This window comes from Kitasatospora albolonga (assembly GCF_039535905.1).
In the GTDB taxonomy this organism is placed as follows: domain Bacteria; phylum Actinomycetota; class Actinomycetes; order Streptomycetales; family Streptomycetaceae; genus Kitasatospora; species Kitasatospora albolonga.
The window spans coordinates 115,344-168,599 of record NZ_BAAAYB010000120.1; the positions used below are offsets into that span (position 1 = coordinate 115,344).

Genomic DNA, 53,256 nt, shown 5'->3' on the forward strand with positions numbered 1-53,256 from the left:
GGTCTCGCCGATCTCGGAGTTGGTGTTGCGGATCGCGATCGGCACCAGGTCCGGCTGGATGTCGCCGTTGACGTAGGCCTTGGCGGCCTTCTCCTGGGAGCGGACGGCGTAGGCGTCGCAACGCTCCTTGGTGATGTGCGGGAACCGGTCGTGCAGGTTCTCCGCCGTCATCCCCATGAACAGCGCCGACTCGTCGACCAGCTTCTCCGAGACGAAGCGCGGGTTCGGGTCCACGCCCTCGCCCATCGGGTGCCGGCCCATGTGCTCCACGCCACCCGCGACGACGATGTCGTACGCGCCGAAGGCGATGCCGCCCGCGGTGGTGGTGACGGCGGTCAGCGCACCGGCGCACATGCGGTCGATCGCGTAGCCCGGGACGGACTTCGGCAGGCCGGCGAGCAGCGCGGCGGTGCGGCCGATGGTCAGGCCCTGGTCGCCGATCTGGGTCGTGGCCGCGATGGCGACCTCGTCGATCCGCTCGGTCGGCAGGTTCGGGTTGCGGCGCACGAGCTCACGGATGCACTTGACGACCAGGTCGTCGGCGCGGGTCTCGTGGTAGATGCCCTTCGGGCCGGCCTTGCCGAACGGGGTGCGGACGCCATCGACGAAGACGACGTCCCTCGAGGTACGAGGCACGGGGCTCTCCTCCAGGGGACACGACAGGTGGGTGCAGACCTCGACCCACGACGGGGAGGCGGCGCTGCTTCACCGGCCATGCTACCCGCCGGTAACTACCTTGCCCATAGCCCCACGGCATGTGTCCTCGCTCACGGTCAGTTGCAAGCGCTCAGGGGCGCGAGGAACTGCGCGAGGCGGAAGGCGGCTCACCTGCAACTGACCCGTCGTCAGCCAGTTGCAGGTGCTGCCGTTCCCCTGCGCGCAGTTCCTCGCGCCCCTGAGCGCTTGCAACTGGGCCTCGTGTCTAGGCCTCGGGGGCGGCCACCTTGGCTTCGGCGAAGGCCTTGGCGACGGCCGCGCCGATCACCTCGGTCTGCCACTTGCGGGCGCCGAGGCGGCGGAAGGCCGCGATGACCGAGTCGGTGTCGGCGGGGACCGGGGGCTCCCAGGAGACGCGGCGGACCAGGTCCGGGGTGATCAGGTTCTCGGCCGGCAGGTGGTGCTGCTCGGCCAGCGCCGTGACGGCGGCCCGCGCCCCGGAGAGCCGGGCGGCGGCCAGCGGGTCCTTCTCCGCCCAGGCGCGCGGCGGCGGCGGCCCGTCGTGCGGCGCGGTGGCCGGCGGCAGCTCGTTCTCCGGGATCTCCCGGGCCCGCTGCAACGCGGCCAGCCAGAGGTCCAACTGACGGCGGTTCACCCGGGGGCCGAAGCCCTGCACGGCCTGCAGCGCCGGAGCGTTCAGCGGCATGGCGAGCGCGGCGTTGACGATCGCCGCGTCGGAGAGCACCCGGCCCGGCGAGACGTCCCGGTCGCGGGCGGCCTGGTCGCGGGCCAGCCAGAGCTCGCGGACGGCGGCCAGCTGCCGGCGGCGGCGGACCTTGTGCAGCTGGGAGGTGCGGCGCCAGGGGTCGGTGCGCGGCGCCGGACGCGGCGCGGCGGCGATGGCGGCGAACTCCTCGCGGGCCCACTCGAGCTTGCCCTGGCCGTCCAGCTCCCGTTCGAGTGCGTCGCGCAGCTCGACCAGCACCTCGACGTCCAGAGCGGCGTACCGCAGCCACGGCTCGGGCAGCGGGCGGGTGGACCAGTCCACCGCCGAGTGCTCCTTGGCCAGCGACAGCCCGAGCACGCTCTCCGTCATCGGGCCGAGGCCGACCCGGGGGAACCCGGCGATCCGGCCGGCCAGCTCGGTGTCGAAGAGGACCTTCGGCCTCATCCCGACCTCGGCCAGGCAGGGCAGGTCCTGGGTGGCCGCGTGCACGACCCACTCGGTGTCGGCGAGGGCCTCGCCGAGCGCGGAGAGGTCGGGGCAGGCGATCGGGTCGATCAGTGCCGTGCCGGAGCCCGCGCGGCGGAGCTGGATCAGGTACGCGCGCTGGCCGTAGCGGTAGCCGGAGGCCCGCTCGGCGTCGACGGCGACCGGGCCGGTGCCCGCCTCGAAGGCGGCGACGGTCGCGGCGAGCGCGGTCTCGTCGGCCACCACGGGTGGGAGCCCCTCCCTCGGCTCGAGGAGCGGGACCGGGGCTGTCTCTTCTGGGGTGGCTACGGCGTCGGTCACCCACCAAGGGTACGACGCCCTCCGCATACCCGGAGGTGGTGAGGACCAAGGTGATGCCTCTGGGGGCGCGGGGCTCCGCCGATGTGCGGCTCCGCCGCGGGGCGCGAATCGGAAGGCGGCTCACCTGTAACTGAAGGCACGTCAGCCGGTTGCAGGTGCTGCCTTTCCACTGCGCGCAGTTCCCCGCGCCCCTGCGGGGCGCTTCCTGCCTCCCCTGAACAACGAGAGGGGCCCGGAGGGGAAACGTTCCTCCGGGCCCCGAGCTGGGGTGATGGGGGTGACGGGGCGTCAGTGGATGATGCCGGTGCGGAGGGCGACGGCGACCATGCCGGCCCGGTCGCCGGTGCCGAGCTTGCGGGCGATCCGGGCCAGGTGGCTCTTCACGGTGAGGGCGGAGAGCCCCATCGCGACGCCGATCGCCTTGTTGGACTGGCCCTCGGCGACGAGCCGGAGCACCTCGACCTCGCGCCCGGACAGCTCCCGGTAGGTGGTCGGCTGCACGCCCGGCGCACCGGGAGCGCCCGGAGCCCCGTGCGGCGCACCCGCCGCACCCGGCATCCCGGGCATCCCCGGCCGCCGCATCCGCCCGGCGAGACCGCCGGCGCCGATCGGCAGCCCGGGGCGGCCCGGCATGGCGAGGTTGGTGCGGGTGCCGGTGACGACGTACCCCTTCACGCCGCCCGCGAGGGCGGAGCGGACCGCGCCGATGTCGTCGGCGGCGGACAGGGCCAGGCCGTTGGGCCAGCCCGCGGCGCGGGTCTCGGCGAGGATGGTGAGGCCGGAGCCGTCGGGGAGGTGGACGTCGGCGACGCAGATGTCGCGGGGGGTGGAGACCCGGGGGCGGGCCTCGGCGATCGAGGAGACCTCGATGACGTCACGGACACCGAGCGCCCACAGGTGCCGGGTGACGGTGTTCCGGACGCGGGGGTCGGCGATGACCACCATGGCGGTGGGCTTCGTCGGACGGTAGGCGACCACGCTTGCGGGGTGTTCGAGAAGGACCGACACCGTGCCTCCTGGGGGAGTGGCGGAGGCCAGCTCCTGGTCGCCGCCTCTGGCCGATGGGGGCGCTCGGAGTGTTCCGCGTTTGGAAAGGGTCACAGACACCTTCGGCATCAACCGTGCCCGGCTTTAGCGAAAGATCACGATCTAGTGAGTAACAATACGGACAAATCGCGCAGGTGACTGATGCGACATGCCCTGAAATCGCACAGGACGCGACATGTTCGGGACCTGTCCGGGCGGATTCGGACGGTCAATTGACAGCAGGCAGCAGGGGATTCACTCTGCGTCAGCCCTGGGGGTGGTGCTGCGCCGACGAACGACGGCGACCGGTCAGTGGGAGCGCGGGCGTCGCCGGGCGGGCATCGGGACCACTCCGCCGAGTGACGGGGCGTCGGGCAGCGGCAGCGGCGCGGGGGAGGCCGGAGGCAGGCCGGCGCAGCCGCAGAGCAGGTCGGCCCAGGCCGCGAGGTGCCGCTCGAAGCGGCCGTCGGCCGGGGTCCAGGAGGCCCGGACCTCGATCTCGGTGGAGGTCTCCCGGTCGGCGAGCGCGCCGAAGTACTGGGAGATGCCCCGGGTCACGGTGCCGCCGGCCTCGGCGTGGGCGGCGCCGTGGGCGTACAGCGCGTCGGTCAGCCAGGCCCAGCCGACCTCGGAGAGCATCGGGTCGTCGGCCATCTCGGGTTCGAGCTCGGCCCTGGTCAGCGAGACGAGGCGGAACTCGCCGCGCCAGGCCTCCTGTCCGGCCGGGTCGTACAGCAGCACCAGCCGTCCGTCGGCCAGTTCCTCGCCGTCCACCTCGACGGTCGCGGTCAGCGCGTACGCGAACGGGGCCATCCGCTTCGGTGCCGGTGCGGGGGAGAGCTGCACCTCGGGGCGCAGCCGCGCGCCCGCCAGGGCCTCCACCGCAGCACGGAACTCCACCGGAGCCGACTCCTTGCCTGTACCGCCACCCTGCGCTGGGTGCCCGCCGACCGCTGCCATGACCGAGAGCCTAGGTCGGGCGGGCCCGTTGGCCGAGTCATTTCGGCCGGTGTGGCGTGACGGTTGTCGGACTGTTCGTCAGCTGACACCTGGTGCGCCGTCCCGGCGTGTCCGTTTCGTGCGAACCGACGACCTCCGGCGGACGGCCGGGGCCGGGCAGCGTGCGAAGATTCGGGGTGTGAGTGAGACAACCGCTGCCCAGTCCGGTCAGGCCGCCGCGCACCGAGGCGCCGCGTACGACTCCGCCTTCCTCCGCGCCGCCCGCCGCGAGCCGGTGCCGCACACGCCGGTCTGGTTCATGCGTCAGGCCGGGCGCTCGCTGCCCGAGTACCTGAAGGTGCGCGAGGGCATCCCGATGCTCGACTCCTGCATGCGGCCCGAGCTGGTCAAGGAGATCACCCTCCAGCCGGTGCGCCGTCACAAGGTCGACGCGGCGATCTTCTTCAGCGACATCGTGGTGCCGCTTAAGGCGGTCGGCATCGACGTGGACATCAAGCCCGGCGTCGGCCCGGTGATCGCGGACCCGATCCGCACCGCCGCGGACCTGGAGCGGCTGCGCCCGCTGGAGCCGGACGACATGCCGTACATCACCGAGGCGGTCGGCCTGCTGGTGGACGAGCTGGGTTCCACCCCGCTGATCGGCTTCGCCGGGGCGCCGTTCACCCTGGCCAGCTACCTGGTCGAGGGCGGTCCGTCGAAGAGCCACGAGAAGACCAAGGCCATGATGTACGGCGCCCCGGAGCTGTGGGCCGGGCTGGTGGACCGCCTCGCCGACATCACCGCCGCCTTCCTCAAGATCCAGATCGAGGCCGGCGCCTCGGCCGTCCAGCTCTTCGACTCCTGGGTCGGCGCGCTCGCCCCGGACGACTACCGCCGCTCGGTGATGCCGGCCAGCACCAAGGTGTTCGACGCGGTGGCCGGCTACGGCGTGCCGCGGATCCACTTCGGCGTCGGCACCGGCGAGCTGCTCGGCCTGCTCGGCCAGGCCGGCGCGGACGTGGTCGGCGTCGACTGGCGGGTGCCGCTGAACGTGGCCGCCGAGCGGGTCGGCCCCGGCAAGGCGCTCCAGGGCAACCTCGACCCGGCTGTCCTCTACGCCCCGACCTCCGTGGTGGAGACCAAGGCCCGCGAGGTGCTGCACGCCGCCCAGGCGATCGGCGGCGACACCGGCCACATCTTCAACCTGGGCCACGGCGTGATGCCGAGCATGGACCCGGACGCGCTCAGCCGCCTGGTCGCCTTCGTGCACGAGGCCAGCCAGCGCTGACCCCTCCGTACGGCGTGACCCGCCTGACGGCCCGACCCCCGTGACGGGCCGTCAGGCGGGAGCTCACTCCTCGCCCGGCTCCCGCGCGGGCGGAGCCGAGGCGGTCGGGGTCGAGGCGGTCGGGGCCGACCACGGGTCCTCGTCCGGACGCGGCGGCAGGGCGGAGGGCCGCACGGCGGGTCGCCTCCCGGCCGCCCGACGGCGCAGCAGCAGGCCCAGGTAGCCGAGCGGGCCCAGCACCAGCAGGAACGGCGCCAGCGCGGCCAGCACCATCAGCAGGCCCTTCACCACCGCCACCAGGGCGTCCCAGCCGCCACCCAGCGCGCCGCCGACGCTGCCCCAGAAGCCCTTCTCCTCCTTCGTCTTCACCGGCTCCGGTGCCTTCGCCGGTGTGACGACCTGGAGCGTGATGGTGGAGAGCGAGGTGCGCGCCGAGAGCTCCTGCTGCCGCCGCTGGAGCGACTCCAGATCGGCCTCGCGGCGGTTGAGCTCGCTCTCCAGCGAGACGATCTCGGCCAGCGACTTGGCGTCCGCCATCAGCCTGCGCACCCGGTCCACGCTCGCCTGCTGGGTCTTGATCCGGCTCTCCACGTCCACCACCTGCTGGGTGAGGTCGTCGGCCTGGCTGCTGCGCGAGAGCACCTCGCCCAGCCCGGCCAGCCGGTCCAGCGTCTGCTGGTACGCGGCCGAGGGCACCTTGAGGGTCAGCCGGGCGTCGGTCGGCGTGCCGTCGGCGGACTTGCCGCCGCCCAGCTGCTCCCCGGCCACGTAGCCGCCGCCCGAGGTCGCCATGGTGCGCGCCTCGTCCAGGACCTTGGTCATCTCCTTGGTGCGGAGCGAGAGTTGGGCGGTGTAGGCGATCAGGCGCGGTGCCGACGCCTCCTGCCCCTGGCCCGTCGCCCCGGGGCTGGGAGCGGCGGACGCGCCACCGGCGCCCGGCTTGGTGTCCGCCGGGGCCCCGGCCGCCTTCTCCGCGCCGTTCTGCGGTGCCGCCGCGGGGGCGGCCATGTCCGCCGAACTCGCCTTGCCGCCACCGCTGTCCGAGGCGCTGCACCCACCGAGCAGCACCACCGCGGCCGTGGCCGCCCCCGCGACGGCCAGTGCCGCCCGTCTGCCGCCGCCCTGACGTTCCGTCATCTCCGCTGCCCCTCCCGGTTGTCCTTGTACGCCTTGGACGTGGCAGCGGCTCGCCGGGATCCCGTCCGGTGATCGCAACTCCGTTACGGAAAAGTCTCGTTGCGGTCAGTGCGGTTCGGGTGCGACCGGTCCGGCGGCCAGGTACTCGGCCCAGGTGCGGACGCCGTCCGCGTTCGGGGTGGTGTGCTCGCCGGCCCGGTACGCCGCCGCCGCCTTCCCCGGCAGCCGCACCTCCACCACCCGCTTGCGCCGCCCGGTCGCCCGCAGCCAGCCCTCCGCCAGCTCCCTCGCCCCCAGCACCTGCGGACCGCCCAGGTCCGGCACCCGGCCCGCCGGTGCGCCCAGCGCCAACTCGACCAGCCGCTCCGCCACTTCGCCCTGGTCCACCGGCTGGCAGTCGGTGCCCGCCGGCACCAGCAGCACCGGCAGCTTGGCCAGCGCACCGAACGCCGTGGTCAGCAGGGACGGGAACTGGGTGGCCCGCAGGTTGGTCCAGCCCAGGCCGCTCTCCTCCAGCAGCCGCTCGCCCTGCCACTTGATCCGGTAGTAGGGGTACGGGATCCGGTCCACCCCGACGATCGAGATGTTCACGACGTGCTCCACCCCGGCCGCCTTCGCCGCCGCCAGCAGGTGCCGCAGCCCGGGCAGGTCGTTCTTCGGGTGCCGGATGTCGCTGGCGCAGTGCACCACCGCCCGCACCCCCGCCAGCGCGGCCGCCACCCCGTCCCCCGTCGCCAGGTCCCCCACCACCCAGCCCTCCCCGCCCCGGGCCCGCCGGCTCAACCGCCGCACCACCACCCCACGCCCCTCCAACCGGGCCACCACCTCGCGCCCCAGCACCCCGCTCGCCCCGGTCACCAGCACCACGTCGTCCATCGCCGTCTCCTCCGTCGAAGCGTCCATCGGGAGGGTGACGACGCAGCCCACCGGAATGTGACAGCCTTTGAGGCATGAGCGCGTTGCCTGACTGGATGTACGCACCACGCGAAGAAGGCTGGTTCGCAGAGGACCTGGACCAGCTCACCGAGGCGCCCCGGCACACCGAACTGATCGATGGAGCGCTGGTCTTCGTGATGTCTCCGCAGCGGGCCTGGCACAGCCGAGTGGTGTCCGGGCTGACCTTCGAGCTGGGGCGCCAGGCCCCCGAGGGGTTGGACGTCGAGCGGGAGATGACGGTCCGCCTCGACCGGCGGAACCGTCCGGAGCCGGACCTGCTCGTCAGCTCGGCGCAGTTCGACCCGGACCGCACCTGGTACGCGCCGTCCGACGTTCTGCTGGTGGTCGAGGTGGTGTCGCCGGAGTCGGCCGACCGGGACCGTCAGGTGAAGCTCCGCAAGTACGCCGAGGCGGGGATCGCCCATTACTGGCTGGTCGAGCGGGAGGATGCCCTCCCCGTCGTGCACGCGTACGAGCTCGACGGGCCGACCGGTGCGTATGCGGCGGCCGGGGTGTTCCGCGAAGTACTGGACCGTTCCGTGCCGTTCCCCGTCGTGATCGACCTGGCGGTGCTGCTGTCCGGGCGACGCCCTGATTGATGGGATTTGGGTGAGCTCTGCGAGGATGCGGGCATGGCAGAGCTTCGGGTCGTGGTGGTCGGTGGAGGGATCGCCGGGCTGACGGCGGCGTGGTTGGCGAGCGGGGCGGCTCGGGTCACGTTGTTGGAGGCGGGCGGGCGGTTCGGCGGGAAGTTGTACGGGGGAGAGGTCGGCGGCGTCCGGGTGGACCTGGGGGCCGAGTCGATGCTGGCCAGGCGGCCGGAGGCGGTGGAGTTGGCCCGGGAGGTGGGGCTGGCGGGGGAGTTGGAGCCGCCGACCACGGCGAAGGCCGGGATCTGGACCAGGGGTGAGCTGCGGCCGCTGCCCGCCGGGCAGTTGATGGGCGTGCCGGGGGACCTGACCGCGCTGGCGGAGTCCGGGGTGCTGACCGAGGAGGGCCTGCGGCGGGCCGGGCAGGACGGTGCCGCCGGGGAGATCGGGGCGGACGTCTCGATCGGGGAGTACGTGGCCGCCAAGCTGGGCCGCGAGGTGGTGGACCGGCTGGTGGAGCCGCTGCTCGGCGGGGTCTACGCCGGGCACGCCGACGAGATCTCGCTGCGCGCCGCCGTCCCGGCCCTGCTGCCGATCGCCCAGCGCGGCGGCCCGCTGGCCGAGGGCGTGCGCGAGCTGACGTCCCGTCCGAGTGCGGGCGGCCCGGTCTTCCAGGGCCTGCGCGGCGGCCTCGGCACCCTGCCGGAGGCGGTGGCCGCGGCGGCCCGGAAGAACGGCGCCGAGCTGCGCACCGACAGCCCCGTGGAGGAGCTGCGCCGCACCCCGGAGGGCTGGCGGATCGTCAGCAACGGCGAGGTGCTGCACGCCGACAAGGTGGTGCTGGCCGTCCCGGCGCCGGTCGCCGCGGCGCTGCTGGCGGCCGAGCTGCCGTCCGCCGCCGCCGAGCTGGCGCAGGTCGAGTACGCGGGCATGGCGCTGGTCACCATGGCGTTCCGCCGGGCCGACCTGGAGGGGACGGCGCTGACCGGCAGCGGCTTCCTGGTGCCCCCGGTGGACGGCCGCCGGATCAAGGCCTCCACCTTCTCCTCCAACAAGTGGGGCTGGCTGGAGCGTTCGGCCCCGGAGGAGTTCCTGCTGCGCACCTCGCTGGGCCGGCACCGCGAGGAGGCGGCGCTGGACCTGCCCGACGATGAGCTGGTGGCCCGTTCGCTGGCCGACCTGGCCGAGGCGGTGGGCCTGCGGGCCCGCCCGTACGACACGGCGGTGACCCGCTGGCGCGGCGGACTGCCGCAGTACCCGGTCGGCCACCTGGACCGGGTGGCCCGGATCCGCAGCGCGGTGGCGGGCCTCGGCGGCCTGGCCGTCTGCGGTGCGGCCTACGACGGCGTCGGCATTCCGGCCTGCATCGCCAGTGCCCGCCGCGCCGTCAACGAGATGTTGACCCCGGAGACCGGGGCGTCCGTCAGGGAAGGGAGAATGGGCGCATGAGTGAGTCGACCGAACAGCCCGTGAAGAAGAAGGCCCGCGACCTCAACCAGGTCATCCGCTACACCATGTGGTCGGTGTTCAAGCTCAAGAGCGAGCTGCCCGAGGACCGCGCCGCGCTGGCCGCCGAGGTGCACGAGCTGTTCGACCAGCTCGACGCCAAGGACGTGACGGTGCGCGGCAGTTACGACGTCTCGGGCCTGCGCGCCGACGCCGACCTGATGATCTGGTGGCACGCGGAGAGCTCGGACGACCTCCAGGAGGCGTACAACCGCTTCCGCCGCACCGGCCTGGGCCGGCACCTGGAGCCGGTCTGGTCGAACATGGCCCTGCACCGCCCGGCCGAGTTCAACAAGTCCCACATCCCGGCCTTCCTGGCCGACGAGCAGCCGCGCGAGTACGTCTGCGTGTACCCGTTCGTCCGCTCCTACGAGTGGTACCTGCTCCCCGACGAGGAGCGCCGGGGCATGCTCGCCGAGCACGGCAAGATGGCCCGCGGCTACCCGGACGTCCGGGCCAACACGGTGGCCTCCTTCGCCCTCGGCGACTACGAGTGGCTGCTCGCCTTCGAGGCGGACGAGCTGCACCGGATCGTGGACCTGATGCGCGATCTGCGCCCGTCCCGGGCCCGGCTGCACGTCCGCGAGGAGGTGCCGTTCTACACCGGCCGCCGCAAGCCGATCGCGGAGCTGCTGAACGGCCTCGCCTGAGCACGGCGCACGCCTGAGCGCCGCACACGCCCGAGGGGCCCACCACCGGTGGGCCCCTCGGGCGTTCCGTCAGTAGCGCAGCGCCGCCCGCAGCCGGGCGTCCGGCAGGGCGGCCGGGCCGACCACCGCGACGGCGGTGAGCACCGCGTCGTCGGTGGGGGAGGCGCCCAGTGCCTGCCGGGGGACGTGCACCGCGTCCAGCACGTCCCGCCCGGCCGGGCTGGCCCAGCGGGTGTAGGGGTGGACGTCGACCCGGGCCATCAGCAGGGTGCCGCTGGTGAGGATCAGGGGCAGCGAGAACCAGGCCACCGCCGAGCCGGCGTCCCCGGTGCCGGGCGCGGACAGCGCCAGCGCGCCGCCCAGCAGCACCACCGAGAGCACCAGTGCCTGCCGCACCTGACGCACCGCCAGCGAGGTGCTCTCCCGCACCACCGCCGGGGTGGCCAGGCCCGCCTGCACCAGTCGGCCGCCGATCTCCAGCACCGCCGGGTGGTGGGCCAGCCCGCTGCGCAGCTTCCCGGTCGGGCACTGCCCCTCCGGGCCGATCTCCTCGATCAGCGCCCGCTCCAGCCGGGTCCGCCCGTGCGGGTCGACCACCGAGGTGAAGCCGGTGTGCGCCAGGTGCAGCCGCCCGCGCGCGGCCATCAGCACCAGGGCCAGCTCCACCACCCGGGTCGGCCCGCCGGCCAGGTAGGCGGTCTCGTAGAGGCCGACCCCGACCGGTTCGGCGGGGCGTGGCCGGGTGGGCCCGGCCAGCGAATCGGCGGTGGCTGCGGCCCGGACCAGCCGCAGGCAGGAGAGCACGGCCGCGAGCAGGGCTGGGAGGAGCAGGAGCAACCACATGGGTCTCGTTCTAGACCTGGTCGCGCCGCCCGTGGAACGGGTTTCGGGATCGCGATACCGAACTGTGACACTCCGTCGGTTTCACCACCCGCGCACGCCCCCTGCACGGAGCAACCGCAGGTCAGCGCTGGGTGATGGACCCCTGCTCGATCTGCTGGATCAGCCGCTTGAGCTGGGTGACCTCGTCCTGGAGGGCGCGGGTGCCGGCCGGTGTGAGGGAGAGCCAGGTGCGGCCGCGCCGGCCCTCGTAGCCCTTCTCGATCTCGACCAGCCCGGCCCTCTCCAGCACGGTGAGGTGCTGGCTGAGGTTGCCGGCCGTGAGGCCGAGCGCGGTGCGCAGGAAGCCGAACTCCACCCGGCGGGCCTGGTGGGCGACGGTGAGGATGCCGAGCCGGACGCGCTGGTGGACGACGTCGTCCAGGGCGGTGACGGGGTGCTGGTCGGCCGGGCGGGCCGTGGCGTCCCGGGCATCGGGGCCGTACGGGTCGGTCGGGTCGTTCGGGTCGTTCGGGCCGGTCATGCGGTGTCACGTCCGCGGCGCCGCTCGGCCAGGCCGAAGCCGAGCGCGGCGAGCAGCAGGAGCAGGCCCGGGAGGGCGAGGCGGGGGAGCGAGGCCCACGGCGAGGTGGCCGGGATGCCGGCCCAGCTGGTGTCCGGCCGCGTCAGTTCGACGGCCAGGTAGAGGGCGGTGAACAGCAGCAGGGCGCGGCTGCGCTCCACCCGGCACAGCACCAGCAGGGGGAGTCCGATGGTGACCGCGGTCCCGGTGAGCCGGGCGAGCAGGTCCGCCGCGACGGAGCCCTGGGCGAGGCTGATCCCCCAGAGGTCGACCGGCTCGCCGGGGCCCGGCATCCCGTGCCGGGTGCTCCAGAACTCGGTGGCACCGACCAGCAGGAGCAGGGCGGCCCCGGTGAGGACGTACGGCCGGACCGTGGTGCCGACGCCGCGTCGGCGGGCCCGGTGGAGGTAGAAGGCGGCGGTGGCGGTGTAGACGAGGGCGAACCCGATCAGCCAGTAGGCCGGAGAGCCCTGCGAGACCAGGGTGCAGTCGCCACCGGGGCCGGTGGCGTCCGGCCCACACGGGACGGCCCGCACGCTCTGGGTGAGGCGGTTGACCGCGATCCCGCCGAGCACCAGCAGGCCGAGCAGGAGGAGGGGGAACCAGGTGCCGCGCTGGGCGGCCCGGACGCGCCGGGTCAGGTCGCCGAGGGCGGCGAGGACGTCGTGTGGGGTGCCGTTCGGGGGCACCGCGGAGTCTGCCATGCCATCAGGTTTGCACTGCAAACCGAACGGCGGCAAGGGCCCTGCGGAGTCCTTCACCAACGGACCGTGACGTTCCGTCAGCCGCCGCCCCCGCCCCCGGAGCTGTCGCCGCCGCCCCAGGAGCCGCCGCCGTCGCCGCCCCAGGAGCCGGACCCCCCGCCGTCGTGGCCGGACCAGGAGCCCGGGTCCGCCCAGGAGCCGAATCCGCCGTCGTGCCCGCCGGCGTGGCTGCCGCCGGGGTCGGACCAGGAGCCGTCCGCAGCGCCTGTGGAGGGATCGGCCGTGTACCAGTCGTAGAGCGTCAACTCCCCCACCGCATAGGTGAGATCGGTCGCGCCGAGGCCGGCCCCGGCGGCCCCGCCGGCCACGGCGGGCCCGGCGGCGGCCCGCAGCCGCTCCAGCAGGGAGCGCCCGGAGGGGGTGAGCGCGGAGGGGCCGGGGGCGGTGGCCCGGCGCCAGAGGGCGCCCAGGGCGAGTAGCAGGACGAAGCCGCCCAGAGGCGGCAGCACCGGGTGGTGCGCCAGCAGCAGCCGCACCCAGGCGGTCGCCCCGAGCAGGGCGCCCAGGGCGAGTGCGGCCGTCATTGCACGCCGGGCCCGGACCGCCGCCCGCAGCGGCCGGGGGTCGTGCAGCAGCCCGCGCTCGACCAGGCGGGCGCCCACCCGGCGCACCGGGTGACTGGCCGTCAGGGCCCGCCGCAGCGGGACCGCGCGGGCCCGTCCGCTCGGCCCGGCCTGCCGGACCAGCTCCGCCTCGACCGGGTCCTTCGAGTGCCGGCGGACCACGGTGAGCCGCCCGTCCGGGGAGATCTCCAGCCGGCCGTCGTCCCGCATCCGGATGATCACGGTGTCGGCCACCAGGGCGGGCCCGCCCAGCAGGTGCGCCAGCTCCAGCTCGGAGAGCTCGGCCTTCAGGCGCCGGGTCGGCACGCGCTTGCGCGCCAGCCGGATCCTGGCCACGGTGGCCCGCAGGCCGGTGACCGCCACCAGGGCGGTGGCGGCGAGCAGTTCGGCGTACGGCAGCGTCCCGGCCACCTCAGCTGCCCCCGCAGCCGCCACCGCCGCCGCAGCTGCTCCCGCAGCTGCTGGAGGAGGATCCGCAGCTCGACGAGGACGAGGAGCCGCAGCTGCTGCTGCTCGACGAGCCGCAGCTGTTGGACGAGGAGGACCCGCAGCTGCTGGAGGAGGATCCGCAGCTCGACGAGGGGGTGTCCGGCGAGGAGCTGGAGCACCAGACGTAGCCGCTGGAGTCGGAGGAGGAGCCCGAGGAGGTGGTGGTGGAGGTCCTGGTCATCGCCTGCTGGGCGGCCAGGGCCTGCCGCAGCTCCAGGTCCTCCAGGGAGTCCAGGCCGTCCACCGCGACCGCGCCGAGCAGCAGCGCCCCGCCGAACACGGCGGCGTCGTGCGGTTGCCAGGGGCTGCCGGTGCGGATCAGCTCCAGCTGGCGGACGCCGGCCGGGGTGATCCGGGCCCGCTCGGGCTTGCTGACGGCCAGCCAGAACAGGCCCACCATCAGCAGGCCGAGGAAGGGGAAGAACGGGGCGGAGCGGGAGCCCTGCTCGGCCGCCGAGAGCCCGAGCCAGTCGATCGCGGCCAGGACGCCGAGGCCGATCACCACCAGCTGGACGAACCAGAACAGCCGCCTGGCGCCCATCGCCTTCCTGAACAGGTCGGGGCGCCGCATCAGCCCGCGGGCGGCCAGGCCGTCGCCGATCCGCTGGACGTGCTCGCTCCGGGCCAGCTCGCGGCGCACGGTCGAGAGGTCGGTGCGGCCGGAGGAGCCGGCCACGGTGATCAGGACGGCCTCGACCGCGTCCCGGGCGTTCCGGTCGGTGACCGTGACCTGGCCGGAGCGGGAGACGATCAGCCGTCCCTCCTGCTGCATCCGGACGATCACGGTGTCGACCACCCGGGCCGGGCCGCCGGCCAGGAAGGCGGCGTCCAGCAGCGGCTGGCCCCGGCCGGGCAGCCCCTGCGGCTGGGGCACCCGGCGCATCCGGCGCAGGCGGTTCTGGGCGTTGCACCCCGCGAGCAGCTGGGCTGCGGCGGCGATGCCGAACTCGGCGTACCACATGATGGGATCCCCCGTACGTGAAGTTTGAGCGTTCAGTTGCACCAGGGGCGCGGGGAACTGCGCGAGGCGGAAGGCGGACCAGTGCCAGATCGGGGCATGCGAGCCAGTTGCACGTGCTGCCGTTCCCCCGCGCGCAGTTCCTCGCGCCCCCGGGGTAGCCACTTACGCCAGCCGAACCGATTGCCGGGCGGGCCTCAGCGCCACCAGCGGCGTCGGGACGGTCCGGCGGGCCGGAGCAGGCGTTCCAGGGCGGGCCGCCAGGCGGCCTGCGGTTCGGCGGCCAGCGCCCATTCGGCGAAGGCCCGGGCATCGGCCCGGTAGCCGCCGGTCATCGGGCGGCCCTCGGCGTACCGGAGGAAGAGCCGGCCGTACTCGTGGCCGAGCAGCCGCTCCAGCTCCGGCTCCACCCGGGCCACGGTGTCCCGCCGCTTGTGCAGCAGGCCCCGGGCCTGGGTGCGGACCTGACCCTCGTCGAAACCGGCCGACACCGGGGCGCCGGCCAGCAGTGCGTCGAGCAACTCGCTCTGCCTGCGGGCGAGTTCGGCCCGGGCCAGGACCAGGGCCGGGTCGGCGCCGTGCTCCGGACCGGTGCCGGGGCCCTGGGTGGCCCCGGGCCGGACGAGGTACTCGTACTGCTCAGACATGGTGCGGTTCCCCCTCCAACACCTCACGGATCGCGTCGAGTTCGCCCGCCAGCTCGGCGGGCGGCGGGAAGTTCTCGTCCCGCTCCAGCAGCACGCCCGGTGGTACCGCCCTGGCGCGCAGTTCGGCCAGCACCTCCAGCACCGGGGCGGTCACCGGATGGGCGTGGGTGTCGTGCCAGACCCCGTCCCGCTCGATCCCGCCCGCCACGTGCACGTAGGCCAGTGCCTCCAGGGGCAGCCGGTCGAGCTCGGCGGCCACGTCCAGGCCCAGGTTGACCCGGTTGGTGTGCAGGTTGGCCACGTCGACCAGCAGCCGCACCCCGGTCCGCTCGACCAGCTCGGCGAGGAACTCGCCCTCGCTCAACTCGTCGTCCGGCCAGGCCAGATGGGCCGCGATGTTCTCCAGGGCCAGCGGCACCGGAAGCTCCTGCTGGGCGATCCGGACGTTCTCCGCGATCACCCGCAGCGCGTCCCGGGAGCGCGGCACCGGCAGCAGGTGCCCGGCCTCCCGGCCACCGGCCCGGACGAACGCCAGGTGCTCGGTGACCAGCGGCGAGCCGAGCGCCTCGGCGGTCAGCGCCAGCCGCTCCAGCCGGGAGCGGTCCGGCAGGTCCGCCCCGCCCAGGCCCAGCGCCACGCCGTGCGGCACCACCCGGACGCCGCGCTCGCGCAGCACCGTCAGGGAGGGCGGCAGCTCCCCGGCCCGGAGCTCGTCCGGGCAGAGGTTCTCCGCCACCACCTCGACCCAGTCCAGGCCGGGAAGCCGCTCGACGACGGTGTCGATCTCGGGGCGCCAGCCCACGCCGACCCCGAGCCGGGGGAGCGTCGTTGCGGTGGAGTTCATCGTGATCCGCCCCCTTCGGAGGGCCGCGCCGAGAGCCGGCGTCGTGGTGGATTCCAGTGGTCCGGCGGCTCCTTCGCGCGCCGTCCCGCTGCCTGAGGATGTATCCCGCCGGGGCGGCTGCCAACCCGCGTCCGGCATTCTCAGAGCTGAACTTGAGCTTTCCGGCACCGGGGGGAATTTCAGTGGACCGCAGGTGACGGGGAGACTAGCGTCGGCGGTCTATGACGATGATCATCCGCGACTTCCGCCCCGACGACGCCGAGGCCGCCGCCGCCTCCTACAGCGCCGGCCGCCCGCACCTGGTGATGTCCCCGAAGGCGGTGCGCCACCTGGTGGAGAGCGCCGCGCCGGAGCAGCACTACCGGCTGCTGGTCGCCGAGCTGGACGGCGAGGTGGTGGCCTCCGGGCGGGTCGGCCTGCACGCCTCCTCCTCGACCAAGGGCCAGGGCTTCGCCAACCTGAGCGTCAACCCCGGGGCCCGGGGCCGGGGAGTCGCCACCGCGATGCTGGCGGAGGCGGAGCGGCACCTGGCCCGGCACGGGGCCACCGTGATCCGCGCCTGGGTGGACGACGAGCCCTCCGCGACGGCCTTCGCCGAGCGGCACGGCTACCGGAAGGGCCGGGGCGCCCAGTTCGCCCACCTCGCGCTGACCGCCGCGCTGCCGCCGGTGCCCGCGCTGCCCGAGGACGTCACGCTGGCCACCGCCGCCGACTTCCTGGCCGACCCGTACCCGCTCTACCGGGTGGACGTCGACGGCACCCTGGACGAGCCGGGTGACGTGGACCTGGACGACTACTCGTACGAGGACTGGCTGGCCGAGGTCTGGGAGCGTCCGGACCTGGACCGCGAGCTCACCACGGTCGTGCTGGTGGACGGCGAACCGGCCGCGTTCAGCGCGGTGCAGACCGACGGCGGTACCCGCTACTGGTCGGCCTTCACCACCACCGCCGCCGCCCACCGGGGCCGGGGCCTGGCCACCCTGGCCAAGACCGACTCGCTGCACCGCGCGCTGGCCCGGGGCATCACCGACGCCTACACCAGCAACGACGCGACCAACGTGCCGATGCTGGCCATCAACGAGCGGCTCGGGTACCGGCGTTGCGCCGGCGAGTGGTCCTACACCAAGGAGCTGCGGGGCTGACTCAGCCCACGTCCACGCCGTGGGCCCGGGCCAGCCCGGCCAGCCCGTCGGACCAGCCCTGGCCCACGGCGCGCAGCTTCCACTCGCCGCGGTGGCGGTAGAACTCGGCGACCAGCATCGCCGAGACGCCCGGCTCGGCCGGGGGCTCGAAGGACCAGGAGTTGCCGTCCGCGGCCCGCACCTCAAGCTCGGCCCGGCCGAGCTCGGCGCAGGTGCTGGTCGAGTCGGCGTCCATGTTCACCGAGACCGCGACCCGCTGCACCGCCCCCGGAAGCCCGGGCAGCCGGACCAGCGCCGCCTCGGTGAGCAGCCCGTCCGCGCCGCGCTCCTTCGGACGGAGCGTCACCGCGCCGCCCTCGGCGGTGGGCTGGTGGTAGAAGACGAAGTCCTCGTCGCCGCGGACCGTGCCGTCCTCGGTGAGCAGCAGCAGCGTCAGGTCGGCCTCCGGGCCGGTGGAGGCGAAGCGCACCGAGAGCTCGGACAGGCCGGCGGCGGGCAGCACCACGTTCTGACCCGGGCTCAGGGCGGTGGCCTGCGGCACGGGCAGCACCCGGGTCCGGTCCTCGCGCGGCAGCGGCCGGTCCAGCTCCTCGCGCGGCAGCACCTGGGTGGCGTCCTCGCTGGTGGTGACGGCCGGCGGGTGTGTGGGACGGGGCGGGACCGCCGGGGCCGCCGGGGCCTCGGGCCCGCCGCCGAGGCGGCCGGGCAGGCCCTGCTCGTGCAGCAGCGCGAGCAGCATCGGCCCGTCCACCAGGGTCAGCGGCTTGCCCTCCACCCAGCGGTGCGAGTCCGGGCCGAACCCGGCCGTGGTGACCAGGATCCCCTTCTTCGCCCCGTGGTGGACCCGGGTCGCGTCCAGGTCCCGCACCGCCGTCGGGTCCACCGTGCGGCGGTAGCGCTTGGCCTGGATCACGATCAGCCCGCCCGTCACCGGATCGGGGTCCTCGGCGATCACGTCCACGCCCTGGTCCCCGCTGCGGGCGGTGGTGCGGGTGGTGAGGCCCCGCCGCCGGAACAGCTCGGCGACCAGCTCCTCGAACTCCAGCGGGTCCATGGTGAACAGGTCGGGGCCGTCCGCTCCGGCGGGCGGCGCCTGGTACGTCCCGACCTGCCCGGCCAGCCGTTCGGTGCGCACCTGCTCCAGCTTCTCCGGCTTGGCCGACAGCCGCCCGCGCAGCCCGTCCACCAGGCAGTCCAGGGGCTCCACCCGGTCCAGCGCGACCGCCCGGAACTCCTCCTGGCGGACCGTCACCGCGGCCAGGTACCGCTGCTCCAGCCGGCCGCTGGCCGGGTCGGCGCCCTCCACGTAGCCGTTCACCACCACCGAGGCCAGCAGCCCGCGCTGGTCGGCCCCGAACACCTCGGCCAGCACCCGCAGCACGCACTGGGCCAGCAACTCCCGGTAGAGCGACTTCCGTTCGGTGGCCGAGCGGGACACCTCGGACTCCCGGTCCTCGGCCTTCACGTACCGCACCCGGGCCACCGCCGGGACCACCTCGAAGCCCGGCAGCTCCCAGTCCACCACCAGCTGACGGGCCGCCGCGTCCCAGGCCACCTCGCAGTCGCGCGGGAACTCCTCCGGCCAGTCCGAACGGCTCCGCAGCGCCGTCTCGAACAGGTCCGCCACCGCCTCCGCCGACCCGGCGTCCAACTCCGCCGCCAGCCGCGCGGCCTGGCCCGCCCGGTCGGCCGCCAGCCGGTTGTTCTCCGCGACCCAGGCGTCGTACTGCGCCCGGTACGCCGCCAGGTGGTGCAGCCGCTCGCCCTCCGCCCGCTGGGCGGCGTGCCAGTCGTACTCGAACCGGGAGCGGGCCTGCGCGGCCTGCGCGTCCCACTGCCGCCGCGCCCCTTGGTCGTACGCCTGCGGGCCGGTCAACGGTGGCACCAGGTACCGGTGCTGATCGGGCATCGGCACCGGCTGCCCCAGCGGCCCCGGGTCGAACGGCGGTGGCTGGAAGGTTCCCTGAGCGTCCGTCAGCCGGAAGGCCCGCCCCGACAGCCCCCGCGCCAGCACCCCGCGCAGCTCCGCCACCTGCTCGTCCAACTCGGCCGTCCGCCGGGCCGCATCCGCCTCCCGGCCCTGGTGGTACGCCTTCAGCGCCTCGCGCTCCCCCTGCGCCGCGGCCCGCTGCGCCTCCCGCTGCTCCCGCTCGAACCGCCGCTGCGCCGCCACCGCGGCCCGGCGCTGCTCCTCCTGCCGGCGGGCCTGCTGCCGCTGCGCCTCCGCGATCATCGCCAACATCCCGGAGCCGCCTCGCCTGGCCATTCCCGTCCCCTCCCACCGACCCGAACGATCAAGTCTGGCACGCCTCCGGGGTCACGCCCACCCCCGGGATCCGTGCACGTCCGACGGGCCGGGCGGCCCCGTGCCGGTGGGGCCCGCGCAGCACGGAACCCCTGCGGGAGGCTCCGTCGTGCGAGCCTCCCGCAGGGGTTCCGGTGGGGTGCGGCTACTCCGCGGGGCGGAGCGTCAGGGAGATGCTGTTGATGCAGTAGCGCTGGTCGGTCGGGGTGCCGTAGCCCTCGCCCTCGAAGACGTGGCCGAGGTGGCCGCCGCAGGTGGCGCAGCGGACCTCGACCCGCTTCATGCCCATCGAGGTGTCCTCGATGTACTGGACCCGGTCCTCGGCCAGCGGGGCGTAGTAGGACGGCCAGCCGCAGTGGCTGTCGAACTTGGTCTCGCTGCTGAACAGTTCGGCCCCGCAGGCGCGGCAGGAGTACACGCCGACCGTCTTGGTGTCGGTGTACTCGCCGACGAACGGGCGCTCGGTGCCCGCCTCGCGGAGCACGTGGTACTCCTCGGGGCTGAGCTGCTCGCGCCACTCGGCCTCGGTCTTCTCGATCTCGTAGCTCACGGGTCTCTCCTCCTGGAGGGTTCAGGCAGAGGGTGCAACACCGGCGAGCCGAGAAACGATCTCCGGCCCGAGGTCGGTCACGTCGCCCGCGCCCATGGTGAGCACCAGGTCGCCCGGCCGCGCCAGCGAGGCGAGCACCGCCGGAGCGTCCGCGAACACGTGCTCGGCCCGGACGTCGGCGCCCGCCCGGCGGGCCGCGTCGATGATCAGCTCGCTGGTGACGCCGGGGACCGGGTCCTCGCGGGCGGGGTAGATGTCGAGGACGACGGAGGCGTCGGCCAGCGCCAGCGCCTGCCCCATCTCCTCGGAGAGCTGCTGGGTGCGGGAGAACAGGTGCGGCTGGAAGACCACCAGCACCCGGCCCTCGGCGGCCTCCCGGATCGCCTCCAGGTCGGCGGTCATCTCGGTCGGGTGGTGGGCGTAGGAGTCGATCACCTGGACCCCGCCGGCCTCGCCCTTGAGCTGGAGGCGGCGCTTGACGCCGGTGTAGGAGCCGAGCGCCTTGGCCAGGTCCGCGGCCGGGACGCCGAGGGCGACGCCGGCGGCCAGCGCGGCCACCGCGTTGTGCGCGTAGTGGCGGCCGGGCACGGAGACGGTGAAGGTCAGCTCGGTGCCGTCCAGAAGGACCGTCACCTCGCTGGTCATGCCGTGCGGCGTGACGGCCAGCACCCGGACGTCGGCGTCCGCGGCCTCGCCGTAGGTGACCACCCGCAGGCCGTCGCGGCCGCGGACCCGGCCGGTGAGCTCGCGGGCGCCGTCCTGGTCGGCCGAGACCACCAGGGTGCCGCCGGGCACGATCCGGCCGACGAAGGTCTCGAAGGACTCGTGGATCTCGTCCATCGAGGCGTAGTTGGCGTGGTGGTCCAGCTCCACGTTGAGGACGATCGCGACCTCGGGCGCGTACTTGTGGAAGCTGCGGTCGCTCTCGTCCGCCTCGGCGACGAAGATCTCGCCCGCGCCGTGGTGGGCGTTGGAGCCCGGCCCGTCCAGGTCGCCGCCGATCGCGTACGAGGGCTCCAGACCGAGCTCGCCGAGCGAGACGGCGAGCATCGAGGTCGTGGTGGTCTTGCCGTGGGTGCCCGCCACCGCCAGCGCGCGGCGGCCGCCCATCAGGGCGGCGAGCGCGTCGGAGCGGTGCACCACCGGGACGCCGCGCTCGCGGGCGGCCGCCAGCTCGGGGTTGTCGGCCCGGATCGCGCTGGAGACCACCACGCTGCTCACCCCGGCGGGCAGGTTCTCGGCCGCGTGACCGACCGCGACGCCGGCGCCGAGCGCGCGCAGCGCCCGCACGGTCTCGGAGTCCTTGGAATCGCTGCCGGAGACCCGGGCGCCGCGCACCGCGAGGATCTTCGCCAGGCCGGACATCCCCGCGCCACCGATGCCGATGAAGTGCGGGGCGTGCAGGTCGTGCGCGGCGTCGTTCAAGGAGTGCTCCGTCGTACCTCGGTGCTGTCAGGGGCAAGGACGATTCTGCCCTAACTCAGGCGCCGCCCCGTGCGGGCTCAGGAGTCGCTGGCGAACAGCTTGAGCACCGGCACGCCCACCTTGTGCCGGGCCTGCGAGGCCCAGTCGCGGTGGAAGAACTCCTCCACGAAGTGAGGCGACGTCAGGACCAGTACCTCGTCGGCGGCGTGCTCCTCGACCACCTCGCGCAGCCGGTCCAGCGGATCCTCCTCGACCACCTCGCCGACCGCTTCGGCCCCGGCCCGCTGGAGGTGGCGCAGGCTGTGCTGGAGCGATTCGCCCGCCAGGGTGGGGGCCTCCTGCTCCTCGCGCTCGTGCACCGCCTTCTCCAGGTGGCCGAGGGCCACGTCGTCGAGGGCGCGCAGCAGTTCGCCCTGCTTGCCGCGCGGCTGGATCAGGACGACGAAGGAGACCTCCTCCTCGCCGTGGAGCGTGGTGACCAGCTCCACGTCGGCGTCGGAGAGCGCCTTCTCGATCATCAGTACGGTCTTGAACACGTGCGTCCCTTCGCAGGTGCAGGCCCCCGGGCGGTGTCCCTTCCCGACTCCCATAGTGCCCGGAGGATGCTTTCCTCACGCTGCACACGCGCCACATGGGCCACGGTGCGATTCGGATCACTGCGGGGTGGGGGCGGGGCCTTCCAGTCGCAGGTAGCGGCTGAAGAGGAAACCTTTCTCCTCGATCAATGAGAGCAGCCGCATCGACTGCGTGTCAGACATTTCCGCATTGTGGAGGATTCGTGGCGCGTCGCCGCCGGTGAGCAGGGGGGCCAGCGAGAGGCAGAGTTCGTCCACCAGCCCGGCCGCCGTCAACTGCCCGAGCAGCCGGGGGCCGCCCTCGGTGAGCTGCCTGGTCCAGCCCCGCGCGGTCAGCTCCTGCTGAGCCAGCGTCAGGTCCACGTCGCCCTTCCCGGCCACGATCAGGTCGGCCACCCGGGCCACCGCCGCGCGGGCCTCGGCGGGGGAGTCCTCGGTGGTGACCACCACCGTCCGGACCAGCGGCTCGGTGAACAGCGGTGCGGAGAGCGCCAGGCCCAGACTCCGGCTGACGACCGCGATCGCCGGGGCGGGCTCCTGCCCCGCCGCCGCCCGGGCCGCCGCGAACTCCCTGCGCGCCCGGGCCGGCCGGTACCCCTCGGAGCGGACCGTCTCGGCCCCCACCAGCACCACGTCGCTCAGCGCCCGCAGCACCCCGAAGATCCGCTTGTCGGCGTCCCCGGACAGCCCCTCCGAGACGCCGTCCAGCCTGGCCCCGCCGTCCAGCCCGGAGACCATGTTGGCCCGCAGCCAGGGGCGGCCGCGGTTCACCTGGTCGGGGTACGCGTAGACCTCGGCGAGCGCCTCCAGGGAGTGGAGGTCCTCGTACCTGACGCCGTTCGGGCTGATCAGCTGCTGCATGAGGTCGAGTCTTCCACGGCCGGTACCCTCTACTAACGTGCCCGCAGCCTCCCGCCCCGATGCCATAGCGACCGACGCCCCGACCGCCGCTCCGATCGCGCTCACCTCCCGCCGGCCGGTCGTCCCGGCCGAGCGCCTGGTCGCCGAGATGGTGCCGCCGCCGCGCTTCGCCGACGTGAGCTTCGGCAGTTACAACCCGGACCCGACGCAGCCCAGCCAGTACGAGGCCGTCCAGGTCCTGGAGGAGTTCGCGGCGGGCATCCAGGCGGCGAGCGCTCCGGCGAAGAAGGGCTGGTTCCGCCGCTCCGCCCCCGCGCCCACCGGCCCGGCCGGCGTCTACCTCGACGGCGGCTACGGCGTCGGCAAGACCCACCTGCTGGCCTCGCTCTGGCACGCCACCCCCGGGCCCAAGTCCTTCGGCACCTTCGTCGAGCTGACCAACCTGGTCGGCGCCCTCGGCTTCCAGACCGCCGTCCAGACCCTCTCCACCCACCGGCTGCTCTGCATCGACGAGTTCGAGCTCGACGACCCGGGCGACACGGTGCTGGTCTCCACGCTGCTCAGCCGCCTGGTCGAGAACGGCGTCAAGCTCTGCGCCACCTCCAACACCCTGCCCGAGAAGCTCGGCGAGGGCCGCTTCGCCGCCGCGGACTTCCTCCGCGAGATCCAGGGCCTCTCCGCACACTTCCGCCCGCTGCGGATCGACGGCCAGGACTACCGTCACCGCGGCCTCCCGGACGCCCCGCCGCCGTACTCGGACGAGGCCGTCACCGCGCGGGCCGGGGAGACGCCGGGGGCGGCGCTCGACGACTTCGACGCGCTGCTGGAGCACCTGAAGGTCGTCCACCCCAGCCGCTACGGCGCGCTGCTCGACGACGTCCAGGCGGTCTTCCTGCGCGGCGTGCACCAGGTCGACGACCAGTCCACCGCGCTGCGGCTGGTGGTCCTCGCCGACCGGATGTACGACCGGGAGCTGCCGATCACGGCCTCCGGCCTGCCGTTCGACCAGGTCTTCCCGGAGGAGCTGCTGCGCGGCGGCTACCGCAAGAAGTACCTCCGGGCGATCTCCCGGCTGGTCGCGCTGGCCCGCGACAGCGCCGCCTAGGCAGTCGGCCCGGCAGGGCAGCGCCTGGGGCCGAAGGCCCCAGGGGCGCGGGGAACTGCGCGCGGGGGAACGGCAGCACGTGCAACTGGCTCGCCTGCCCCGATCTGGCCCTGGTCCGCCTTCCGTACTCGCGCAGTTCCTCGCGCCCCTGAGCACTTGCCCTACCGGGCGTCGCCGAAAGGGGCTCAGGCGCAGAGTTGGCTGGCCGTCACCGGTTGGAGGCCGAGGCGGTGGAGGCCGTCGAGGAGGCCGGGGAGGGCGTCGACGGTGCCCTGGTGGCCCATGTGGAGGGCGACGACGGAGCCGCTGCGGACGGAGCGGAGCAGGCGGCGCTGGAGCAGGTCGGCGCCGGGATCGGCGTAGTCGTGCGGGTCGACGTCGAAGGACAGGCAGTGCTCGTAGCCGACCAGCCGGGCCTGTTCCCGGACCACCCGGCTGGCGTACTGCGCGGCGGAGGGCCGGAACCACCGCCCGATCGAGCCCGTCAGCCGGCGCAGCCGGTCCGCGCACTCGGCGATCTCCGCGTGCACCTGATCCGGCGTCAGCGCGTTGAGGTCCCGGTGGTTCTGGGTGTGGTTGCCGAGCTCGTGGCCGCCCCGCAGTATCCGCTCGGCCATCTGGGGCTGCTGGTCCAGCCAGCGGCCCACCGCCAGCACGGTGAGCTTGACGCCGTGCGCCTCGGCCCGTTCCAGGAGGGCGGTGGCCTGGGCCGGGTCGCCCTCGCCGTGGAAGGTCAGGGCGATCTCGGAGCGGGTGCGCGGCCCGTTGACCACCTCCACCGGGGTGCCCGGTGCCAGCGGGGCGAAGGCCGGGACCACCGGCGGGCGGCTGGCCGCGGGGGAGGACGCCGGCGTCGCCGAGGGCACGGGGGTGGGCGTGGGGGAGGGCGGCGGGGAGGCCGGGCCCTCGGCCACCGGGGGCCCGGAGGCGGAGCAGGCGGACAGGGCCCCGAGGGCGGCGGCGGTGGCCAGTCCCGCGGCGGAGCGCAGCACGGTGCGGCGGTCGGCGTTCATCGCGGCCAGCTTAGGGAGCGTGGAACTCCCGTACGACTCGGGTGCGCCGAGCGGACCATCCGGGCCTCGATCGTGAACGAAGCTGACCAGACCAAAAGTTGACGGTCCGTGGCCAAGAGTTGACCACTCTGCGGGAGAGTCGTGGGCCGGACCGCTCCTAGGGTCGGCCCCATGCCCCCTGAGCTGCTGCGCCGGCCCGTGCCCGGCCATCCCGTGCTGCCCGTCCTCCCGTACCGCAAGCCCACCAAGGGCCGCGACTACTGGGTGCTCGACGACGTGCTGCCCGACCCGGACGAGGTCCGCGCCCGCTGCCTGGCCGTCGAGGAGTGGGAGGAGGGCTACCCGCACAAGCCCGAGGCCTGGCCCGGGCTGCGCGCCATGCCGGCCCTGCTGCCGGACGAGCTGGCCCTGGTCGAGGCGAAGGTCCGCAGGGCCACCGGCGCCTCCCGGATCTGGGCCCTGGGCGAGGCCGAGGGCGGCACCTTCAACCACAACTGCGTCCAGGTGGTCGGTGCGGGGGAGAGCGAACCCCGGCCGCACACCGACTCCCGCGCGCTCTGCCGGTACGCCGCCGTGCTCTACCTCAACCCCACCGTGCCCGCCCGCTGCGGCACCAGCTTCCACCGTCAGAGCCTCCCGGGCGGACGCCTCGGCGGGAACCAGGTCACCGCCCCGCACAACAGCCTGGTCGACGCCCTCGGCACCCGCTACGTCCCCGCCGGCTCCTTCACCGAGGACCTCGCCGTCCCGCACCGGTACAACCGGCTGCTGCTCTACACCGCCAACCTGATCCACACCGCCACCGAGTACTGGGGCGCCACCCTGGAGGAGAAGCGGATGACCGCGGTCTTCTTCTGGATGGCGTGACCCGGCGTCGGCTCACTACGGTGCCGGGATGACCACCTCCACCGAACCCTTCCCGTCCCGCCCGCTCCGTGAGGTCCGGGCGGTGTACGTCTGGCAGGTCGGCTGCCCCTCGGACTTCGCGGACGTCACGGTGGACTTCGAGCCCTGGGAGCCGGGCCTGGCATTCGAGACCGCGCCGGAGGCGGAGGCGGAGGCGCCGGACGGCTGGTCACTGGAGGAGCTGTACGGAGCGGTCGCCGAGGGCGTCCGGGAGGAGCTGGCCGAGCTGGGGCTGGCTCCGGCCGTCGTGGTGGTGCTCCGCCGGCTGCGGGTCCACGAGGTCGACTCGAGCGAGCGCTCCTTCCGCCGGGCGGGCCGGCTGCTGGTCCGCAACGCCTTGGCCGCCCGGCCCTGAGCAGCGGCGCTCGGGGATTGTCGGTGGCTGGTCGTACGGTGGTGGCGTGCGTCCCATCACGAAGATCGAGCGTTCCACGGCGCCCTTCGAGGTCGTCAGCCCCTACCAGCCCAGCGGTGACCAGCCGGCGGCCATCGCCGAGCTGGAGCGCCGCATCCGCGCGGGCGAGAAGGACGTCGTCCTGCTCGGTGCCACCGGCACCGGCAAGTCCGCGACCACCGCGTGGATGATCGAGAAGCTCCAGCGCCCCACCCTGGTGATGGCGCCGAACAAGACGCTCGCGGCCCAGCTGGCCAACGAGTTCCGCGAGCTCCTGCCGAACAACGCGGTCGAGTACTTCGTCTCGTACTACGACTACTACCAGCCCGAGGCCTACGTCCCGCAGACGGACACCTACATCGAGAAGGACTCCTCGATCAACGAGGAGGTCGAGCGCCTGCGCCACTCCGCGACCAACTCGCTGCTCACCCGCCGCGACGTGGTCGTGGTCGCCTCGGTCTCCTGCATCTACGGCCTCGGCACGCCGCAGGAGTACGTCGACCGGATGGCCCAGCTGCACGTCGGCGAGGAGGTCGACCGGGACGCGCTGCTGCGCCGCTTCGTCGACATGCAGTACACCCGCAACGACCTCGCCTTCACCCGCGGCACCTTCCGGGTCCGCGGCGACACCATCGAGATCTTCCCGGTCTACGAGGAGCTGGCGCTCCGGATCGAGATGTTCGGCGACGAGATCGAGGCGCTCTACACGCTGCACCCGCTCACCGGCGAGATCATCAGCCAGAACGAGTCGATGTACGTCTTCCCCGCCTCGCACTACGTGGCCGGCCCCGAGCGCCTGGAGCGCGCGGTGAACGACATCGAGAAGGAGCTGGAGGAGCGGCTCGCCGTGCTGGAGAAGCAGGGCAAGCTGCTGGAGGCCCAGCGGCTGCGGATGCGCACCACCTACGACATCGAGATGCTCCGCCAGATCGGCAGCTGCTCCGGCGTGGAGAACTACTCGATGCACTTCGACGGCCGCGAGCCCGGATCCCCGCCGAACACGCTGCTCGACTACTTCCCCGACGACTTCCTGCTGGTCATCGACGAGTCGCACGTGACGGTCCCGCAGATCGGTGCGATGTACGAGGGCGACGCCTCCCGCAAGCGCTCGCTGGTCGACCACGGCTTCCGGCTGCCCTCCGCGCTGGACAACCGCCCGCTCAAGTGGGAGGAGTTCCAGGAGCGGATCGGGCAGGCGGTCTACCTCTCGGCCACCCCCGGCAAGTACGAACTGGCCCGGAGCGACGGCGAGGTCCGGCAGATCATCCGCCCGACCGGCCTGATCGACCCCGAGGTGATCGTCAAGCCGACGGAGGGTCAGATCGACGACCTGGTGCACGAGATCCGCAAGCGGATCGAGAAGGACGAGCGGGTCCTGGTCACCACCCTCACCAAGAAGATGTCCGAGGACCTGACGGACTACCTGCTCGGTCTCGACATCCGCGTGCAGTACCTGCACAGCGACGTCGACACCCTGCGCCGGGTCGAGCTGCTCCGCGAGCTGCGGGCCGGCAAGTTCGACGTCCTGGTCGGCATCAACCTGCTCCGCGAGGGCCTCGACCTCCCCGAGGTCTCCCTGGTCGCGATCCTGGACGCGGACAAGGAGGGCTTCCTGCGCTCCGGCACCTCGCTGATCCAGACCATCGGCCGCGCGGCCCGCAACGTCTCCGGCCAGGTCCACATGTACGCGGACCGGATCACCCCCTCGATGGAGCTGGCGATCGAGGAGACCAACCGCCGCCGCGAGGTCCAGCAGGCCTACAACACCGAGCACGGCATCGACCCGCAGCCGCTCCGCAAGAAGATCGGCGACATCCTGGACACCCTCTCCCGCGAGGACCTGGACACCGAGGAGCTGCTCTCCACCGGCTACCGCCAGTCCGGCAAGGGCAAGGCCCCGGTCCCCGCCCTGGGCGCCGACCGCAAGCCCGCCAAGAGCCTGCCCGCGGCCGAACTCGCCGATCTCATCCAGCAGTTCACCGACCGCATGCACGCCGCCGCCGCCGACCTCCAGTTCGAGCTGGCGGCCCGCCTGCGCGACGAGATCGGCGAGCTGAAGAAGGAGCTCCGCCAGATGCGCGAAGCCGGCATGGCCTGAAGCCCTCCGGTCACCTCCGTGCCCCGTGGCACCTCCGCGTCGGTGGGCGCGCCACGGGGTACGCCCCTTGCACGGGGCGGATGCCCGCAGGCCATAGGGTTGGGGGCCGTGGGCTCCGTGCCCGCGCAGGGGGCCTCGGCCGGGGGACGGCAAGGGGGTGTCCGCCGTTGCGCCGGTCCGGTGGGTGGGCCGGGCCGAGGAGAGAGGGCATTGCCGTGTCGGTGAACCTGGCCAAGGGCCAACGGGTGAGCCTGCAGAAGAGCTCGGGCGAGTCGCTGTCGGTGGTCCGGATGGGGCTGGGGTGGAAGGCGGCGCCCAAGCGCGGGCTGTTCGGCAGTCGCACCCGTCAGATCGACCTCGACGCCTCCGCGCTGCTGTACGCCGAGCGCACCCCGTCGGACGTGGTCTTCTTCCACCACCTGGTGAGCAACGACGGCTCCGTCCGGCACACCGGGGACAACCTGATCGGCGGGGTCGGCTCGGAGGACGACGAGTCCATCCTGGTGGACCTCGCCCAGGTCCCCGTGCACATCACCCAGGTGATCTTCACGGTCTCGTCCTACACCGGTCAGAGCTTCGCCGAGGTGCAGCAGGCGCACTGCCGCCTGGTGGACGAGTCCACCGGCCAGGAGCTGGCCCGCTACGAGCTGACCGGCGGCGGCCCGCACACCGGCCAGATCATGGCCAAGGTCTACCGGGACGGCGTCGGCGGTTGGGGGATGCAGGCGATCGGGGCACCGGCCAAGGCGCGCACCTTCCAGGACATGCTCCCGGCGATCGAGCCCTTCCTCTGACGGCGCGCCAGGGGGAGTTCTTTACCTTCTTTACCTTTCCTTGGTTCTTCTGTTAGCCTCGGTGGAACGGAGGGGAGTATTCCCCCGCAGTGTCCCCGTCATCACGGGCGCCGAAGTCGGTGCCCCGGGGCGCTGGTCCGTGGGCCAGGCGGAGCCGGCCCGACGGGCGGAAGAGACCTCCGGCAGTGACGATGACTGTCTCTCGCCTACCTGCCGGAGGAGCAGCTAAGTGGACGTTTCCGTGGGCCTGTGGGTCGGGACGATCGGGGTGCTCGTCGCCCTGATCGTGGCCGACTTCTTCATCGGTGGCCGCAAGCCGCACGAGGTCTCCATCAAGGAGGCCGGGATCTGGACCACCGTCTGGATCGTGCTGGCCATCCTGTTCGGCGGGTTCCTCTGGTGGTACGGCGGTTCGCAGCCGGCCGGCGAGTTCTTCGCCGGGTACATCACCGAGAAGTCGTTGAGCGTCGACAACCTCTTCGTCTTCATCCTGATCATGGGCAAGTTCGCGGTGCCCAGGATCTACCAGCAGCGCGTGCTGATGGTCGGCGTGATCATCGCGCTGGTGCTCCGGGCGGTCTTCATCGCCGGTGGCGCCGCCCTGGTCTCCGAGTTCTCCTGGGTCTTCTACATCTTCGGCGCCTTCCTCATCTGGACCGCGTACAAGCTGGTCAAGGAGGCCATGGGCGACGACGAGGAGGAGGAGTTCGAGGAGAACCGCCTGCTCAAGTCGATCGAGAAGCGCTTCCCGTCGACCGACAAGTACCACGGCACCAAGCTGACGATCCGTGAGAACGGCAAGCGGCTGATGACGCCGATGCTGATCGTGATGCTCGCGATCGGCACCACCGACGTCCTGTTCGCCCTGGACTCGATCCCGGCCATCTTCGGCCTGACCCAGGACCCGTACATCGTCTTCACCGCCAACGCCTTCGCCCTGATGGGCCTGCGCCAGCTCTACTTCCTGATCGGCGGCCTGCTCAAGAAGCTGGTCCACCTGAGCTACGGCCTCTCGGTGATCCTCGGCTTCATCGGCGTGAAGCTGGTGCTGCACGCCCTGCACGAGAGCGGCGTCCACGTCCCCGAGATCAGCATCCCGGTCTCCCTCGGCGTCATCTGCGGCGTCCTGGTGATCACCACCATCACCTCGCTGATGGCCTCCCGGAAGCAGGAGAGGGCCGAGCGGGCGGAGTCCAAGGACGAGATCGACGCCTGACGCTCCACCACCCCCAGAACGGCAGGGCCCCGACCAACCCACCTCAGGTCGGGGCCCTGCTTCATGCCGTCCGGCCGCGGAACGCCGGGTACCCCGGCAGCGGGGGCACGTCCCAGTCGTACGCGTCCAGCAGCAGCCGCACGGTCCGGGTGAAGGCCGGCAGTCCGTCCAGGGTGCTCGCCGTCTCCCAGCGGTGCCGCAGCAGCTGACGCTTGGTGGGGACCGGGCGGCGGGTGCGGTGCATCGGGGCGTCCTGCGCCACGGCGCCGGCCAGCATCCGCACCGTGGCGTCCGTCGTCCAGACCGCGACGGCCTGGGCCATCCCGATCTGCCAGGGCTCGTCCTCGGCCAGCTCCGGATACACCGTCACCACCTCGTCGCGGAAGGTCCGTTCGACCTCGGCGGCCAGGCCGTCCGGAAGCCGGAAGACGCACCAGCAGGTGGAGAACGGCATCCGGCAGTACGCGGCGGTCAGGAAGACCGACTGGTAGCAGGCCCCCTCGAAGTCGATCAGCCGCAGGCCGTCGGGCGTCAGCAGGTTGTTGTCCGGGCACGTGTCGCCCGGTGTGAACGCGGGGTGGGCGTCGGCGCCCACCGCCGCGATCCCGGCCAGCTCCCCGGCCAGGCCGGCCGGTACGGGCAGCCCCAGGTCGTCGAGCAGGGCCGGCAGTGCCGCAGCCTGGTCGGCCAGCCACGGCAGGTCCTCCCACGGCGGCCGCCCCCGCCCGTACCGGGCCGCCAACGGCGCGAGCTCGCCCCGCCGCGGCACCGAGGCGGCGGCCAGCCGCCCGAGGCCGCGGGCCCACGCCAGCAGCCCCTCCCCGGCGGCCCGCGGGTCGTCGCCCAGCAGCACGTCCGCCAGCGTCGGCGCCTCCCCGAGGTCCTCCATCACCAGCAGCGGCAGCTCCTCGTGCACCCCCAGCAACCCCGGCCCGGCCAGCCCGAGCGACAGCCCGGCCGCCTCCGCCGTGAACCCCCGCAGCGCGTGCTCGCCGTCCCCGAAGGCCTTCACCACCACCGTCCCGCCCCCGTCGGTCCGGCACCGCACCACCGTGCTCCGCCGGGATCCCCCCAGGTCCACCGGCTCGGAGAGCCTGGCCCCGAGCACCTCCCCGCCCGCCCGCAGAATCGCATCCATCCCGGCATCCTGGCAGCGCCCCGCTCCGGCCCGCAGCCGCTTTCCGCCCGGTGAACGGCACGGGTGAACGGCACGGGTGAACGGCACGGGCCCCGACCCCCTGCCCGGAGATCGGGGCCCGCTGCCGCAGGGGCGTCACCAGCCGCGGGCGCGCCACTCCGGGAGGTGGGGGCGCTCGGTGCCGAGGGTGGTGTCGTTGCCGTGGCCGGGGTAGACCCAGGCCTCGTCGGGGAGGACGTCGAAGAGCTTCTCGGTGACGTCGCGGTAGAGGGTCTCGAAGGCGGCCGGGTCGCCCCAGGTGTTGCCGACGCCGCCGGGGAAGAGGCAGTCGCCGGTGAAGACGTGGGGGTGGCCCTGGGGGTCGTCGTAGACCAGGACGATGGCGCCGGGGGTGTGGCCGGTGAGCTGACGGACGGTCAGCTCGACCCGGCCGACCGTGACCACGTCGCCGTCGTCGAGGGGGAGGGCGGTGGGGACGTCGATGGCCTCGGCGTCGATCCGGCCGGCCGCGGTGCGGGCGCCGGTGGCCTCGACGACGGCCGCCAGGGCGCCCCAGTGGTCGTGGTGGCGGTGGGTGGTGACGACGGTGGCCAGCTCGGGGCCGACGGACTCCAGCAGGACCTCGGCGTCGGCCGCCGCGTCGATCAGCAGCTGCTCGTCGGTGGCCCGGCAGCGCAGCAGGTAGGCGTTGTTGTCGTGGGGCCCGACCGCGACCTTGGTGATGATCAGGTGGGCCAGCTCCCGCACGTCCGGCGGTCCGCCGACCTTCACCGCTCCGTGGTACGTCATCCCGCTGCCGCTCCTCGCTCCTCGGTGGCCGTCTGGGTGCCCATCATGCCCGCTCAGCCCATCGCCGGGAGGGTGGGCAGCGGACCCGAGGAGGACAACGTCGAACCGTGGCTCCGGCCGGAGAGCCAGGCGACCAGCTGGCGGACCGGGCCCTCGACGGTGACCGGGGCGTCGGCGGCGCCCGCCACGGTGGCCGTCGCGCCGGTGTCGGTGGCGGTCAGGCGGAGCTCGGGCAGGCCGTCGGCCTTCTCGAACAGGGCGGCGAGGCGCGGCAGTTCGGCCGAGGCGAAGTCGAGCGGCCAGTCCGCCGGGGTGTAGCCGGCGGCCAGGTCGACCAGGTGGTACTCCACCTCCATCAGCCGCTTCCGGGGCAGCTCGTGGGCCGGGAAGGTGTAGCCGAAGCGGTGCTTGAGCGGGGTGCTCCAGTCGTCCTCGGTGAGCCGGGCGGCGGCCTCGGCGAAGCGCCGGTGGCTGGCCCGCAGGTCGTCCCAGTGCTCGGCCAGCGGGCGCGGGGCGTCCCGCTCGATGTCCTGCTCGCGGGCCTCGTGGGAGGCGTACTGCGGGGTGTCGCTGCCGGTGGAGGCGTTGTCCAGCAGGTTGACCAGGGAGTCGGCGTTGCGGGAGAGGTGGGCCAGCACGTGCCCCCGGGTCCAGCCGGGGAGGCCGGAGGGCTGCGGCACCTGCTCGGGGTCGAGTTCGGCGGCGACCCGGAGGAGGGCCGCGGTGGAGGCCTCGACGGCGGCGAGGTCGGCGGCGGCGCGGGTGGCCGCGGCGGCGTTGTCAGTGGTGTCGGTCATGGTGGGGTGAGCACTCCCGGTTCCGAGGGCCGCAGGCGTTGCCCGGAGGGCCGCGCCTCGTTGACACGGTGGACGCTACCGGCGGCCACGGGCGTGAGCAGCGGGTTTTCCGCGGGGCCGCGCCAGGGGCCCGGTCGGGCCGTCACTCGTTCGGGTGGACCGGGCTGGACATGGTCGTTATTCGAACGCCTGAGCTAGTAGGCTGACGGGCGCACACTGGAAGAATTCACCCGATTGCGCTTGTTGGTCCCAAGCAGTGGGCCACGCAGCCCTTCCCAGCCACCCTCCCTCGGAGAAAGGCGCCAGAAGCAGTGGCCGACCGCCTCATCGTCCGCGGTGCTCGCGAGCACAACCTCAAGAACGTCTCGCTCGACCTGCCGCGGGACTCGCTCATCGTCTTCACCGGTCTCTCCGGGTCCGGCAAGTCCTCGCTGGCCTTCGACACGATCTTCGCCGAGGGCCAGCGCCGCTACGTCGAGTCGCTGTCCTCCTACGCCCGCCAGTTCCTGGGCCAGATGGACAAGCCCGACGTGGACTTCATCGAGGGCCTCTCCCCGGCCGTCTCGATCGACCAGAAGTCGACCAACCGGAACCCGCGCTCCACCGTGGGCACCATCACCGAGGTGTACGACTACCTCCGCCTGCTGTTCGCCCGGATCGGCAAGCCGCACTGCCCGCACTGCGCGCGCCCGATCGCCAAGCAGTCCCCGCAGGCCATCGTCGACCGCGTGCTGGAGCTGCCCGAGGGCACCCGCTTCCAGGTGCTCAGCCCGGTGGTCCGGGAGCGCAAGGGCGAGTTCGTCGACCTCTTCGCCGACCTGCAGTCCAAGGGCTACGCCCGCGCCCGGGTGGACGGCGCCACCGTCCAGCTCACCGAGCCGCCGACGCTCAAGAAGCAGGAGAAGCACACCATCGAGGTGGTGGTCGACCGCCTCACCGTGAAGTCCACCGCCAAGCGCCGGCTGACCGACTCGGTGGAGACGGCGCTGCGGCTCGGCGGCGGCATGGTGGTGCTCGACTTCGTCGACCTCGCCGAGGACGACCCGGAGCGCGAGCGGATGTACTCCGAGCACCTCTACTGCCCGTACGACGACGTGTCGTTCGAGGAGCTGGAGCCCCGCTCGTTCTCCTTCAACTCGCCGTTCGGCGCCTGCCCCGACTGCTCGGGCCTGGGCAGCCGGATGGAGGTCGACCCGGAGCTGGTGATCCCGGACGAGGAGAAGTCGCTCGACGAGGGCGCCATCCACCCGTGGTCCCAGGGCCACACCAAGGAGTACTTCTCCCGGCTCACCGACGCGCTGGCCGGCGAGCTCGGCTTCCGCACCGACATCCCGTGGGCCGGGCTGCCGCAGCGGGCCCGCAAGGCACTGCTGTACGGCCACAAGACCCAGGTCGAGGTCCGGTACAATAACCGCTACGGGCGCGAGCGTTCGTACACCGCGCCGTTCGAGGGCGCCATCCCGTTCGTGACGCGCCGTCACTCCGAGTCGGAGAGCGACAGCAGCCGCGAGCGCTTCGAGGGCTACATGCGCGAGGTGCCCTGCCCGACCTGCCGCGGCACCCGGCTCAAGCCGGTGATCCTGGCCGTCACCATCCTCGACAAGTCGATCGCCGACGTCTCCGCGATGTCGATCGCCGACTGCGCCGAGTTCCTCGGCGCCATGAAGCTCAACGCGCGGGACAAGCAGATCGCCGAGCGGGTGCTCAAGGAGGTCAACGAGCGGCTGCGCTTCCTGGTCGACGTCGGCCTGGACTACCTCTCGCTGAACCGCGCGGCCGGCACCCTCTCCGGCGGCGAGGCCCAGCGCATCCGCCTGGCCACCCAGATCGGCTCCGGCCTGGTCGGCGTGCTCTACGTGCTGGACGAGCCCTCCATCGGCCTCCACCAGCGGGACAACCACCGCCTGATCGAGACCCTGGTCCGCCTGCGCGACATCGGGAACACGCTGATCGTCGTCGAGCACGACGAGGACACCATCAAGACCGCCGACTGGGTCGTCGACATCGGCCCCGGCGCCGGTGAGCACGGCGGCAAGGTGGTGCACTCCGGCTCGCTCAAGGAGCTGCTGGACAACGAGGAGTCGATGACCGGGCAGTACCTGTCCGGCCGCCGCTCCATCCCGACCCCGGCGGTCCGCCGCCCGCGGGACAAGAAGCGCCAGCTGGTGGTGCACGGCGCCCGCGAGCACAACCTCCAGGACGTCACGGTCGGCTTCCCGCTCGGCACCTTCACCGCGATCACCGGTGTCTCCGGCTCCGGCAAGTCCACCCTGGTCAACGACATCCTCTACACCCACCTCGCCCGGGAGCTGAACGGGGCGCGCAGCGTCCCCGGCCGGCACACCCGGATCACCGGCACCGAGCTGGTGGACAAGGTGGTGCACGTCGACCAGTCGCCGATCGGCCGCACCCCGCGCTCCAACCCGGCCACCTACACCGGTGTGTTCGACAACATCCGCAAGCTCTTCGCGGAGACCCAGGAGGCCAAGGTCCGGGGCTATCTCCAGGGCCGGTTCTCCTTCAACGTCAAGGGCGGCCGCTGCGAGCACTGCTCGGGCGACGGCACCATCAAGATCGAGATGAACTTCCTGCCCGACGTCTACGTGCCGTGCGAGGTCTGCCACGGCGCCCGGTACAACCGGGAGACGCTGGAGGTGCACTACAAGGGGAAGTCCATCGCCGAGGTGCTGGACATGCCGATCGAGGAGGCCATGCACTTCTTCGAGGCCGTCCCCTCGATCGCCCGCCACCTGCGCACGCTCAACGACGTCGGCCTCGGCTACGTCCGGCTCGGCCAGTCCGCGCCCACCCTCTCCGGCGGCGAGGCGCAGCGCGTCAAGCTCGCCTCCGAGCTGCAGAAGCGCTCCACCGGCCGGACGGTCTACGTGCTCGACGAGCCCACCACCGGTCTGCACTTCGAGGACATCAGCAAGCTGATCAAGGTCCTCGACGGCCTGGTGGAGAAGGGGAACACGGTCATCGTCATCGAGCACAACCTCGACGTCATCAAGACCGCCGACTGGCTGGTCGACATGGGTCCAGAGGGCGGCTCCGGCGGCGGCACCGTGGTCGCCGAGGGCACGCCGGAGGAGGTGGCCGCCGTGACGGCCAGTCACACCGGCAAGTTCCTGCGGGACATCCTGCTCCCGGCCGCCCCGGTGCCCGCCCAGGCGACCAAGGCGGCGAAGAAGGCCGCCGCGCCCAGGAAGCGGGCGGTGGCGAAGAAGTAGCCGCGAAGAAGTAGCCGCGGCAGCAGTGCGAGAAGGGCCGCTCCCACGGGGCGGCCCTTCCGCCGTCCCGGCATAGACTTCGGCGAACTGGACCTGCACCGAGCCGGATTCGCCGAGGGAGCTTCACCGATGACCGAGACCACGCCCGCCGGGCCCAGCCGCCGCACCCTGCTCTGCGGTGCGGTGCTCGCAGCCGGGGGAGCGGCCGCCGTGACGGCCTGCGGCTCCTCCGCCGCGGAGCAGCCGGCCGCGGCCGGGCCGGTGCAGGTCGGCGCGGTGGCCGACGTCCCGGTGGGCGGCGGCAAGGTCTACCGCGAGCAGAAGATCGTGGTCACCCAGCCGGTCGAGGGCCAGTACAGGGCCTTCAGCGCCAAGTGCACCCACGCCGGCTGCGTGGTGGACGAGGTCAAGGAGGGCACCGTCAACTGCCCGTGCCACTACAGCAAGTTCGCGATCGCCGACGGTGCGGTCAAGGACGGTCCGGCGCCCAGCCCGCTGCCGCAGTACCAGGTCGCGGTCAAGGACGGGGCCTTCCAGGTCACCAAGTGACCGGAGGCGTTCGGGGCCCGGCCGCGCCGTTGGGGAGGCGTGGCCGGGCCGCTCCGCTGTCCGTACCCCCGTACCGGGCAGCGGCGACAGGGACGATCCTGCGGGGTCGGCGGGGGCACTGACCAGGGGTTTCGGGGGAGGCTTAAAGGTGCTGCGTATCCATCTGACGGCGGATGACCTGGCGCGCGTGCGGGTGGCGCCCACCATGGGCCCGCTGGCGGAGACCTTCCACGGGCTGGCCAAGCTCACCGGGGCCACCAGCTGTGCCCAGTTCCGGCCCTGGCGGCGGCAGTTCGGCGGGCAGCTGGCCGAGGAGCTGCGGCCGCTGGCCTCGTTGGTGAACGGCCCCGGGCCCCGGCTGGACCTCGGGGCGCTCACCGGCAGCGACCCCTCGGTGGAGGCCGGCATCGAGCGGCTGCTCGGCGCCCCGGACGAACTGGTCCGGCTGGAACTCGGGCACGTCGCCACCCCGCAGGCCGACCCGCGGTGGGTCCGCGCCCTGCTGGAGGGCGACCTGGGCGCCCGTCAGCGGCTGGCCGACTCGCTGCGGGCCACCCACGACGCCACCGTCGGCCCGTACTGGGGCCGGATCCGCGCCCACCTGGACGCCGTCCGGGCCGACCTGGCCCGCACCCTGCTGGACGGCGGCGTGGAGCAGTTGCTCGACACCTTCTGCTCCCCCCTCATCCGCTGGCGCGCCCCCGTCCTGGAGGTCACCTACCCGAGGAGCCTGGACATCCCGCTGGGCGGCCGCGGGCTGGTGCTGGCGCCGATGGTCTTCCTGGCGGACCCGCCGGTGCTGCTGACCGACACCACGGACCCGGACGCGCCCCACGTGCTGGCCTTCCCGACGGTGCGGGACCCGCTGACCGGGGCGGGCCTGTTCAGCCCGGACCCGACGGCCCGGCACTCCCTCACCGCACTGCTCGGCCGCACCCGGGCCGCGGCGCTGGACGTGGTGACGGACGGCTGCACCACCACCGAACTGGCCCGCCGCCTCAACGTCTCGCCGGCCTCGGCCAGCCAGCACGCGACGGTGCTGCGCAACGCCAACCTGATCACCACGCAGCGCCGGGGCGGGGCGGTGCTGCACACGATCACGCCGCTGGGGGCGGACCTGCTGAACCGCACGGGGGCCTGAGGCGTCCGGGGGACGTCGACCACGCGCACCGGTGGCGCCCCCGTACAGGTGACAGGCCGTCAATCCTTTAACGAGCCCGGCTACAACCTGACCGTCCCGCGGCGAGCGTGACCGCCCTCACACTGGGCGGGCCCATCCCCCCCTCGCCCCACCGGGAGTTCACCGTGTCCGCAGTCGAGCAACAGGCGCCGCCCACCGTGCAGCGGCTCAGAGCCAATTCGGTGGGCCTGGCAGGTGTGGTCTTCATGGCGCTGGCCACCGCCGCGCCGATCACGGCGATGACCGGCAACCTCCCGGTGGTGGTCGGCGGCGGCAACGGCGTGCACGCCCCGGCCGGCTTCCTCTTCGTGACGGTGGTGCTGACCGTCTTCACCGTCGGGTACGTGGCGATGGCCCGGCACATCACCACCGCCGGGGCGTTCTACGGCTTCGTCTCGCACGGGCTCGGCCGGATCGCCGGGATGGCCTCCGGGCTGCTCGCGGTGCTGGCCTACGTGGTCTTCGAGGCCTCCATCGTCGGCATCTTCGCCTACTTCGGGCAGCAGACCGTCGAGGCCCAGTTCGGTATCGAACTCCCTTGGCAGGTCTACGCGCTGGCGATGCTGGCGGTCACCGCGCTGCTCTCCTACTTCGACCTGGAGGTGGCCTCCAAGCTGCTCGGGGTGTTCCTGGTCGGCGAGGTGCTGATGCTGGTGCTGCTGGCCGCCTCGATCCTGCTGCACGGCGGCGGCCCGTCCGGGCTGCACCTCGGCACCCTCAACCCGACCGGTGCCTTCGCCGGGGTGAACGCGGGCGTCGGCCTGTTCTTCTGCTTCTGGTCCTGGATCGGCTTCGAGTCCACCGCGATGTACGGCGAGGAGTCCCGCGACCCGCGCCGGATCATCCCGCGCGCCACCCTGGTCGCGGTGCTGGCGCTCGGCGTGCTGTACACCTTCGTCACCTGGATGGTGCTGGCCGCCGACACCCCGGAGGCCGCCGTCGGCCTGGCCACCTCCAGCGGCCCGCTGGACCTGTTTCTGGCTCCGGCCCGTACCTACCTGGGGAGTTGGGCCGTCACCGCGTTCCAGTGGTTGATGGTGACCAGCGCCTTCGCCTGCGGCATGGCCTTCCACCAGTGCGCCTCGCGCTACCTCTACGCGATCGGCCGGGAGGGCTTCCTGCACCCGGCGCTGGGTCGCACCCACCCGAAGCACAACTCGCCGTACGTCGCCTCCTTCACCCAGACCGCGATCGCGCTGGCCGTGGTCGCCGGCTTCTGGATCGCCGGACAGGACCCGTACGCCGGGCTCTACACCCTGATGGCCATCCTCGGCACGCTGGCGCTGCTGGTGGTGCAGACGCTCTGCTCCTTCGCCGTGATCGCCTACTTCCGCCGCAACCACCCCGAGAGCCGGCACTGGTTCCGCACCTTCACCGCCCCGCTGCTCGGCGGGCTGGGCATGCTCGCCGCGATCGGCCTGCTGGTGGCGAACCTGGACACCGCCGCCGGGGCCGCCTCGCAGACCCTGCTCTTCAAGCTGATCCCGTGGATCGTCGGCGCCGTCTTCCTCGGCGGCCTGGGCCTGGCGCTGTACATGCGGGCCAGGCACCCGGCCAAGTACGAGGTGATGGGCCGCCTGGTGGTCGAGGACGCCCAGGAGCGCACCGCGGGCGAGCCCGTCACGGTCTGACCCGCCGTCACCACCCGCCCGGGCCGCCCCCACGGCCCGGGCACCCCCCACACCCCGTCAGGAGGCACCCCCACATGGCCCGCACTCCGTACGCCCGCCTGCTCCGCTCCGCCCTCGCCGACCGCGCCGCCGCCGAGCGGCTGCGGCTGCCCGCCGACGAGTACGCCGGTTTCCGCGACGAGGCCCTGGCCGAGCCCGACGGCCCCTCCCGCCGCGCCCTGCTGGCCCGCGCCGCCGCGCTCGGCCTGGGCGCGGCCGGGATCGCCGTCGCGCCGAAGGCCCGGGCGGCCACCGTCGCCGACACGGCCAAGTACAAGGGCACCCCGCCCCGGATCGCGATCGTCGGCGCCGGGATCTCCGGGCTGAACGCCGCCCTCACGCTGGCCGACAAGGGCATCCCGGCCACCGTCTACGAGGCGGAGACGGCCCGGGTCGGCGGCCGGATGTACTCCAAGACCGACTGGGCCGGCGGCCAGGTCTCCGAGTACGGCGCCGAGTTGATCGACACCGGGCACCACGAGATGCTCCGGCTCTGCCGGCGCTTCGGCCTGGCCACCACCTCGATCCGGCACTTCTCGGACGGCGAGCAGACCCTGCAGTTCCAGGGCGGCTACTACCCGAGGGAGACCGCCAACGCCGAGTTCAAGCAGATCTGGCAGACCGTCAAGGCCGACATCCAGGCCGGCGGCTCCGCGCCGACCTGGGCCGACCACAACCAGGCCGCCGTGGCCCTGGACCGGATGTCGGTGCGGGAGTGGATCGAGACCAGGGTCCCCGGCGGCACCTCCAGCCGCCTGGGCGCCCTGCTGGACGTCGCCTACGCGGTCGAGTACGGCGCCGACACCACCGCGCAGTCCTCCTACGCGCTGCTGCTGATGCTCTCCTGGCAGGCCAACCCCGGCAGCTTCAACATCTGGGGCGGCAGCGACGAGCGCTACCACGTCACCGGCGGCAACGACCAGGTGCCGAAGGCGATCCGGGCGGCACTCCCGGCCGGCACCGTCCAGCCCGGGCACACCCTGCTCGCCGTCACCCGGAACGCGGACGGCAGCCAGACCCTCACCTTCGAGCTGGACGGCGGCGGTACGAAGACCGTCACCGCCGACCACACGATCCTGGCCCTGCCGCTGCCGGTGCTCCAGCAGCGCGTCGACCTCGCCGGGGCCGGTCTCGACCCGCTGATGAAGCGGGTGCTCACCGACATGACCATGGGCTACTGCACCAAGCTCAACATGCAGACCAGCAGCCGCCCGTGGACCGGCACCGGCCCCTGGCCCGGGGTGTCCAGCGGCGAGTGCTTCAGCGACCAGCCCTTCCAGCAGGCCTGGGACGTGACGAAGGGTCAGCCCGGATCCGGCGGCATCCTGGTCCAGTACCACGGCGGCACCCCGGCCCGGGCCCTCGCCCCGGGCGCCCCCTTCACCGACGCCGGCACCGCCTACACCCGGGCCATGGCCACCGACCGACTCACCCAGATCGACCGGCTCTGGCCCGGCACCAAGGCCGCCTGGACCGGGAAGGCCACCCTCTCTGCCTGGCACCTCAACCCCACCACGCTGGGCGCCTACTCCTGCTGGCCGGTCGGCTACCTCACCACCTGCGCCGGCTACGAGGGCACCGCCCAGGGCCGCCTGCACCTCGCCGGCGAGCACACCTCGTACGACTTCCAGGGCTACATGGAGGGCGGTGCCACCGAAGGCGTCCGCGCCGCGCAGGAGGTGCTCACCGCGATCGGGGCCTGAGAGGGCCCGTAGCTGACGGACAGTGCCCCGGGGTGTCCGTCCGGGTCGGTACGGTAGGGGACTATGGCAGACCCCTCCACGTACCGGCCCGCTCCCGGGGCCATTCCGACCTCGCCCGGCGTGTACAAGTTCCGTGACGGGCACGGCCGGGTCATCTACGTGGGGAAGGCCAAGAGCCTGCGGCCCCGGCTCTCCTCGTACTTCCAGGACGTGGCCAACCTGCACCCCCGCACCGCGACGATGGTCACCACGGCCGCCTCGGTGGAGTGGACGGTGGTGGCCACCGAGGTCGAGGCGCTGCAGCTGGAGTACTCCTGGATCAAGGAGTTCGACCCCCGGTTCAACGTCAAGTACCGGGACGACAAGAGCTATCCGGAGCTCGCGGTCACCCTCAACGAGCAGTTCCCGCGGGTCCAGGTGATGCGCGGGGCGCACAAGAAGGGCGTGCGGTACTTCGGGCCCTACGGCCACGCCTGGGCGATCCGCGAGACGGTCGACCTGATGCTCCGGGTCTTCCCGGTGCGGACGTGTTCCAACGGGGTGTTCAAGCGCGCCCAGCAGATCGGCCGCCCCTGTCTGCTCGGCTACATCGGCAAGTGCGCGGCCCCCTGCGTGGGCCGGATCTCCGCCGAGGACCACGCCGAACTGGCCGAGGAGTTCTGCGACTTCATGGCCGGCCGGACGGGCAACCACCTGCGCCGGCTGGAGCAGGAGATGCAGCAGGCCGCCGCCGCGATGGAGTACGAGAAGGCCGCCCGGCTGCGCGACGACCTCGGCGCGCTCAGGCGCGCGATGGAGAAGAACGCGGTGGTGCTCGCCGACGGCACCGACGCCGACCTGCTGGCGCTGGCCGAGGACGAGCTGGAGGCCGCCGTCCAGATCTTCCACGTCCGCGGCGGCCGGGTCCGCGGCCAGCGCGGCTGGGTCACCGACAAGGTCGAGGACGTGGACACCGCCGGCCTGGTGGAGCACGCGCTCCAGCAGCTCTACGGCGGCGGCTCCGAGACCGTGCCGCGCGAGGTGCTGGTGCCCGCGCTGCCCGATCCGGTCGGGCCGGTGCAGGAGTGGCTGACCGGCCTGCGCGGCGCCCAGGTGGACCTGCGGGTGCCCCAGCGCGGGGACAAGAAGGACCTGATGGCCACCGTGCAGAAGAACGCCCAGCAGTCGCTGGTGCTGCACAAGACCAAGCGCGCCTCGGACCTGACGACCCGTAGCCGGGCGCTCCAGGAGATCTCCGAGGCGCTGGAGCTGGAGTCGGTGCCGCTGCGCATCGAGTGCTTCGACATCTCCCACCTCCAGGGCCAGGACGTGGTCGCCTCGATGGTGGTCTTCGAGGACGGGCTGGCCCGCAAGAGCGAGTACCGGCGCTTCCAGATCAAGGGCTTCGAGGGGCAGGACGACGTCCGCTCCATGCACGAGGTGATCACCCGCCGGTTCCGCCGCTACCTCCAGGAGCGCGAGCAGACGGGGGAGTGGGCGGTGCCCGAGGAGGAGGAGCCCGCGGCCGGCCCGCGCACCGAGGACGGCCGCCCCAAGCGCTTCGCCTACCCGCCGCAGCTGGTGGTGGTCGACGGCGGGCAGCCCCAGGTCGCCGCCGCCCAGCGGGCGTTGGACGAGCTGGGCATCGACGACGTGGCGGTCTGCGGGCTGGCCAAGCGGCTGGAGGAGGTCTGGCTGCCCGGCGAGGCCGACCCGGTCGTGCTGCCGCGCTCCAGCGAGGGCCTCTACCTGCTCCAGCGGGTCCGCGACGAGGCGCACCGCTTCGCGATCGCCTACCAGCGGGGCAAGCGCGCCAAGCGGCTCACGGCGGGGGAGCTGGACTCCGTCCCCGGCCTCGGCGAGACTCGCCGCCAGGCGCTGCTCAAGCACTTCGGCTCGTTGAAGAAGCTGCGGGCCGCCACCGTGGAGGAGATCTGCGAGGTGCCGGGCATCGGCAGGCGCACGGCGGAGACTGTTGTGGCGGCGTTGGCCGTCCGTACACCCGCCGCTCCGGCGGTGAACACCGCCACCGGCGAGATCATTGACGACAGCATGGACGACGACAGCAGGTTCGGCAGTACCGAGAGCGGGGACCAGAAGTGACTGCGGCAGACCACGGGGGCACCACCCAGAAGACGGGTGGCGGAGAGAACTCCCCCGAGCTGGTGATCATCTCCGGCATGTCCGGAGCGGGGCGGAGCACCGCCGCCAAGTGCCTGGAGGACCTGGGCTGGTTCGTGGTGGACAACCTCCCGCCGGCCCTGATCCCGACCATGGTGGACCTCGGCGCCCGCTCCCAGGGCGCGGTGCCCCGGATCGGCGTGGTGGTGGACGTCCGCGGGCGCAAGTTCTTCGACGACCTGCTCACCTCGCTGGAGGAGCTGGAGAAGCGCGGGGTCCGGCTCCGGGTGGTCTTCCTGGAGTCCTCCGAGGACGCTCTGGTGCGCCGCTTCGAGTCGGTCCGCCGCCCGCACCCGCTGCAGGCGGACGGGCGGATCGTGGACGGCATCGAGCGCGAGCGTGACCTGCTGCGCGAGCTGCGCGGCGAGGCCGACCTGGTGATCGACACCTCCGACCTGAACGTCCATCAGCTCCGGGCCAAGCTCGACGCCCAGTTCGCCGACCACGACGAGCCCGAGCTGCGCGCCACCGTGATGTCCTTCGGCTTCAAGTACGGCCTGCCGGTCGACGCCGACCTGGTGGTGGACTGCCGCTTCCTGCCCAATCCGCACTGGGTCCCCGAGCTGCGGGCCCGCACCGGCACCGACCCGGACGTGGCCGACTACGTCTTCCAGCAGCCGGGGTCGAACGAGTTCCTCAACGGCTACGCCGAGCTCCTCAAGATCGTCACGGAGGGCTACCGCCGGGAGGGCAAGCGGTACATGACCCTTGCCGTAGGCTGCACCGGTGGGAAGCATCGCAGCGTGGCGATGTCCGAGCGTCTGACGAAGCGTCTGATCGCGGACGGCGTCGAGACGGTGCTGGTCCACCGCGACATGGGCAGGGAGTGACCACCGGCGTCCTGGGCACAGGGGTTCCCACCACCGGGGAGTGACGGATCCGGCCCCGCTGTCGCTCGTACAGGCATGGCGGAACGACGGACTGGGGTCGGCGTGGCAGTGGTGGGTCACTCGGTGGCGGGGCAGGCACCGGCGCGGCAGCGGCGTGCGCCCAGAATCACCGCGCTCGGCGGCGGTCAGGGGTTGTCCGCCTCGCTCTCCGCGCTGCGCCGGCTCACCACCGAGCTGACCGCCGTGGTCACCGTCGCCGACGACGGCGGCTCCAGCGGCCGGCTCCGGGCCGAGCTGGGCGTGCTCCCGCCGGGCGACCTGCGCAAGGCGCTGGCCGCGCTCTGCGGGGACGACGAGTGGGGCCGGACCTGGTCCGAGGTGATCCAGCAGCGCTTCACCGGCGACGGCGAACTCGGCGGCCACGCGGTCGGCAACCTGCTGATCGTCGCCCTCTGGGAGAAGCTCGGCGATCCGGTGGCCGCCCTGGACTGGGTCGGCAAGCTGCTCAACGTGCAGGGCCGGGTGCTGCCGATGTCGGCGGTGCCGCTGGACATCGAGGCCGAGGTGCGCGGGCACGACCCGGCCCGCCCGGCCGAGCTGACCGCCGTCCGCGGCCAGGCCCACGTGGCCGTCACCCCCGGCACGGTGCAGTCGATCCGGCTGCTGCCGGAGGAGCCCCCGGCCGTCCCGGAGGCGGTCAAGGCGGTGCTGGACGCGGACTGGGTGGTGCTCGGCCCCGGCTCCTGGTTCACCAGCGTGCTGCCGCACCTGCTGGTCCCCGAGCTGGCCGCGGCCCTCGCCGACACCCGGGCCCGCCGCCTGCTCACCCTCAACCTGGCCCCGCAGCCCGGCGAGACCGAGGGCTTCACCCCGCAGCGCCACCTGGAGGTGTTCGCCGACCACGCTCCGGGGCTCTCGGTGGATGCGATCCTTGTCGACGAGCGCGCCGTCACCGGTGGCGCCTTCGGCCAGGCGGACCTGGCCGGACTGGAGAAGGCCGCCGGACGGATGGGTGCCGCACTGGTGCTCGACCGGGTCGCCGCCGCGGACGGCACGCCGCGACACGACCGGGAGCTGTTGGCGGCTGCGTACGACCGGATTTTCCGGACACATGGAAGGATCGGCCCATGGCGATGACGGCAGCGGTCAAGGACGAAATCAGCCGGCTCCCCGTCACCCGGGCCTGCTGCCGCAAGGCAGAGGTCTCGGCGATCCTCCGGTTCGCGGGCGGTCTGCACATTGTGAGCGGCCGGATCGTGATCGAGGCGGAGCTGGACACCGGCATTGCGGCCCGCAGGCTGCGCAAGGACCTGTTGGAGATCTTCGGACACTCCTCGGACCTGGTGGTGATGGCCCCCGGCGGGCTGCGCCGCGGCAGCCGGTACGTGGTGCGGGTGGTCAAGGACGGCGAGTTGCTGGCCCGGCAGACCGGGCTGGTGGACGGGCGCGGGCGCCCGATCCGGGGTCTCCCCCCGGCGGTGGTCTCGGGCGCGACCTGTGACGCGGAGGCGGCCTGGCGCGGTGCCTTCCTGGCGCACGGCTCGCTGACCGAGCCGGGCCGCTCCTCCTCCCTGGAGATCACCTGCCCCGGCTCCGAGGCGGCGCTGGCCCTGGTCGGCGCGGCCCGCCGGCTGGGCATCCCGGCCAAGGCCCGCGAGGTGCGCGGGGTGGACCGGGTGGTGATCCGGGACGGCGACGCGATCGGCGCGCTGCTCACCCGGCTCGGCGCGCACGAGTCGGTGCTGGCCTGGGAGGAGCGCCGGATGCGGCGCGAGGTGCGCGCCACCGCCAACCGGCTGGCCAACTTCGACGACGCCAACCTGCGCCGCTCGGCCCGGGCCGCGGTGGCGGCCGGCGCCCGGGTGCAGCGGGCGCTGGAGATCCTCGGCGAGGAGGTGCCCGAGCACCTGGCGGCCGCCGGCCAGCTGCGGATGCAGCACAAGCAGGCCTCGCTGGAGGAGCTCGGCGCGCTCGCCGACCCGCCGCTCACCAAGGACGCGGTGGCCGGCCGGATCCGCCGGCTGCTGGCGATGGCCGACAAGCGCGCCTCCGAGCTCGGCCTGCCGAGCACCGAGGCCAGCCTCACCGACGAGATGGCGATGAACTGACGGGTCGGGCACGAACTGACGGAGCCTCAGCGGGCCCACCCACCGAACGGCCGGTGTCCACATCGTGGACACCGGCCTTCGTGTCACCCGACGCCCCGTCAGGTGCCCGGAGGCCGGGCCCAACTGCCCTGCGGGGCCGGGACGTAGGCCCTGACAAGGTCCCGGAGGCCCGTCAGGGCAGGCCTGCGGCGGTGAGGCGATGTGCCCAGGCAGGCCCCGGAGGGGTAGGGTCATAGGTGGTCGGGGACATCCCATTTCCATCGCGTCGGGCAACCGACGTACCCACTAAGGAGATCGGTTCGTGACGATCCGGGTAGGCATCAATGGATTCGGCCGCATTGGCCGTAACTTCTTCCGCGCGGTTAAGTCCCAGGGCGCGGACATCGAGATCGTCGGCGTGAACGACCTGACCGACACCAAGACCCTGGCGCACCTCCTCAAGTACGACTCGATCCTCGGAACCCTCCAGGCCGAGGTGTCGCACACCGCCGACAGCATCACCGTCGACGGCCACACCTTCAAGGTGATCGCCGAGCGCGACCCGGCGAACCTGCCGTGGGGCGAGCTGGGCGTGGACATCGTCATCGAGTCCACCGGCATCTTCACCAAGGCGGACGCTGCGAAGAAGCACGTCACCGCCGGTGCGAAGAAGGTCATCATCTCGGCGCCGGCGACGGACGAGGACGTCACCATCGTGATGGGCGTCAACGACGAGAAGTACGACGCCGCGAAGCACACCGTGATCTCCAACGCCTCGTGCACCACCAACTGCGTGGCGCCGATCGCGAAGGTGCTCCAGGAGAACTTCGGCATCGTCAAGGGTCTGATGACCACGGTGCACGCGTTCACCAACGACCAGGTGACGCTGGACTTCCCGCACAAGGACCTGCGTCGTGCGCGCGCGGCGTCCATCAACATCATCCCGACCTCGACGGGCGCCGCCAAGGCCACCGCCCTGGTCCTCCCCGAGCTCAAGGGCAAGCTGGACGGCACCTCGCTGCGCGTCCCGGTCCCGACCGGCTCGATCACCGACCTCGTGGTGACCCTCGAGCGCGAGGTCACCGTGGCGGAGGTCAACGAGGCCTTCCAGAAGGCCTCCGAGGGCTCCCTCAAGGGCATCCTGCAGTACACCGAGGACCCGATCGTCTCCTCCGACATCGTGAACTCGCCGTTCTCCACGATCTTCGACTCGCTGATGACCATGGTCCAGGGCAACCAGGTCAAGGTCTTCGGCTGGTACGACAACGAGTGGGGTTACTCGAACCGCCTGGTCAACCTCACCACCCTCGTCGGTGGCCAGCTCTGATCCAGCGGAAGCTGATGTGATGTGAGCAGGAGCCCGGACGCCCCGCGTTCGGGCCCCTGCTCTGCGTCTCGAACCCGGGTCGGGACCCCCGGGTAGCCACTGCCGAGCGGTCCGCCGTCGTGCCGCTTCCACCTCCTCTTCCCAGGAGATCCGTCCACCGTGAAGAAGATCGAAGACCTCCAGGTCAACGGCCAGCGGGTGTTCGTCCGCGCCGACCTCAACGTGCCGCTGTCCAACGGCGCCATCACCGACGACGGCCGCATCCGCGCCGTCGCCCCGACCATCGCCAAGCTGGTCGCGGCCGGTGCCAAGGTGATCGTCGCTTCCCACCTGGGCCGCCCCAAGGGCGAGCCCGACCCGCAGTTCTCGCTCGCCCCGGTCGCCGTGCGACTCGGCGAGATCCTCGGCCGGCCGGTGTCCTTCGCCGCCGACACCGTGGGCGAGAGCGCGAAGGCCACCGTCGCCGCCCTGGGCGACGGCGAGGTCACGCTGCTGGAGAACCTGCGCTTCAACGCCGGCGAGACCGCGAAGGACGACGCCGAGCGCGGTGCCTTCGCCGACGAACTGGCCGCCCTGGCCGACCTCTACGTGGGCGACGGCTTCGGTGCGGTGCACCGCAAGCACGCCTCGGTGTACGACCTGCCCAAGCGCCTGCCGCACGCGGTCGGCGACCTGATTGCCACCGAGGTCGGCGTGCTCAAGCGCCTGACCGAGGAGGTGGAGCGCCCGTACGTGGTGGTGCTCGGCGGCTCCAAGGTCTCCGACAAGGTCGGCGTCATCGACAACCTGCTCGGCAAGGCCGACCGCATCCTGATCGGCGGCGGCATGGCGTACACCTTCCTCGCGGCCAAGGGCCACGAGGTCGGCATCTCGCTGCTGCAGAAGGACCAGATCCCCACCGTGCTGGAGTACCTCAAGCGCGGCGAGGAGACCGGCGTCGAGTTCGTGATCCCGGTCGACGTGGCGATCTCCGCCAGCTTCCCGGACACCAAGACCCACGCCCCGGTCGAGGACTTCGAGATCGTCGACGCGGACAAGATCCCCGCCGACAAGGAGGGCCTGGACATCGGCCCGAAGACCCAGCGGCTCTTCGCCGAGAAGCTGGCCGACGCGAAGACCGTGTTCTGGAACGGCCCGGTCGGCGTCTTCGAGCACCCGGCCTTCGCCGAGGGCACCAAGGCCGTCGCGCAGGCGCTGCTGGACAGTGACGCGTTCACCGTGGTCGGTGGTGGCGACTCCGCCGCCGCCGTCCGCATCCTGGGCTTCGACGAGAACGAGTTCGGGCACATTTCGACCGGCGGTGGCGCCAGCCTCGAGTACCTGGAGGGCAAGACCCTCCCCGGTCTCGCCGCCCTGGAGGACTGAGACATGACGGACCGTCTCCCGCTGATGGCGGGCAACTGGAAGATGAACCTCGACCACTTCGAGGCCATCCGCCACACCCAGGCGCTGGCGTTCTCGCTGGCCGACAAGGACTACGAGGCCGTCGAGGTCGCCGTCCTGGTCCCCTTCACCGACCTGCGCTCCGTGCAGACCCTGGTGGACGGCGACAAGCTGAAGCTCAAGTACGGTGCCCAGGACCTCTCGGCGCACGACTCCGGTGCCTACACCGGTGAGATCTCCGGCCCGATGCTCTCCAAGCTCAAGTGCACCTTCGTGGCCATCGGCCACTCGGAGCGCCGCCAGTACCACGGCGAGAACGAGGAGATCGTCAACGCCAAGGTCAAGGCCGCCTACCGGAACGGGGTCACCCCGATCCTGTGCGTCGGCGAGCCGCTGGACATCCGCAAGGCCGGCACCCACGTCGAGTACACCCTGGCCCAGCTGGACGGTGCGCTCGACGGCGTCCCGGCTTCCGACGCCGAGTCGATCGTGGTCGCGTACGAGCCGGTCTGGGCGATCGGCACCGGCGAGGTGGCCACCCCGGAGGACGCGCAGGAGGTCTGCGCCGCGATCCGGGTCCGCCTGGGCGAGCTGTACTCGGCCGAGCTGGCCGACAAGGTCCGCGTGCTGTACGGCGGTTCGGTCAAGTTCTCGAGCGCGGCCGGCCTGATGGCCAAGCCCGACGTGGACGGTGCGCTGATCGGCGGTGCCTCGCTGGACGCCGACGAGTTCGTCAAGATCGTGCGCTACCGTGAGCAGGCAGTAGGCTAACGCCGCTCCAGCAACGTAGGCTTTGGGGCCGGGACCGCCGTCAGCGGCCCGGCCCCTTCGCCGAAGATACGAGAGATTGGTCCCGCTGTGGTTCTCGGGTTCACGATTGCCCTGATCGTCTTCAGCCTGCTGATGGTCCTCCTGGTGCTGCTGCACAAGGGCAAGGGCGGCGGTCTCTCCGACATGTTCGGTGGTGGCGCGATGTCCACCGGTGGCGGTTCGGCGGTCGCCGAGCGCAACCTCGACCGGATCACCATCATCGTCGGCATCGGCTGGTTCGCCAGCATCGTGGTGCTCGGCCTGGTGCTCAAGTACAAGGGCTGACACCACACTTCGGGTCCCGCGGGTACTGCCGGACTCCTGACGCGGCGTCGCATCGCGGCTTATGCTCGAAAGCGGTGAAGTGCCGGGAGTGGTGCGGACAGATCCTTAACCGCTGCTTACACTAGGACGACTTCGCCACCGGGCGTGGGCGTTCCAGCCCCTTTCCCGGGCAGCGGCCGAGATCGCAACGCACCAGTAAGCCTTCGCAGGGAGTCAGACCGTGGCAAGTGGCAACGCCATCCGTGGCAGCAGAGTCGGTGCCGGCCCGATGGGCGAGGCGGAGCGCGGCGAGTCCGCCCCCCGCAACCGGATCTCCTTCTGGTGTGCGAACAAGCACGAGACCAAGCCGAGCTTCGCTGCGGAGGCGGTCATCCCGGACACCTGGGACTGCCCCCGCTGCGGCTTCCCGGCCGGCCAGGACGAGCACAACCCGCCGGCGCCCTCGCGCAACGAGCCCTACAAGACCCACCTCGCCTACGTCCGCGAGCGTCGCACCGACGCCGACGGCGAGGCGATCCTCGCCGAGGCGCTGGCCAAGCTCCGCGGCGAGATCTGAACGAGCGTCGACCACAGCAGGAACGCAGCAGGGCCCGGCCTCCACGAGGAGACCGGGCCCTGACGCTTGCCCGGGGTCAGGCCGAGGCGGGCGGGTACAGCTGCGGCGGGATCTTCGCCGCGGCCGCCCTGTCCAGCAGCCAGAGGGTGCGGACGGTGCCCTGGGCGGCCGAGGCCGGGGCCAGCAGCTCGCCCGGCCCGGAGAGGGCCAGCGCGACCGCGCCGGCCTTGTCCTCGCCGGCCGCCAGCAGCCAGACCTCGCGGGCCGACCGGATGGCGGGCAGGGTCAGCGAGACCCGGGTGGGCGGGGGCTTGGGCGCGCCCCGGACCCCGACCACGGTCAGCTCGGTCTCCCGCACACCGGGGTGCTCGGGGAAGAGCGAGGCGACGTGGGTGTCCGGGCCGACGCCGAGCAGCAGCACGTCGAACTCGGGCACCTCGCCGCGGCCGGCGGCCTTCGCCAGCTCCTCGGCGTACCGGGCGGCGGCGGACTCCACGTCCGAGCCGTCCGGGCCGTCCGAGGCGGGCATCTCGTGCACCCGGGCCGGGTCGAGCGGCAGCGCGTCGAGCAGCTCGGCCCGGGCCTGGGTGGCGTTGCGCTCCGGATCCCCGGCGGGGAGGTAGCGCTCGTCGCCCCACCAGATGTCCAGCCGGGCCCAGTCCACCGCGTCCCTGGCCGGGGACGCGGCGATGGCGGCCAGCAGCGCGTTGCCGTTGCGGCCGCCGGTGAGCACCACCGAGGCGGTGCCGCGGGCGGCCTGGGCGTCCACGATCCGGGTGATCAACCGGGCCGCGGCCGCCTGCGCCATCAGCTCCTTGTCGCCGTGGACCACCAGTTGGGGAGTGGCGGCCGTGCTCACGAGCCGGCCTTCTTCCGGGTGGCGGTCTTCTTGGCCGGTGCCGCCTTCTTGGCCGGGGCGGCCTTCTTGGCGGTGGCCGTCTTCGCGGTCGGCACCTTCCTCGCGGCCGGCGCCTTCTTCACGGGAGCCGTCGCGGCCGGTGCCTCCTCCTCGACCCGGGCGGTGACCCGGGGCGGGGCGGCGACGGCGGCCTCGACCACCGGAGCAGCCGTCACCTGCTCCGACCTGGGCTCCTTGAGGCGCTCGATCGGCGTCTTCACGGCGGCCGCGTAGATGTCGTCCGGGTCGAGCCGGCGCAGCTCCTCGGCGATCAGCTCGGCCGTCTCCCGCCGCTTCAGGGCGACCTGACGGTCCGGCGCACCGGGCATCGACAGGGTGCCCATCAGGCCGTCCGGGCGGTCCAGGACGATGTCGCCGTCCTCGGTCCGCAGGGTCACCGAGGTGATGCCCGGACCGGCCGTCACCACCCGCTCCACCGGCACCCGCAGACGGGTCGTCAGCCAGAGGCCGAGCAGCTCGACGCTCGGGTTGTACGACTCGCCCTCGACCACCGCGGAGGTGATCGTCACCGGGCGCTGGTCCAGGGCGGCGGCCAGCATGGAGCGCCAGCCGGTGATCCGGGTCCAGGCCAGGTCGGTGTCGCCGGGGGTGTAGCTGGCGGCCCGCTGGGCCAGCTGGCCGACCGGGGACTCGGCGGTGACGGCGTCGGTGATCCGACGCTGGGCCAGCGCGCCGAGCGGGTCCTGGGCGGGGTGCAGCGGGGCGTTCTCCGGCCACCAGACCACCACGGGGGCGTCCGGCAGCAGCAGCGGGAGGACCACCGACTGGGCGTGCGAGGCGAGTTCGCCGTGCATCCGGAGGATGACGGTCTCGCCCGAGCCCGCGTCGGAGCCGACCAGGATCTCGGCGTCCAGCCGGGTCTCGGCCCGGGCGCGCGGGGAGCGGCCGGCCCGCTTGATGACGGCCAGGGTGCGCGAGGGGTGCTCGCGGGAGGCGTCGTTGGCGGCCTTGAGGGCGTCGTACGCGCTGCCCTCGTCGGTGACGATCACCAGCGTGAGGACCATGCCGGCCGCGGTGGAGCCGCTGTCCCGGCGGGCGTCCATCAGGGCCGCGTTGATCTTGCTGGAGGTGGTGTTGGTGAGGTCGGTCTTCATGGCCGGCGCCAGCTCCTGCCGTCTCGTGCGAGCATCTCGTCCGCCTCGGCGGGGCCCCAGGTGCCGGAGGAGTACTGGGCGGGCTTGCCGTGGGTGTCCCAGTACTGCTCGATCGGGTCGAGGATCTGCCAGGAGAGCTCGACCTCCTGGTGGCGCGGGAACAGGTTGGCGTCGCCGAGCAGCACGTCCAGGATGAGCCGCTCGTACGCCTCCGGGCTGGACTCGGTGAAGGACTCGCCGTAGGCGAAGTCCATCGTGACGTCGCGGACCTCGAAGGAGGTGCCCGGCACCTTGGAACCGAACCGCACGGTGACGCCCTCGTCCGGCTGGACCCGGATGACCAGGGCGTTCTGCCCCAGCTCCTCGGTCGCGTAGGAGTCGAACGGCAGGTACGGGGCGCGCTGGAAGACCACCGCGATCTCGGTGACCCGGCGGCCGAGCCGCTTGCCGGTGCGC

47 protein-coding genes and 2 pseudogenes (1 of these 49 cut by a window edge) are annotated in these 53,256 nt (G+C 72.8%); 25 read left to right on the plus strand and 24 right to left on the minus strand.

The features are described from left to right. The 4 genes from ABD946_RS29600 to ABD946_RS29615 form a co-directional block, all read right to left on the minus strand. A protein-coding gene (locus tag ABD946_RS29600) for a thiolase family protein (protein ID WP_345288608.1) crosses the window boundary here: on the minus strand, nucleotides 1-636 show its 5' portion. 582 nt of this gene lie to the left of the window's left edge; the window shows 636 of its 1,218 coding nt (coding positions 1-636); it begins with the start codon at nucleotides 634-636; its stop codon lies off the left edge, out of view. 286 nt (nucleotides 637-922) lie between these two features. Further along, entirely contained in the window at nucleotides 923-2,197 is a 1,275-nt protein-coding gene (locus ABD946_RS29605; RefSeq protein ID WP_345288609.1) for an HRDC domain-containing protein, read from the minus strand. A 261-nt stretch (nucleotides 2,198-2,458) separates the two neighbouring features. After that, nucleotides 2,459-3,178: a LuxR C-terminal-related transcriptional regulator gene (locus ABD946_RS29610; protein ID WP_345288610.1), complete on the minus strand. Its 720-nt coding sequence runs from the start codon at nucleotides 3,176-3,178 to the stop codon at nucleotides 2,459-2,461. Between the two features lie 327 nt (nucleotides 3,179-3,505). Next, on the minus strand, nucleotides 3,506-4,156 hold the full coding sequence (locus tag ABD946_RS29615; RefSeq protein WP_345288611.1) for a DUF3000 domain-containing protein: 651 nt from the start codon (nucleotides 4,154-4,156) through the stop codon (nucleotides 3,506-3,508). Nucleotides 4,157-4,334: 178 nt separating this feature from the next. Here ABD946_RS29615 and hemE point away from each other — a divergent pair, with 178 nt between their 5' ends. Continuing rightward, nucleotides 4,335-5,423 (plus strand): uroporphyrinogen decarboxylase, encoded by a 1,089-nt coding sequence (gene hemE, locus ABD946_RS29620; RefSeq protein ID WP_345288612.1) that lies wholly within the window; start codon nucleotides 4,335-4,337, stop codon nucleotides 5,421-5,423. Nucleotides 5,424-5,486: 63 nt separating this feature from the next. Here hemE and ABD946_RS29625 read toward each other — a convergent pair whose 3' ends face one another. Together ABD946_RS29625 and ABD946_RS29630 are read right to left on the minus strand one after the other, a co-directional pair. Next, a complete protein-coding gene (locus tag ABD946_RS29625; RefSeq protein ID WP_345288613.1) occupies nucleotides 5,487-6,560 on the minus strand; it encodes a DUF4349 domain-containing protein in 1,074 nt (357 codons plus the stop codon). A 105-nt stretch (nucleotides 6,561-6,665) separates the two neighbouring features. Then, on the minus strand, nucleotides 6,666-7,463 hold the full coding sequence (locus tag ABD946_RS29630; RefSeq protein WP_345288615.1) for an SDR family oxidoreductase: 798 nt from the start codon (nucleotides 7,461-7,463) through the stop codon (nucleotides 6,666-6,668). Nucleotides 7,464-7,510: 47 nt separating this feature from the next. Between ABD946_RS29630 and ABD946_RS29635 the strand changes: the two genes are divergently transcribed. Genes ABD946_RS29635 through hemQ form a run of 3 tightly spaced genes read left to right on the plus strand, consistent with a single transcriptional unit; the run spans nucleotide 7,511 to nucleotide 10,242 of the window. Next, nucleotides 7,511-8,095 (plus strand): Uma2 family endonuclease, encoded by a 585-nt coding sequence (locus tag ABD946_RS29635; RefSeq protein ID WP_345288616.1) that lies wholly within the window; start codon nucleotides 7,511-7,513, stop codon nucleotides 8,093-8,095. A 33-nt stretch (nucleotides 8,096-8,128) separates the two neighbouring features. Further along, nucleotides 8,129-9,535, plus strand: a complete 1,407-nt coding sequence (gene hemG, locus ABD946_RS29640; RefSeq protein WP_345288617.1) for a protoporphyrinogen oxidase — start codon at nucleotides 8,129-8,131, stop codon at nucleotides 9,533-9,535. After that, a complete protein-coding gene (gene hemQ / locus ABD946_RS29645; protein ID WP_345288618.1) occupies nucleotides 9,532-10,242 on the plus strand; it encodes a hydrogen peroxide-dependent heme synthase in 711 nt (236 codons plus the stop codon). Before hemG ends, hemQ begins: the two co-directional genes overlap by 4 nt. A 69-nt stretch (nucleotides 10,243-10,311) precedes the next feature. Here hemQ and ABD946_RS29650 read toward each other — a convergent pair whose 3' ends face one another. The 6 genes and pseudogenes from ABD946_RS29650 to ABD946_RS29680 all read right to left on the minus strand — a co-directional run bounded on the left by ABD946_RS29650 (nucleotide 10,312) and on the right by ABD946_RS29680 (nucleotide 15,909). Next, nucleotides 10,312-11,085, minus strand: a complete 774-nt coding sequence (locus ABD946_RS29650; RefSeq protein ID WP_345288619.1) for a TIGR04222 domain-containing membrane protein — start codon at nucleotides 11,083-11,085, stop codon at nucleotides 10,312-10,314. Between the two features lie 121 nt (nucleotides 11,086-11,206). Then, nucleotides 11,207-11,605: a winged helix-turn-helix domain-containing protein gene (locus ABD946_RS29655; protein ID WP_345288620.1), complete on the minus strand. Its 399-nt coding sequence runs from the start codon at nucleotides 11,603-11,605 to the stop codon at nucleotides 11,207-11,209. Further along, the gene (locus tag ABD946_RS29660) at nucleotides 11,602-12,348 is read right to left on the minus strand and encodes a hypothetical protein (RefSeq protein ID WP_345288621.1); all 747 of its coding nucleotides are present in this window, start codon (nucleotides 12,346-12,348) and stop codon (nucleotides 11,602-11,604) included. The genes ABD946_RS29655 and ABD946_RS29660 overlap by 4 nt, the downstream gene beginning before the upstream one ends. A gap of 77 nt (nucleotides 12,349-12,425) precedes the next feature. Next, nucleotides 12,426-13,382 (minus strand): TIGR04222 domain-containing membrane protein, encoded by a 957-nt coding sequence (locus tag ABD946_RS29665; RefSeq protein ID WP_345288623.1) that lies wholly within the window; start codon nucleotides 13,380-13,382, stop codon nucleotides 12,426-12,428. A gap of 1 nt (nucleotide 13,383) precedes the next feature. Next, nucleotides 13,384-14,421: a TIGR04222 domain-containing membrane protein gene (locus ABD946_RS29670; RefSeq protein ID WP_345288624.1), complete on the minus strand. Its 1,038-nt coding sequence runs from the start codon at nucleotides 14,419-14,421 to the stop codon at nucleotides 13,384-13,386. A 194-nt stretch (nucleotides 14,422-14,615) separates the two neighbouring features. Next, a pseudogene (locus ABD946_RS29680) lies at nucleotides 14,616-15,909 on the minus strand (MbnB/TglH/ChrH family RiPP precursor modification enzyme). Between the two features lie 221 nt (nucleotides 15,910-16,130). On the opposite strand from ABD946_RS29680, the gene ABD946_RS29685 reads away from it, so the two are divergent. Then, nucleotides 16,131-17,051, plus strand: coding sequence for a GNAT family N-acetyltransferase (locus ABD946_RS29685; protein ID WP_345288627.1), 921 nt, complete (start codon nucleotides 16,131-16,133; stop codon nucleotides 17,049-17,051). A gap of 1 nt (nucleotide 17,052) precedes the next feature. On the opposite strand, the gene ABD946_RS29690 is transcribed toward ABD946_RS29685, so the two are convergent. The 5 genes from ABD946_RS29690 to ABD946_RS29710 form a co-directional block, all read right to left on the minus strand. Then, nucleotides 17,053-19,317, minus strand: a complete 2,265-nt coding sequence (locus ABD946_RS29690; protein WP_345288629.1) for a restriction endonuclease — start codon at nucleotides 19,315-19,317, stop codon at nucleotides 17,053-17,055. A 184-nt stretch (nucleotides 19,318-19,501) separates the two neighbouring features. Continuing rightward, the gene (msrB, locus tag ABD946_RS29695; protein ID WP_345288630.1) at nucleotides 19,502-19,906 is read right to left on the minus strand and encodes a peptide-methionine (R)-S-oxide reductase MsrB; all 405 of its coding nucleotides are present in this window, start codon (nucleotides 19,904-19,906) and stop codon (nucleotides 19,502-19,504) included. A 21-nt stretch (nucleotides 19,907-19,927) separates the two neighbouring features. Next, entirely contained in the window at nucleotides 19,928-21,331 is a 1,404-nt protein-coding gene (murC, locus tag ABD946_RS29700; RefSeq protein WP_345288631.1) for a UDP-N-acetylmuramate--L-alanine ligase, read from the minus strand. 77 nt (nucleotides 21,332-21,408) lie between these two features. Continuing rightward, nucleotides 21,409-21,867: an indole-3-glycerol phosphate synthase gene (locus ABD946_RS29705; protein WP_345288632.1), complete on the minus strand. Its 459-nt coding sequence runs from the start codon at nucleotides 21,865-21,867 to the stop codon at nucleotides 21,409-21,411. A gap of 117 nt (nucleotides 21,868-21,984) precedes the next feature. Then, nucleotides 21,985-22,767 carry a pyrimidine reductase family protein gene (locus tag ABD946_RS29710; RefSeq protein WP_345288633.1) on the minus strand — a complete coding sequence of 261 codons (783 nt, stop codon included), beginning with the start codon at nucleotides 22,765-22,767 and terminating at the stop codon, nucleotides 21,985-21,987. Between ABD946_RS29710 and zapE the strand changes: the two genes are divergently transcribed. Next, on the plus strand, nucleotides 22,766-23,872 hold the full coding sequence (gene zapE / locus ABD946_RS29715) for a cell division protein ZapE (RefSeq protein WP_345288634.1): 1,107 nt from the start codon (nucleotides 22,766-22,768) through the stop codon (nucleotides 23,870-23,872). The genes ABD946_RS29710 and zapE overlap by 2 nt on opposite strands. 185 nt (nucleotides 23,873-24,057) lie before the next feature. Here zapE and ABD946_RS29720 read toward each other — a convergent pair whose 3' ends face one another. Next, a complete protein-coding gene (locus tag ABD946_RS29720; protein WP_345288635.1) occupies nucleotides 24,058-24,885 on the minus strand; it encodes a polysaccharide deacetylase family protein in 828 nt (275 codons plus the stop codon). A gap of 171 nt (nucleotides 24,886-25,056) precedes the next feature. Between ABD946_RS29720 and ABD946_RS29725 the strand changes: the two genes are divergently transcribed. The 5 genes from ABD946_RS29725 to ABD946_RS29745 all read left to right on the plus strand — a co-directional run bounded on the left by ABD946_RS29725 (nucleotide 25,057) and on the right by ABD946_RS29745 (nucleotide 30,293). Further along, the gene (locus ABD946_RS29725; protein WP_345288636.1) at nucleotides 25,057-25,752 is read left to right on the plus strand and encodes a DUF6445 family protein; all 696 of its coding nucleotides are present in this window, start codon (nucleotides 25,057-25,059) and stop codon (nucleotides 25,750-25,752) included. A 28-nt stretch (nucleotides 25,753-25,780) separates the two neighbouring features. Continuing rightward, nucleotides 25,781-26,146 carry a hypothetical protein gene (locus ABD946_RS29730; protein WP_345288637.1) on the plus strand — a complete coding sequence of 122 codons (366 nt, stop codon included), beginning with the start codon at nucleotides 25,781-25,783 and terminating at the stop codon, nucleotides 26,144-26,146. Between the two features lie 46 nt (nucleotides 26,147-26,192). Continuing rightward, complete coding sequence (gene uvrB, locus ABD946_RS29735) at nucleotides 26,193-28,283, plus strand: excinuclease ABC subunit UvrB (RefSeq protein ID WP_345288638.1); 2,091 nt, start codon at nucleotides 26,193-26,195, stop codon at nucleotides 28,281-28,283. 215 nt (nucleotides 28,284-28,498) lie between these two features. Then, nucleotides 28,499-29,077: a TerD family protein gene (locus ABD946_RS29740; protein WP_345288639.1), complete on the plus strand. Its 579-nt coding sequence runs from the start codon at nucleotides 28,499-28,501 to the stop codon at nucleotides 29,075-29,077. A gap of 229 nt (nucleotides 29,078-29,306) precedes the next feature. Then, entirely contained in the window at nucleotides 29,307-30,293 is a 987-nt protein-coding gene (locus tag ABD946_RS29745; RefSeq protein WP_345288640.1) for a TerC family protein, read from the plus strand. Between the two features lie 61 nt (nucleotides 30,294-30,354). On the opposite strand, the gene ABD946_RS29750 is transcribed toward ABD946_RS29745, so the two are convergent. From ABD946_RS29750 to ABD946_RS29760, 3 genes are all read right to left on the minus strand, one after another. Continuing rightward, nucleotides 30,355-31,431, minus strand: a complete 1,077-nt coding sequence (locus tag ABD946_RS29750) for a hypothetical protein (RefSeq protein ID WP_345288642.1) — start codon at nucleotides 31,429-31,431, stop codon at nucleotides 30,355-30,357. Between the two features lie 135 nt (nucleotides 31,432-31,566). Continuing rightward, nucleotides 31,567-32,220 (minus strand): MBL fold metallo-hydrolase, encoded by a 654-nt coding sequence (locus ABD946_RS29755; protein ID WP_345288643.1) that lies wholly within the window; start codon nucleotides 32,218-32,220, stop codon nucleotides 31,567-31,569. A gap of 53 nt (nucleotides 32,221-32,273) precedes the next feature. Then, nucleotides 32,274-33,017: a maleylpyruvate isomerase family mycothiol-dependent enzyme gene (locus ABD946_RS29760; protein WP_345288644.1), complete on the minus strand. Its 744-nt coding sequence runs from the start codon at nucleotides 33,015-33,017 to the stop codon at nucleotides 32,274-32,276. Between the two features lie 311 nt (nucleotides 33,018-33,328). On the opposite strand from ABD946_RS29760, the gene uvrA reads away from it, so the two are divergent. From uvrA to ABD946_RS29830, 14 genes are all read left to right on the plus strand, one after another. Beyond that, nucleotides 33,329-36,247: an excinuclease ABC subunit UvrA gene (gene uvrA / locus ABD946_RS29765; protein WP_345288645.1), complete on the plus strand. Its 2,919-nt coding sequence runs from the start codon at nucleotides 33,329-33,331 to the stop codon at nucleotides 36,245-36,247. A gap of 129 nt (nucleotides 36,248-36,376) precedes the next feature. Beyond that, complete coding sequence (locus tag ABD946_RS29770) at nucleotides 36,377-36,796, plus strand: Rieske (2Fe-2S) protein (protein ID WP_345288646.1); 420 nt, start codon at nucleotides 36,377-36,379, stop codon at nucleotides 36,794-36,796. 148 nt (nucleotides 36,797-36,944) lie between these two features. Further along, nucleotides 36,945-37,937 (plus strand): winged helix-turn-helix domain-containing protein, encoded by a 993-nt coding sequence (locus ABD946_RS29775; protein ID WP_345288647.1) that lies wholly within the window; start codon nucleotides 36,945-36,947, stop codon nucleotides 37,935-37,937. Nucleotides 37,938-38,182: 245 nt separating this feature from the next. After that, nucleotides 38,183-39,607: an APC family permease gene (locus tag ABD946_RS29780; RefSeq protein WP_345288665.1), complete on the plus strand. Its 1,425-nt coding sequence runs from the start codon at nucleotides 38,183-38,185 to the stop codon at nucleotides 39,605-39,607. A 74-nt stretch (nucleotides 39,608-39,681) separates the two neighbouring features. Next, the gene (locus ABD946_RS29785; RefSeq protein WP_345288649.1) at nucleotides 39,682-41,349 is read left to right on the plus strand and encodes a flavin monoamine oxidase family protein; all 1,668 of its coding nucleotides are present in this window, start codon (nucleotides 39,682-39,684) and stop codon (nucleotides 41,347-41,349) included. A gap of 63 nt (nucleotides 41,350-41,412) precedes the next feature. Next, nucleotides 41,413-43,431, plus strand: a complete 2,019-nt coding sequence (uvrC, locus tag ABD946_RS29790; protein WP_345288650.1) for an excinuclease ABC subunit UvrC — start codon at nucleotides 41,413-41,415, stop codon at nucleotides 43,429-43,431. Beyond that, nucleotides 43,428-44,339, plus strand: a complete 912-nt coding sequence (gene rapZ / locus ABD946_RS29795; protein ID WP_345288651.1) for an RNase adapter RapZ — start codon at nucleotides 43,428-43,430, stop codon at nucleotides 44,337-44,339. Before uvrC ends, rapZ begins: the two co-directional genes overlap by 4 nt. Before the next feature lie 75 nt (nucleotides 44,340-44,414). Then, nucleotides 44,415-45,476, plus strand: coding sequence for a gluconeogenesis factor YvcK family protein (locus tag ABD946_RS29800; protein ID WP_380148997.1), 1,062 nt, complete (start codon nucleotides 44,415-44,417; stop codon nucleotides 45,474-45,476). After that, the gene (gene whiA, locus ABD946_RS29805; RefSeq protein ID WP_345288653.1) at nucleotides 45,467-46,447 is read left to right on the plus strand and encodes a DNA-binding protein WhiA; all 981 of its coding nucleotides are present in this window, start codon (nucleotides 45,467-45,469) and stop codon (nucleotides 46,445-46,447) included. Before ABD946_RS29800 ends, whiA begins: the two co-directional genes overlap by 10 nt. 301 nt (nucleotides 46,448-46,748) lie before the next feature. Then, nucleotides 46,749-47,753 carry a type I glyceraldehyde-3-phosphate dehydrogenase gene (gene gap, locus ABD946_RS29810; protein ID WP_345288654.1) on the plus strand — a complete coding sequence of 335 codons (1,005 nt, stop codon included), beginning with the start codon at nucleotides 46,749-46,751 and terminating at the stop codon, nucleotides 47,751-47,753. A 159-nt stretch (nucleotides 47,754-47,912) separates the two neighbouring features. Next, entirely contained in the window at nucleotides 47,913-49,118 is a 1,206-nt protein-coding gene (locus ABD946_RS29815; protein WP_345288655.1) for a phosphoglycerate kinase, read from the plus strand. A gap of 3 nt (nucleotides 49,119-49,121) precedes the next feature. After that, complete coding sequence (gene tpiA / locus ABD946_RS29820) at nucleotides 49,122-49,907, plus strand: triose-phosphate isomerase (RefSeq protein ID WP_345288656.1); 786 nt, start codon at nucleotides 49,122-49,124, stop codon at nucleotides 49,905-49,907. 87 nt (nucleotides 49,908-49,994) lie between these two features. Continuing rightward, a complete protein-coding gene (gene secG / locus ABD946_RS29825; RefSeq protein ID WP_345288657.1) occupies nucleotides 49,995-50,231 on the plus strand; it encodes a preprotein translocase subunit SecG in 237 nt (78 codons plus the stop codon). A gap of 220 nt (nucleotides 50,232-50,451) precedes the next feature. Next, a complete protein-coding gene (locus ABD946_RS29830; RefSeq protein ID WP_082598926.1) occupies nucleotides 50,452-50,787 on the plus strand; it encodes an RNA polymerase-binding protein RbpA in 336 nt (111 codons plus the stop codon). A 76-nt stretch (nucleotides 50,788-50,863) separates the two neighbouring features. Here the strand turns inward: ABD946_RS29830 and pgl are convergent, their stop codons facing one another. From pgl to ABD946_RS29845, 3 genes and pseudogenes are all read right to left on the minus strand, one after another. Continuing rightward, nucleotides 50,864-51,595, minus strand: a complete 732-nt coding sequence (gene pgl, locus ABD946_RS29835) for a 6-phosphogluconolactonase (protein WP_380149098.1) — start codon at nucleotides 51,593-51,595, stop codon at nucleotides 50,864-50,866. A gap of 47 nt (nucleotides 51,596-51,642) precedes the next feature. Beyond that, entirely contained in the window at nucleotides 51,643-52,800 is a 1,158-nt protein-coding gene (gene opcA / locus ABD946_RS29840; protein WP_345288660.1) for a glucose-6-phosphate dehydrogenase assembly protein OpcA, read from the minus strand. After that, a pseudogene (locus ABD946_RS29845) lies at nucleotides 52,797-53,256 on the minus strand (glucose-6-phosphate dehydrogenase); the annotation flags it as partial. The gene opcA and the pseudogene ABD946_RS29845, both read right to left, overlap by 4 nt.

Excerpts from the sequence above, each read along its gene's own strand:
- ABD946_RS29670 (WP_345288624.1), bottom strand. The coding sequence starts at position 14,421 with ATGTGGTACGCCGAGTTCGGCATCGCCGCCGCAGCCCAGCTGCTCGCG.
- zapE (WP_345288634.1), top strand. The coding sequence starts at position 22,766 with ATGAGGTCGAGTCTTCCACGGCCGGTACCCTCTACTAACGTGCCCGCA.
- ABD946_RS29685 (WP_345288627.1), top strand. The coding sequence starts at position 16,131 with ATGACGATGATCATCCGCGACTTCCGCCCCGACGACGCCGAGGCCGCC.
- ABD946_RS29650 (WP_345288619.1), bottom strand. The coding sequence starts at position 11,085 with ATGTGGTTGCTCCTGCTCCTCCCAGCCCTGCTCGCGGCCGTGCTCTCC.
- ABD946_RS29710 (WP_345288633.1), bottom strand. The coding sequence starts at position 22,767 with ATGCAGCAGCTGATCAGCCCGAACGGCGTCAGGTACGAGGACCTCCAC.
- ABD946_RS29660 (WP_345288621.1), bottom strand. The coding sequence starts at position 12,348 with ATGGCAGACTCCGCGGTGCCCCCGAACGGCACCCCACACGACGTCCTC.
- hemG (WP_345288617.1), top strand. The coding sequence starts at position 8,129 with ATGGCAGAGCTTCGGGTCGTGGTGGTCGGTGGAGGGATCGCCGGGCTG.
- ABD946_RS29635 (WP_345288616.1), top strand. The coding sequence starts at position 7,511 with ATGAGCGCGTTGCCTGACTGGATGTACGCACCACGCGAAGAAGGCTGG.
- ABD946_RS29655 (WP_345288620.1), bottom strand. The coding sequence starts at position 11,605 with ATGACCGGCCCGAACGACCCGAACGACCCGACCGACCCGTACGGCCCC.
- ABD946_RS29780 (WP_345288665.1), top strand. The coding sequence starts at position 38,183 with ATGGCGCTGGCCACCGCCGCGCCGATCACGGCGATGACCGGCAACCTC.
- ABD946_RS29760 (WP_345288644.1), bottom strand. The coding sequence starts at position 33,017 with ATGACCGACACCACTGACAACGCCGCCGCGGCCACCCGCGCCGCCGCC.
- whiA (WP_345288653.1), top strand. The coding sequence starts at position 45,467 with ATGGCGATGACGGCAGCGGTCAAGGACGAAATCAGCCGGCTCCCCGTC.
- ABD946_RS29720 (WP_345288635.1), bottom strand. The coding sequence starts at position 24,885 with ATGAACGCCGACCGCCGCACCGTGCTGCGCTCCGCCGCGGGACTGGCC.
- ABD946_RS29770 (WP_345288646.1), top strand. The coding sequence starts at position 36,377 with ATGACCGAGACCACGCCCGCCGGGCCCAGCCGCCGCACCCTGCTCTGC.
- ABD946_RS29625 (WP_345288613.1), bottom strand. The coding sequence starts at position 6,560 with ATGACGGAACGTCAGGGCGGCGGCAGACGGGCGGCACTGGCCGTCGCG.
- ABD946_RS29730 (WP_345288637.1), top strand. The coding sequence starts at position 25,781 with ATGACCACCTCCACCGAACCCTTCCCGTCCCGCCCGCTCCGTGAGGTC.
- pgl (WP_380149098.1), bottom strand. The coding sequence starts at position 51,595 with ATGGCGCAGGCGGCCGCGGCCCGGTTGATCACCCGGATCGTGGACGCC.
- ABD946_RS29690 (WP_345288629.1), bottom strand. The coding sequence starts at position 19,317 with ATGGCCAGGCGAGGCGGCTCCGGGATGTTGGCGATGATCGCGGAGGCG.
- hemQ (WP_345288618.1), top strand. The coding sequence starts at position 9,532 with ATGAGTGAGTCGACCGAACAGCCCGTGAAGAAGAAGGCCCGCGACCTC.
- ABD946_RS29615 (WP_345288611.1), bottom strand. The coding sequence starts at position 4,156 with ATGGCAGCGGTCGGCGGGCACCCAGCGCAGGGTGGCGGTACAGGCAAG.
- ABD946_RS29785 (WP_345288649.1), top strand. The coding sequence starts at position 39,682 with ATGGCCCGCACTCCGTACGCCCGCCTGCTCCGCTCCGCCCTCGCCGAC.
- ABD946_RS29750 (WP_345288642.1), bottom strand. The coding sequence starts at position 31,431 with ATGGATGCGATTCTGCGGGCGGGCGGGGAGGTGCTCGGGGCCAGGCTC.
- ABD946_RS29725 (WP_345288636.1), top strand. The coding sequence starts at position 25,057 with ATGCCCCCTGAGCTGCTGCGCCGGCCCGTGCCCGGCCATCCCGTGCTG.
- ABD946_RS29630 (WP_345288615.1), bottom strand. The coding sequence starts at position 7,463 with ATGGACGCTTCGACGGAGGAGACGGCGATGGACGACGTGGTGCTGGTG.
- ABD946_RS29755 (WP_345288643.1), bottom strand. The coding sequence starts at position 32,220 with ATGACGTACCACGGAGCGGTGAAGGTCGGCGGACCGCCGGACGTGCGG.
- uvrC (WP_345288650.1), top strand. The coding sequence starts at position 41,413 with ATGGCAGACCCCTCCACGTACCGGCCCGCTCCCGGGGCCATTCCGACC.
- opcA (WP_345288660.1), bottom strand. The coding sequence starts at position 52,800 with ATGAAGACCGACCTCACCAACACCACCTCCAGCAAGATCAACGCGGCC.
- tpiA (WP_345288656.1), top strand. The coding sequence starts at position 49,122 with ATGACGGACCGTCTCCCGCTGATGGCGGGCAACTGGAAGATGAACCTC.
- ABD946_RS29800 (WP_380148997.1), top strand. The coding sequence starts at position 44,415 with ATGGCGGAACGACGGACTGGGGTCGGCGTGGCAGTGGTGGGTCACTCG.
- ABD946_RS29605 (WP_345288609.1), bottom strand. The coding sequence starts at position 2,197 with ATGCGGAGGGCGTCGTACCCTTGGTGGGTGACCGACGCCGTAGCCACC.